Source organism: Neobacillus novalis NBRC 102450 (assembly GCF_001591805.1).
In the GTDB taxonomy this organism is placed as follows: domain Bacteria; phylum Bacillota; class Bacilli; order Bacillales; family Cytobacillaceae; genus Neobacillus; species Neobacillus novalis.
Window position 1 is genome coordinate 1 of the sequence record NZ_BCVP01000043.1, and the last position, 41,429, is coordinate 41,429.

48 protein-coding genes and 1 pseudogene are annotated in these 41,429 nt (G+C 37.4%); 36 read left to right on the top strand and 13 right to left on the bottom strand.

What is annotated here, in order from left to right; translation table 11 throughout:
* Positions 1-801: nuclease/transposase family protein (locus BANVL01_RS23005; RefSeq protein WP_501193478.1), on the bottom strand; the 801-nt coding region annotated here is incomplete at its 3' end.
* 354 nt (positions 802-1,155) lie between these two features.
* On the opposite strand from BANVL01_RS23005, the gene BANVL01_RS27520 reads away from it, so the two are divergent.
* The 5 genes and pseudogenes from BANVL01_RS27520 to BANVL01_RS23020 all read left to right on the top strand — a co-directional run bounded on the left by BANVL01_RS27520 (position 1,156) and on the right by BANVL01_RS23020 (position 4,817).
* Entirely contained in the window at positions 1,156-1,332 is a 177-nt protein-coding gene (locus BANVL01_RS27520; protein ID WP_156482395.1) for a hypothetical protein, read from the top strand.
* Between the two features lie 1,191 nt (positions 1,333-2,523).
* Positions 2,524-2,943: a GNAT family N-acetyltransferase gene (locus BANVL01_RS23010; RefSeq protein ID WP_066086940.1), complete on the top strand. Its 420-nt coding sequence runs from the start codon at positions 2,524-2,526 to the stop codon at positions 2,941-2,943.
* 330 nt (positions 2,944-3,273) lie between these two features.
* The gene (locus tag BANVL01_RS23015) at positions 3,274-3,573 is read left to right on the top strand and encodes a hypothetical protein (RefSeq protein ID WP_066086942.1); all 300 of its coding nucleotides are present in this window, start codon (positions 3,274-3,276) and stop codon (positions 3,571-3,573) included.
* A gap of 289 nt (positions 3,574-3,862) precedes the next feature.
* Positions 3,863-3,984 (top strand): annotated as a pseudogene (locus BANVL01_RS26985) (DNA alkylation repair protein); the annotation flags it as partial.
* A gap of 221 nt (positions 3,985-4,205) precedes the next feature.
* Positions 4,206-4,817 carry an MOSC domain-containing protein gene (locus BANVL01_RS23020; RefSeq protein WP_066096466.1) on the top strand — a complete coding sequence of 204 codons (612 nt, stop codon included), beginning with the start codon at positions 4,206-4,208 and terminating at the stop codon, positions 4,815-4,817.
* Between the two features lie 153 nt (positions 4,818-4,970).
* Here the strand turns inward: BANVL01_RS23020 and BANVL01_RS23025 are convergent, their stop codons facing one another.
* Positions 4,971-5,342 (bottom strand): iron chaperone, encoded by a 372-nt coding sequence (locus BANVL01_RS23025; RefSeq protein WP_066086945.1) that lies wholly within the window; start codon positions 5,340-5,342, stop codon positions 4,971-4,973.
* A 356-nt stretch (positions 5,343-5,698) separates the two neighbouring features.
* Here BANVL01_RS23025 and BANVL01_RS26990 point away from each other — a divergent pair, with 356 nt between their 5' ends.
* Entirely contained in the window at positions 5,699-5,947 is a 249-nt protein-coding gene (locus BANVL01_RS26990) for a hypothetical protein (RefSeq protein WP_235845721.1), read from the top strand.
* Between the two features lie 64 nt (positions 5,948-6,011).
* Here the strand turns inward: BANVL01_RS26990 and nfsA are convergent, their stop codons facing one another.
* Positions 6,012-6,761, bottom strand: coding sequence for an oxygen-insensitive NADPH nitroreductase (gene nfsA, locus BANVL01_RS23030; protein WP_066086946.1), 750 nt, complete (start codon positions 6,759-6,761; stop codon positions 6,012-6,014).
* A 276-nt stretch (positions 6,762-7,037) separates the two neighbouring features.
* Here nfsA and BANVL01_RS23035 point away from each other — a divergent pair, with 276 nt between their 5' ends.
* The 3 genes from BANVL01_RS23035 (at position 7,038) to BANVL01_RS23045 (ending at position 9,685) form a co-directional block, all read left to right on the top strand.
* A complete protein-coding gene (locus BANVL01_RS23035; protein ID WP_066086949.1) occupies positions 7,038-8,168 on the top strand; it encodes an NADH-dependent flavin oxidoreductase in 1,131 nt (376 codons plus the stop codon).
* Positions 8,169-8,541: 373 nt separating this feature from the next.
* On the top strand, positions 8,542-9,096 hold the full coding sequence (locus BANVL01_RS23040; RefSeq protein WP_066086953.1) for an NADPH-dependent FMN reductase: 555 nt from the start codon (positions 8,542-8,544) through the stop codon (positions 9,094-9,096).
* Positions 9,097-9,502: 406 nt separating this feature from the next.
* Positions 9,503-9,685, top strand: a complete 183-nt coding sequence (locus BANVL01_RS23045; RefSeq protein WP_066086956.1) for a Fur-regulated basic protein FbpA — start codon at positions 9,503-9,505, stop codon at positions 9,683-9,685.
* 153 nt (positions 9,686-9,838) lie between these two features.
* Here the strand turns inward: BANVL01_RS23045 and pssA are convergent, their stop codons facing one another.
* On the bottom strand, positions 9,839-10,330 hold the full coding sequence (gene pssA / locus BANVL01_RS23050) for a CDP-diacylglycerol--serine O-phosphatidyltransferase (protein ID WP_066086959.1): 492 nt from the start codon (positions 10,328-10,330) through the stop codon (positions 9,839-9,841).
* A 251-nt stretch (positions 10,331-10,581) separates the two neighbouring features.
* Positions 10,582-12,060: a SulP family inorganic anion transporter gene (locus BANVL01_RS23055; protein ID WP_066086962.1), complete on the bottom strand. Its 1,479-nt coding sequence runs from the start codon at positions 12,058-12,060 to the stop codon at positions 10,582-10,584.
* A 476-nt stretch (positions 12,061-12,536) separates the two neighbouring features.
* On the opposite strand from BANVL01_RS23055, the gene BANVL01_RS23060 reads away from it, so the two are divergent.
* The 10 genes from BANVL01_RS23060 (at position 12,537) to BANVL01_RS23100 (ending at position 19,858) form a co-directional block, all read left to right on the top strand.
* Positions 12,537-13,829, top strand: a complete 1,293-nt coding sequence (locus tag BANVL01_RS23060; RefSeq protein ID WP_235845723.1) for a M28 family peptidase — start codon at positions 12,537-12,539, stop codon at positions 13,827-13,829.
* Between the two features lie 298 nt (positions 13,830-14,127).
* Complete coding sequence (locus BANVL01_RS23065) at positions 14,128-14,694, top strand: dihydrofolate reductase family protein (protein WP_066086965.1); 567 nt, start codon at positions 14,128-14,130, stop codon at positions 14,692-14,694.
* A 139-nt stretch (positions 14,695-14,833) separates the two neighbouring features.
* On the top strand, positions 14,834-15,052 hold the full coding sequence (locus BANVL01_RS23070) for a hypothetical protein (protein ID WP_066086968.1): 219 nt from the start codon (positions 14,834-14,836) through the stop codon (positions 15,050-15,052).
* Between the two features lie 30 nt (positions 15,053-15,082).
* Positions 15,083-15,634, top strand: coding sequence for a histidine phosphatase family protein (locus tag BANVL01_RS23075; RefSeq protein WP_347343219.1), 552 nt, complete (start codon positions 15,083-15,085; stop codon positions 15,632-15,634).
* Positions 15,635-15,901: 267 nt separating this feature from the next.
* Positions 15,902-16,294, top strand: a complete 393-nt coding sequence (locus tag BANVL01_RS23080; RefSeq protein ID WP_066086969.1) for a hypothetical protein — start codon at positions 15,902-15,904, stop codon at positions 16,292-16,294.
* A 42-nt stretch (positions 16,295-16,336) separates the two neighbouring features.
* Positions 16,337-16,864, top strand: a complete 528-nt coding sequence (locus BANVL01_RS23085) for a GNAT family N-acetyltransferase (protein WP_066148096.1) — start codon at positions 16,337-16,339, stop codon at positions 16,862-16,864.
* Between the two features lie 28 nt (positions 16,865-16,892).
* Complete coding sequence (locus tag BANVL01_RS23090) at positions 16,893-17,378, top strand: GNAT family N-acetyltransferase (protein ID WP_066096472.1); 486 nt, start codon at positions 16,893-16,895, stop codon at positions 17,376-17,378.
* 425 nt (positions 17,379-17,803) lie between these two features.
* Positions 17,804-19,306, top strand: coding sequence for a malate:quinone oxidoreductase (locus BANVL01_RS23095; protein WP_066096478.1), 1,503 nt, complete (start codon positions 17,804-17,806; stop codon positions 19,304-19,306).
* A 270-nt stretch (positions 19,307-19,576) separates the two neighbouring features.
* Positions 19,577-19,678 (top strand): YjcZ family sporulation protein, encoded by a 102-nt coding sequence (locus BANVL01_RS26995; RefSeq protein ID WP_082805115.1) that lies wholly within the window; start codon positions 19,577-19,579, stop codon positions 19,676-19,678.
* 33 nt (positions 19,679-19,711) lie between these two features.
* Entirely contained in the window at positions 19,712-19,858 is a 147-nt protein-coding gene (locus tag BANVL01_RS23100; RefSeq protein ID WP_066086976.1) for a YjcZ family sporulation protein, read from the top strand.
* Positions 19,859-20,117: 259 nt separating this feature from the next.
* Here BANVL01_RS23100 and BANVL01_RS23105 read toward each other — a convergent pair whose 3' ends face one another.
* Both BANVL01_RS23105 and BANVL01_RS23110 read right to left on the bottom strand, forming a co-directional pair.
* Positions 20,118-20,744 carry a metal-dependent hydrolase gene (locus BANVL01_RS23105; protein WP_066086981.1) on the bottom strand — a complete coding sequence of 209 codons (627 nt, stop codon included), beginning with the start codon at positions 20,742-20,744 and terminating at the stop codon, positions 20,118-20,120.
* Between the two features lie 158 nt (positions 20,745-20,902).
* Positions 20,903-22,867, bottom strand: coding sequence for an elongation factor G (locus BANVL01_RS23110; protein ID WP_066086986.1), 1,965 nt, complete (start codon positions 22,865-22,867; stop codon positions 20,903-20,905).
* A gap of 243 nt (positions 22,868-23,110) precedes the next feature.
* Here BANVL01_RS23110 and BANVL01_RS23115 point away from each other — a divergent pair, with 243 nt between their 5' ends.
* A complete protein-coding gene (locus tag BANVL01_RS23115) occupies positions 23,111-24,073 on the top strand; it encodes an NAD(P)H-dependent glycerol-3-phosphate dehydrogenase (RefSeq protein ID WP_066086991.1) in 963 nt (320 codons plus the stop codon).
* A gap of 201 nt (positions 24,074-24,274) precedes the next feature.
* Here BANVL01_RS23115 and BANVL01_RS23120 read toward each other — a convergent pair whose 3' ends face one another.
* From BANVL01_RS23120 to BANVL01_RS23135, 4 genes are all read right to left on the bottom strand, one after another.
* Positions 24,275-24,502: a hypothetical protein gene (locus tag BANVL01_RS23120; RefSeq protein ID WP_066086994.1), complete on the bottom strand. Its 228-nt coding sequence runs from the start codon at positions 24,500-24,502 to the stop codon at positions 24,275-24,277.
* Positions 24,502-24,822, bottom strand: a complete 321-nt coding sequence (locus tag BANVL01_RS23125) for a heavy metal-binding domain-containing protein (RefSeq protein ID WP_024027565.1) — start codon at positions 24,820-24,822, stop codon at positions 24,502-24,504. The genes BANVL01_RS23120 and BANVL01_RS23125 overlap by 1 nt, the downstream gene beginning before the upstream one ends.
* Before the next feature lie 166 nt (positions 24,823-24,988).
* Positions 24,989-25,981, bottom strand: a complete 993-nt coding sequence (locus BANVL01_RS23130; protein ID WP_082805116.1) for a LysM peptidoglycan-binding domain-containing protein — start codon at positions 25,979-25,981, stop codon at positions 24,989-24,991.
* A 211-nt stretch (positions 25,982-26,192) separates the two neighbouring features.
* Entirely contained in the window at positions 26,193-26,636 is a 444-nt protein-coding gene (locus BANVL01_RS23135) for a GNAT family N-acetyltransferase (RefSeq protein WP_066086997.1), read from the bottom strand.
* Between the two features lie 240 nt (positions 26,637-26,876).
* Between BANVL01_RS23135 and BANVL01_RS23140 the strand changes: the two genes are divergently transcribed.
* From BANVL01_RS23140 to BANVL01_RS23145, 3 genes are read left to right on the top strand one after another with little or no spacing between them, the layout of a single operon-like run.
* Complete coding sequence (locus BANVL01_RS23140) at positions 26,877-27,509, top strand: TetR/AcrR family transcriptional regulator (protein ID WP_066086998.1); 633 nt, start codon at positions 26,877-26,879, stop codon at positions 27,507-27,509.
* A 60-nt stretch (positions 27,510-27,569) separates the two neighbouring features.
* Positions 27,570-27,725 carry a hypothetical protein gene (locus BANVL01_RS28395; RefSeq protein WP_235845725.1) on the top strand — a complete coding sequence of 52 codons (156 nt, stop codon included), beginning with the start codon at positions 27,570-27,572 and terminating at the stop codon, positions 27,723-27,725.
* Positions 27,661-29,817 carry an MMPL family transporter gene (locus BANVL01_RS23145; RefSeq protein ID WP_235845726.1) on the top strand — a complete coding sequence of 719 codons (2,157 nt, stop codon included), beginning with the start codon at positions 27,661-27,663 and terminating at the stop codon, positions 29,815-29,817. Before BANVL01_RS28395 ends, BANVL01_RS23145 begins: the two co-directional genes overlap by 65 nt.
* Positions 29,818-29,871: 54 nt before the next feature.
* Here the strand turns inward: BANVL01_RS23145 and BANVL01_RS23150 are convergent, their stop codons facing one another.
* Positions 29,872-30,237 carry a carboxymuconolactone decarboxylase family protein gene (locus tag BANVL01_RS23150; RefSeq protein ID WP_066087002.1) on the bottom strand — a complete coding sequence of 122 codons (366 nt, stop codon included), beginning with the start codon at positions 30,235-30,237 and terminating at the stop codon, positions 29,872-29,874.
* Between the two features lie 182 nt (positions 30,238-30,419).
* Between BANVL01_RS23150 and BANVL01_RS23155 the strand changes: the two genes are divergently transcribed.
* The 4 genes from BANVL01_RS23155 (at position 30,420) to uvsE (ending at position 32,962) form a co-directional block, all read left to right on the top strand.
* The gene (locus BANVL01_RS23155; protein WP_066087005.1) at positions 30,420-30,593 is read left to right on the top strand and encodes an asparagine synthase; all 174 of its coding nucleotides are present in this window, start codon (positions 30,420-30,422) and stop codon (positions 30,591-30,593) included.
* A 118-nt stretch (positions 30,594-30,711) separates the two neighbouring features.
* A complete protein-coding gene (locus BANVL01_RS23160) occupies positions 30,712-31,005 on the top strand; it encodes a DUF378 domain-containing protein (RefSeq protein ID WP_066087008.1) in 294 nt (97 codons plus the stop codon).
* 605 nt (positions 31,006-31,610) lie between these two features.
* Positions 31,611-31,931 carry a DUF3231 family protein gene (locus BANVL01_RS28815; protein WP_342342310.1) on the top strand — a complete coding sequence of 107 codons (321 nt, stop codon included), beginning with the start codon at positions 31,611-31,613 and terminating at the stop codon, positions 31,929-31,931.
* An 86-nt stretch (positions 31,932-32,017) separates the two neighbouring features.
* Entirely contained in the window at positions 32,018-32,962 is a 945-nt protein-coding gene (gene uvsE, locus BANVL01_RS23170) for a UV DNA damage repair endonuclease UvsE (protein ID WP_066087011.1), read from the top strand.
* 90 nt (positions 32,963-33,052) lie between these two features.
* On the opposite strand, the gene BANVL01_RS23175 is transcribed toward uvsE, so the two are convergent.
* Complete coding sequence (locus BANVL01_RS23175) at positions 33,053-33,484, bottom strand: YugN family protein (protein WP_066087014.1); 432 nt, start codon at positions 33,482-33,484, stop codon at positions 33,053-33,055.
* 168 nt (positions 33,485-33,652) lie between these two features.
* On the opposite strand from BANVL01_RS23175, the gene BANVL01_RS27525 reads away from it, so the two are divergent.
* The 9 genes from BANVL01_RS27525 to BANVL01_RS28715 all read left to right on the top strand — a co-directional run bounded on the left by BANVL01_RS27525 (position 33,653) and on the right by BANVL01_RS28715 (position 41,425).
* Positions 33,653-33,823, top strand: a complete 171-nt coding sequence (locus tag BANVL01_RS27525; RefSeq protein WP_156482396.1) for a hypothetical protein — start codon at positions 33,653-33,655, stop codon at positions 33,821-33,823.
* Between the two features lie 48 nt (positions 33,824-33,871).
* Positions 33,872-34,117 (top strand): transcriptional regulator SplA domain-containing protein, encoded by a 246-nt coding sequence (locus BANVL01_RS23180; RefSeq protein ID WP_066087017.1) that lies wholly within the window; start codon positions 33,872-33,874, stop codon positions 34,115-34,117.
* 15 nt (positions 34,118-34,132) lie between these two features.
* Entirely contained in the window at positions 34,133-35,161 is a 1,029-nt protein-coding gene (gene splB, locus BANVL01_RS23185) for a spore photoproduct lyase (protein WP_066087020.1), read from the top strand.
* 320 nt (positions 35,162-35,481) lie between these two features.
* Positions 35,482-36,213 (top strand): TerC family protein, encoded by a 732-nt coding sequence (locus tag BANVL01_RS23190; RefSeq protein WP_066087023.1) that lies wholly within the window; start codon positions 35,482-35,484, stop codon positions 36,211-36,213.
* Positions 36,214-36,467: 254 nt separating this feature from the next.
* Positions 36,468-36,611 carry a hypothetical protein gene (locus BANVL01_RS27530; protein ID WP_156482397.1) on the top strand — a complete coding sequence of 48 codons (144 nt, stop codon included), beginning with the start codon at positions 36,468-36,470 and terminating at the stop codon, positions 36,609-36,611.
* Positions 36,612-36,738: 127 nt separating this feature from the next.
* Complete coding sequence (locus tag BANVL01_RS23195; protein ID WP_066087026.1) at positions 36,739-37,608, top strand: proline iminopeptidase-family hydrolase; 870 nt, start codon at positions 36,739-36,741, stop codon at positions 37,606-37,608.
* Between the two features lie 103 nt (positions 37,609-37,711).
* Positions 37,712-37,915 carry a hypothetical protein gene (locus BANVL01_RS27910; RefSeq protein WP_169803210.1) on the top strand — a complete coding sequence of 68 codons (204 nt, stop codon included), beginning with the start codon at positions 37,712-37,714 and terminating at the stop codon, positions 37,913-37,915.
* A gap of 353 nt (positions 37,916-38,268) precedes the next feature.
* A complete protein-coding gene (locus BANVL01_RS23205) occupies positions 38,269-39,513 on the top strand; it encodes an ATP-binding protein (protein WP_066087032.1) in 1,245 nt (414 codons plus the stop codon).
* 94 nt (positions 39,514-39,607) lie between these two features.
* Positions 39,608-41,425, top strand: coding sequence for a SpoIID/LytB domain-containing protein (locus BANVL01_RS28715; RefSeq protein ID WP_066087035.1), 1,818 nt, complete (start codon positions 39,608-39,610; stop codon positions 41,423-41,425).
* Positions 41,426-41,429 lie beyond the last annotated feature (4 nt).

Genomic DNA, 41,429 nt, shown 5'->3' on the forward strand with positions numbered 1-41,429 from the left:
AACTCCTAAATCAATACCCATTACTTTTTTCGGCTCAAAAATGAATTGATTGATTTGTTCAGCTGTTCTTACAATCGCCCTTTCTTTCTGTTCAGCTTTGAAAACGATTTCCACAACATATTGACCATAGGAAGGTACAATCCGGACCTGTTGCAGCTTCCCTTCTGAACGGGCTACCTTTCCTAATTTCAGTTGAAGGCTTGTTCCCGGTAACTTGAGAACATTTCCTTCCTTGATTTCTGTGATTTGATTCGTTAAATAACACGTTGTTCTGCCTGTTTTTGATTTGTATTTTGGTATCTTCGGTTTACCTGAAAAGCAGCCTGGATGGATTTTGTACTTTTTTGATGTTTTAAAGAAACTTTTCCAATCATCAAATACTTTTCTCATCGTTTGTTGATTAGACTGTGAGGGCATGGAAGTGTAATCAATCTGCTTCATGACTTTAAATAAAGCCTCTACAAAACTATACCCAATGAATGCTTTTTCTTCGTTGGGCATTTTAAAAAGTTTTAGCTTCGGTTCGATTTCTTTGCCCTTTTTATCTACTTTCTTAGGCTTTTCCATTTCCTTTTCATAATGTTTCAGTCGAATTTCATTCATTATCGGTAAATGTGTTTCGATATCCATCAGAGCTTGTAGTTGATTTTCATTTTTCTTTTCTACCTTTAAAGCTGTATATACCTGTCGAACGTAGTAATTCGTAATGTTATACAAATTTTTCGCTTTGAAGCAGAGAGAATCGCAATATTCGAATAGTTCATGGTCGGAATGGATTTGTATTTTATAGGCGCTATACATTCTTTTCACCTCCTCCAAAAGGAACTTATGTTCCTATTATATCAAATAGGTTGATAGAATACAAAGTATTTGTCCATTTCAAAAAATAAAAAAACAGCTTATATCCCCATATCTGAAGTTAGGGGTTTTACGCTGCTTTCTGATAATAGTTATGTAAATCTTTTTCAATATAAGGAGAAAGCAAGTTCATAAGCATATCCGTGAATAAACGGGCATAAAAATATTCCAATTAAATCGAGCTTAGATTACCTCACATAAGCTAAGTTTTTTAAGTTAAATTTCATTAATATTCAGATAAACAATTGTTAAATTTTTCAAATTAATATGCTATACTTTTATAAAGGAGGAGTGGAAATGACTTTTAAAAAAGGTTTTATTTGGGGTTACCTAGTGTTCGTCCTTGCAATGGCAATTGTATATTTTACGATTCCTCGTGAGCATTCTTTAATTGCTCTAATATCGGTAGCGATTCTATTTGGTTTATATCAATTTGTTTTAAATTTACAAATAAAAAAGGAACGTAAAAATTAGAAATAAATCCTTCCTAATATTAAAGGAAGGAATTTACCACAAGTAGAAGATTGTGAATCAGTGTTCTTAAGCTATCGGTGCAAGAGTAAAACAAAAGTGATGTTACTGCTGCATCTTTTTTCTTGTTGTGTTAACTGGCAGTTTAGTAGAACAATCGTTATTAGCTTTTATTCAACAATATTATCAATGACCCCGGGCTGTTGGTTTATTGGAAGTGCTGCAAAAGTAAGGTAATGTAATTTTTTCTATTCGATTAGGGAGGTTTATTTTCCGAAGTATCTGTATCTTCGAAATTATTTATTTCCATAATGTTCCACCTATTATATAATTTTCCTTGTAAATATATTTTTAGGGGGAGATTCATATTACATACTTTGGTAGTATTATCTTTGGCGCGCTTGTAGGAATATTAACAATATTATTTTTCATTCACACCAGAATTGTAAAGTATACCTACACAGCACAGGAACTTTTAAATGAAATTTTAAAAGAGTTAAAACAAAAGAATAAGGTGGATAACCAATAATGAAAAATGTACTAAGAAGGAGTCTTTTTGATATGTCCCTACACATTAAGGGATTATATTTTGTTAAGGTAAAAAAAGATTGTAAAGATTTTCACTTAAACTAACTGGGGCTTTAGCTGAAGAGCAAAGTGACATAAAAGTGGGAACTTCAAATGAAGTTCCCTAATTTTTTGATTTTGATAAAAATGTTATTGGCGCATAAAATCGCACACGAAAATACAAGATGTGGCTTTAAAATTAAGTCGTACCATTTATAAAAAAGTTGCGCTGTTTCACTTAGAACAAGTAAGAGCTATTCATTTTTATGAACTTCTTATCCAACGATTTTCTTCTTTAAAAATGTACATTGCTGATGATCGTTTTTTGCAGTAATCCCTGTAATGAAAATTCATCTTATTGGATATTTAATAATTTAATTTAAAAAATGCCTTTGTTTTCTGCAATTATCAGTGTATGAAAAATATAAATAAACATAAGTTCCTCATACACCAATTTTTGATGACGCGCGAACAACTAGTTAGCTGTGATTATGATTATAGTTAAACATTCTAGGATTCCCTAATGATAATGATATTATAGTGTTAGATAACATTTATTATTTTACCTTCAGTGGTAATAACTTAAAAAAGCAATAATTAGTTTAAGTAAGGAAAGAGAGTGAATTCATGAAAATTAGAGTGGCAAATGAGTTAGACTATCCAGAATTAAGAAATGTGTATTTGCAATCACGTAGTAAAACATTTTTTTGGGAAAATACCGAAGAGATGATTTTGGAAGATTTTGATAAGCACACTGTGGGAGAGCATATCATATTAGCCGAGGAGAACAATCACATCCTTGGTTTCGCTTCTTTGTACTTACCCGATAATTTTATCCATAATTTATTTGTTCACCCAGACTTCTTAGGTATGGGTGTTGGTGGACAGTTGCTTAATGCTTCTATAGAGAAAATGAATCGTCCATTGAAATTAAAGTGCGTATCTAAGAACCAGAATGCGATGAAGTTCTATGAACGGAATGGTTGGAAAAAGGTAGTTGAAGAGGGTAATCCAAATGAAAAATATTGGATTATGATGTATGAATAAACATGTCAATACCCTTGGATCATTGAAACTAACGTTGCGGTTTATTAAGAAATATAATTTGTAAGAATGATATAACTTTTTTATAATTTTTCAGCACTCAGATCCAAAGTGTCTTATTCGACTAACGGGTGCTTTAGTTTCACAACAAGGGGGCTGTTATCGGCGGTCCTTTTTTATTATCGTTATTTAACTAACAAAGCAGGATGGTTGAATTAAAATAATTCCTCTAAATACTAAATTTTGTTAATATTATACTATCGTAGATGCCATCTTCATCTTTCCAGGATAGGGGGATGGATGGGCTATCGTTTAGATTAGGAGGTAGAGGTTTTGGAGAGTTTGATATTCATCGGACTTCCGATAGTTATTATTGCTTTTGCAATAGCTTTATTTTGGGCGGCTGGATTACCGAAGATTAAAAGAAAAAAATTATCATTTGTTATGATTGGGTTAGGATTAAATGTAATCACCACTCCATTGGCATTATTTATTGGTGTAATGGCAACAGACTCCCCGACCAGCACTACAAATAATTTTTGGGCAGGATTTCTCTTCATCCAGGGAATACCACTCCTCATACTAATAATTGGAATCTTAAAATGGTTTATTGACAGAGGAAAAAATAAATGAGTTTATAAATAGTAATAATTAAGTTACGATGCTCTGAATGATTGTAATATAGATATTTTTTACATTTGGGTCAATTTCAGTCTTTTTTGTTCAACTATATGGGCAGTATTCTTGTAATGAATGAAATTTAAAAAAGACAAGTTTGTGAAGAAATATACTTAAACTATAGGGTGCGTTTCTTTAATAAGGAGGAACGCTCTTTTGACTACCGGAAAAATTTTTAAAAAAATAAATTTATATGAAAAATAAATATTATTGTAGCTTGTCCAATATTGCAGTTTCAAAGGCAATAGGTACAGTAGAAGTCAAACGGAACATGAAAAGAAGCAGTTTCCTAAATGCCTACGAAAGTATTCAAAAAGAGGTCAATAAAGGAAGGCTTGGTTTAAACGCAAGTATGTAAGATGTTAAAATGAGCCTTGCATCACGAAACATTCTTCACTTATCCAGGGCGTTGATCCAACAAGGATTTAACGCTATTTTTGTTGAAAATCTTAAACAATAAATTTAATATAAATGATAAAATTAAAGAATACTAAACAAAAAATAATAATAGAAAGTGGGTACATATTACAGTGACAAGTAGTAAACTTATAGAACTAAAAAACTTTTCAATTGGCTTACCCCAAAAAATGAAGTTCGAGAATAATAAGGAAATGGATACAGGAATTTGCAAACAAACAATTGAAGAAGCTCACTTAACAAAAGATGGATTTCTAGGAGATGGAGTTGCGGACTTACGGAATCACGGAGGTCCAGACCGTGCCGTATGTGTATACCCATATGAACACTATTTGCTTTGGGAAAAAGAATTTGCGAATCCTTTACCATCCTCAACTTTCGGTGAGAATTTAACTGTAACGAATATGTTGGAAAAAAATGTTTATATTGGGGACGTTTTTCGTCTTGGAGAAGCTGTTATACAAATAACTCAAGGTAGAATCCCGTGTAGCACAATTTCAAAGAGAACGAATAATCCATTTCTTCTAAAAAGGATGGTACAAACGGGTTTTACAGGTTATTTGTGTCGTGTATTAGAAGAAGGTATTGTCCGAAACGATTCTCAAATTTCATTATTGGAGTCACATCCAAAAAAGGTATCCATTCTATATGGAAATGAGATTTATTTTCATAAGCAAAAGGATGTCGAAGGGATAAAAAGAATATTGGCTGTTGAAGAATTGGCTAACGAATGGAAAGAACTGCTGGTAAATCGGTTAAATAATCTTACTGATCCTCTTTAAATTATTTTGTGTTTTTCTGTAAACATCTTATTAAGATATAGAATCTTTTAATTGAGTAAGTCCTTCTTCAATTAATGGGCGCATTTCTGGAGTAAGAATTTTCAGGAGCCCTAAAAAGCCCTCACAGGTTTTCTAAGTGTTATCTGATTTTTCCTATTTCCTCCAAAAATTATTATATTTTGCTTTATCCTGAATATTATATTCAATCATTTTCTCAAGTAATTCGTAATTTACCGGCTTATTCCACGGAATTCGAAACAAGCCTTTGGTAGCGCTGTAGCCAGCTTGTGCAATGTCATCGGCAAAGTGCGCAATGCCTGCTTCTTCGGGTGAAACGCTCAAATGATGTTTCGCTGTGGAAAAGCCGATGATAAATGTGCCATGGACGGAAAAAATTGGCGTATTCCACTTGATTTGCGGTTCCAAATTTGGGAAATGGTTAGCAACCCACGCCAAAATTTCCTCTGTTCGGTCGCGGTGGTCGGGGTTATCGATACCTGCTAAATATTTTTCAAAAACTTCCATGTTGATCCCTCCTAAAATAAAAATTATGTCGTCAAAATGGCTTAAAACGCAAATTAGAGGCTTTACGGCACTTAAGTAAGTACAAAGTAGAAACTCTTAAATTAAAACACTAGAACTAGGTTTCGATTTAGGAGTTTCTATGTCTTTTTAAATCTTCCATTGGAAACCATCCAGGTCTGCAGACAATCTTTTGCCAAAGAGGAATCTGGCACAACAAGATGAGACCCGGTGTCTTTCTTTAGTTTTGTTTCAATTTCAGACTCTTTTCCCTTCGCTTAAATCAATTTGCTTTGTTTAAGAACAATGGACTAGGTCATATTCATAAACTATTGTATCAATTACAGAGGGTGTTCAATGTGAGAAACATAAGGGAATATCAAACACAACCAATGATCGGTCAAGCATGGACTGGTAGACATGTTATCTTGCTTCATTGTACAAACAATAATCAGGTAATTACTCTTTATAAAAGTTTCCACGCTCCGATTGAGCCGCCAAGGCAGAATTGCGCAGAAACCTTATCGCAGTTACTCAGTATCGGTTATCGTATTACGGCCATTACACCCATCGCTTCAAATCAAATTCAATACGTTTTAGTCCTTTGATTTTTAACCATTGAACAAACCAAACAGGGGGCAATCCCGCTGTTCTTACAAATAGCTTACATTTCTAACGTAAATCCAGTTTATTTTTTTGAATAAACTCCTTCATATACATGCGAGTCTGCTTTTCAAGCATGGCAGCCATTTGTTCTGTCCAGTGATCTTTTCTAACTCCGTTTGTTCTTTGCTGATAATAGTTTGCGATGATCTCATTATAAACATCGAGCTGGTGCAAATTAACTTCCTTATTTTGTTCATATCCATTTTCGTGATAAACATGTTCAAAAGGTAGTCTTGGTTTTTGACCGGTTACTTTAGCTGGGTATCCAACAGCCAGTCCAAACAATGGGATGACACGGTCTGGAATATGTAAAACTCCTTTAACTTCTTCAAGGTTGTTGCGAATGCCGCCAATATAGCAGATTCCTAATCCAAGTGATTCAGCTGCAATGGCAGCATTTTGTGCAGCCAGAGCGGTATCAATTAAAGCGACCATGAATTTTTCGGTACTCTCAAGTGATGCCTCCACGTTTTTATCTTCCTTCTCCCCGATAAGGGTATGACGATATAGGTCAGCACAAAATACAAAAAAGTGGCCGTTCTTTTCCACATACTCCTGATTTCCGGCAAGCTCTGCTAATTTCTTCTTTTTAACAGGATCCTTAACACCGATAATGGAGTATGCCTGAATAAAGCTTGATGTAGCAGCTGCTTGTGCACACGAAACAATCGTCCTTATTTGTTCTTCAGTTAATGGCTTGTCCTCAAAATGACGGATTGAACGATGGTTTAGGATTGTGCCAATTACATCATTCATCTCGTACACCTCGCTGTTCATCATAATTTTTTGGTTGGAGTGATTATATCAATCAATGCAATCTTATTCAAGAAATGAACGTAAACTACAACACTTTAGAAGCACCCATTAATGGAGTAAAGATAATCTATAGTTAGCTTGCCTTGTTGAAGAATAGTTAGTGCAACAACCGGAAAAATTATACAGGTACTCTACTATTATTAAGCATATTTACTGCATTTTTTATATCGTAAAAGTATGATAAAAGGGTTTACTAAAATGCGGAGGTCGAGAATTATGAATCCAAAATATACACCATTATTCCAGCCAATTAACTTGCGCAGCGGAATTCAATTAGATAATCGTGTCGTTATGGCACCGATGACCAATTGGTCTTCAAATCCAGACGGTACAGTTTCAGATGAGGAAGTAGCTTACTATAGCCGCCGTTCAAATGGAGTCGGAATGGTTGTCACAGCTTGTACATATGTCACAGCTAACGGAAAAGGATTTCATGGTGAATTTGGAAGCGATCGTGATGACCTGATTCCAAGTTTACGCCGACTAGCTTCTGCCATTAAAGAACAAGGAGCGAAAGCAGTCCTGCAAATTTTCCATGGCGGCAGGATGTGTCCGCCAGAGTTAGTTCCAAATGGAGAAATTGTTAGTGCTAGTGCTGTTCCGGCAGAACAAGGTACAGTATCCCATCAAGTTCCCCGCGCTTTGAGTGCAACAGAAATTCAATCCATTATTCGTGATTTTGGCGAGTCTACCCGGAGAGCGATTGAAGCTGGATTTGATGGGGTTGAATTACATGGAGCGAATGGCTATTTAATTCAGCAGTTCTTTTCACCACATTCCAACCGACGTGAAGATCAGTACGGTGGAAGTTTGGAAAAAAGATTATCCTTTCCAATTGCCGTTATAGATGAAGTGAAAAAGGTAGTAGCTGAAAATGCGAAACAGCCATTCCTCGTTGGATATAGATTCTCACCAGAAGAGCCTGAAACACCCGGAATTACCATGGCAGATACTCTTGCCTTAGTGGATGTTTTGGCTAGTAAAGAGCTTGATTACCTTCATGTTTCGGTAACGGAGTTCTGGTCAACGCCAAGACGTGGTGTGGAAGATTCCCGATCTCGCCTTGAAATTATTCAGGAGAGAGTGGGGGATCTTGTTCCGGTGATTGGTGTAGGCTCCATTTACACTGCAGACGATGCTTTAAAAGCGATTGAAACTGGTGTTTCAATGATTGCAATCGGACGAGAGCTAATTATTGACCCTGATTGGATTGAAAAGGTTAGACAAGGAAAAGAGTCTGAAATTGAAACAAAACTAAAGAATGACGCTCAATCTCGTCTTGTTGTGCCAGATCCTCTTTGGCAAGCGATTGTCAACAGACCTGGATGGTTTCCAATTGAAGATTAATAAAGGCATAAAACTCCCAAATCGAAACCTAATGTTTCAATTTGGGAGTTTTTTCTTTTTACACACTTAAGTGCCCTTTACTTGTTTAAAAATGATTATAATGAAGAAATTAGTCCCCGCCAGTAACACCGAGTGATTCGCCCGTTCTTGTACTTCTTTTGAAAGAGGCAGAGAGGGGACTTTTTTTGTATAGATTTTTTGTTATTGGATAAATTATATGCGGGAAGTTTTTTGGGATCTAAACTTTCGGAAGCAAAAGATAATAGATTTTGGAATCTTCAAATATGTGAGGCGCTTTGTTTGACAATGCTATTTATCTTGAATACAATTATCTTGAATTAAAAATAAATTTCAATAAGAAGGATGATTTTACATGACGAAAATTGGGATCTTACATGGTAGTTTACGAAAAGAATCATTTTCAAAAAAACTTGCAGCACATGTGGCAGAATTATTCCCTGCAGGATATGAAACGGAATTTGTCGAAATCGGAAATCTTGCTTTATATAATCAGGATTACGATGATGAAAACAATGCACCGGCAGATTATTCGGCATTCCGTAACACAATGAAGGGAATTGACGCTGTATTATTTGTAACGCCGGAATATAACCGTTCTGTTCCAGCTGTATTAAAAAATGCCTTGGATGTAGGTTCCCGTCCTTATGGAGCGAGTGTATGGGATGGCAAACCAGCCGCGATTATCAGCCAATCTCCTGGCAGTTTAGCTGGTTTCGGTGCAAACCATCATTTACGTCAGTCGCTTGTATTCCTCAATATGCCAATCCTTCAACAACCAGAAGCTTATATTGGTAATGTGGCAGATTTATTGGATGAAAACGGAAAAGTAAAAGATGAAAATACTGTTCAATTCCTACAATCCTTTGTTAATACGTTTGTTGAATTGATTAAGAAACATCAAGCGTAGAATATTTCAAATCTTTAGCAGATATAAAACGATCTCAAGTCGAAGGGTCGTATAGCGAGGAAAATTCAATTCTATATTCAAGCTTCTCTTGTGACTCAATCTAATTTTTTTAGGTTGAGTCTTTTTTTGCAGCAGGGGGAAGAATCAATTTATTATGCGGCCACTAGTAGAATAACCATTTTTTTAAAAATATAGGGACCTCATAGGAGATCTCTATTAAATAATTACTATAGTTCTGTTAAACAATAAGGATTTATATTTTAATTCATACTTTACAGATAGGAATTATAAGTTTATAGTAATAGTAATAAATTCGCTCATTAATAAAAGGGATTAACAGATTTCTGGAGCTACTTAAAGAAAATGTAAAGGAAAAGAATCTATAAATAGTGAAGGAGTGGTTCTAATGAAAAAGGATGTTGAAAAAAAGAGACAAAAACTTATAAATAAACTGATATTCTTTCGTGTTTATGTAAAAGAGGATCAACAACTTTACGAATTTTCCCTTTCAAAACTGGAAAATGAATATAAAAGATTTAAATTCCAAAACCATCCACATGGTGAGTTTGGCTCGATTCAATGGAGATAATGTTTATAAAATAATTAAGCCAATATAGACAAGGTTTTATAGAAATCCTGTCTATATTGGCTTATTTTTTATGCAAAAAGAATATGGCCATGAACGTCATTTTGTCATTCCAAAAGCAGATCACGCGACTGCTAGCTTTTACAAAGGATAAAATTAAAGTTTTTTAACCCTTATTGGACTTACCATTAAGAGAGCGAGGATTAAAGTAATCCATGCATTGCTATATGAAAAGAATCCCATACCAGCTAATGGCAATCCAGCGGCAGGAATAGGCAATCCTTTAAAATACCCAATGGTTGGTTTAACACTAAACCTTGCTAATCGTAATGCTCCCATGGTTGGGAAAAGGATAAATGCTATAGATGTTAAAATGGATGGGGCTGCTATCGAATGAAATAGAAGTGCAGGAGCAACTCCGAAACTAACAATATCAGCTAAGGAATCCAGTTCTACGCCTAATTCACTGTTTACTTTTAATTTCCTGGCAACCCTTCCGTCAAGAAGGTCTAAAATAGCCGAAAAGAAGATAAAAACGGAGGCTACTTCCCAAAAGCCACTCATATTAAAGGTAATGGAAAAAACACCGCACAATAAATTTCCGATTGTAAATAAATTGGGTACAGCTTTTATTATCTGACTGAACATGGCAGCTCCCTCTGACGTTAATAATCCGCCCATTTAAGTAGTATTTTCTATTTATTCTTCCGTTATCCTTAAAAGATTAGAATGTAATCATTTTCCAAATAAATAAATTCTTAATCTTATATTCAGAGAACGAAAAGGTTTCTTTTCTATACTTTTTGCTTTAAGTGGGTCGTCATTGCAATGTGTTTGGCTATTTTTTGGTTGACTGAAACAAAAAACACGCTGAGTTGATTCAGCGTGTTTTCCACATTTTACTGATTTGAAACTTTTTTAAGTGCACTTGGAGAGGTATGCACAGAAAGTCTGCCAAGAAGTTTAGTGCTATCTAAATTTAACCCAATCAGATTCACCTTTACTCTATTTTGCTGATACTTCAGGACGATTTTATCAATCGCACCAATAGCAGAGTCATCCCAAAGATGGGCATTTGAGAAATCAATATCAATTTCTGTTATATCTTCTTTAAAATCAAATTGATTGACAAAATCTGTTACAGACGCAAAAAAGAGCTGTCCTGATACTTGATAAATCTTTTTATATGAACCTTTTCTCGAAATCGTTTTAATCTCTACTTTTGAAATTTTTGAGGCAAAGAAAATCGCACTCAAGATTACCCCTATGAAAACTCCAATCGATAAATTATCCGTTGCAACGACAGTCACGACTGTCACAACCATAACGACAGTTTCCGATTTAGGCATAATCGGCAGTTTCTTCAATGAAGACCAATCAAACGTACCAATACACACCATGAACATGACAGCTACTAAGGCAGCCATCGGAATTTTAACAAGGACATCATTCAGGGCAATAATAAGGATTAATAAAAATACAGCAGCCCAAAAAGTGGAAAGTCTTCCTCGGCCGCCTGACTTAACATTGATTCCGGATTGACCAATCATGGCGCAGCCAGCCATACCGCCAAATAATCCTGAAACAATGTTGGCAATCCCTTGACCACGCGCCTCTTTATTTTTGTCACTCCCCGTGTCCGTCAGATCATCGACAATTTGAGCGGTTAAGAGAGACTCTATCAAGCCAACAACAGCGATTCCAAGTGAATAAGGAAAAATGATTCTTAGTGTTTCTAGATTAATAGGGACATTGGGAATAAAAAATGAAGGCAAGGACTGACTTAAATGTCCTAAATCTCCGACTGTATTTACGTGAGCTCCCGTTGCCACCGAAATAATCGTGATGATAATAATGGCAACAAGTGGGGAAGGAACAGCCTTGGTTATCCGAGGGAAAAGGTAAATGATGGCTAATCCTCCCGCAACCATTGCGTACATCACCCATGACTGCCCTTTAAAATGGGTTAGCTGCGCCATAAAGATTAATATCGCCAATGAATTAACAAAACCCACCATAACCGAACGAGGAATAAATTTCATCAATCTCGCTACTTTTACTGACCCAAAAATAATTTGGATCATCCCTGTCAGGATGGTGGCGGCCAATAAATACTGTAATCCATGATCTTTAACTAACCCGCCCATTAATAAGGCTGTTGCTCCAGTAGCGGCCGAAATCATCGCGGGTCTGCCGCCAACAAAAGCGATTACAAGGGCAATACAAAAGGAGGCATACAAACCAACCATGGGATTCACGCCCGCAATAATTGAAAAGGCAATGGCTTCTGGAATCAATGCTAAAGCAACAACGGTGCCTGAAAGTATATCACCCTTAATATTTCCGAACCATTCATATTTAATTGTACTTACATTCAACAAGTAACACCTCATTTATTTAGGATTATTTTTGACTTTCAACTCTCATGAAAGTCGGGTCCGTTTTTACCACCTGAAAGTATAACTCAATGTGACAATTTTGTGAAATGCGATGAAAACGCTATTATCGGTAAAATACTCTTATATCATTCGTTATTCACCAATTTCATGTGGTTTCTGCCTATTAATTTAAATCTAGTGCCTTTTACAAAACACGCTGCTAAATACCTACAAAATGTGAATTTTGGCGTTTGGGGACTTCTGCCTATCATTTCTAACTAGTTCATGGTTTATCAACATAGTTTTACATTATACTTCCTATATTTATAGTGAAAAGGTAATTGTTAACGTCGATTATTGTTTCTTTTTGTAAAATCAATGAAGTTTACTAAACTATTAAAATCGTCGATAATCAGTCGGAAACGTTTTCAAACGATAAAAAACTAGGAGGGATTTAATGAGTAAGTAAAAAAATGATGTCAGTTTTATTAACGGCAGGGTTAGTCCTAAGCGTCAATGCAGCATACGCACAAGGACCAGGTGAGGCCCCAAACTCAAATGCAGCCTCAGCGTTTGACAACAAAATTATCAAAAAAATTAGTGCAGACAACATGTATAACACGATTGCCCTATTGTCAAAGGAGCCACGGACGGCAGGTACCCCGGGGGAACTAAAGGGAGCACAGTACATAAAAGGACAGTTTGAGAAGTATGGGTATGAAACGGAACTGCAGCCTTTTGCTTTCTATGATGTGGTGAGAACCAATGTAAGTGGCGTTTTAGAAATTGGCGGCCAAGATCTAAAGCCATACGTATTTTCCGGATCATTTAGTGGTGAAGTAACGGCGGAAGTCGTGAACGCTGGTAAAGCAATCTTGGGTACCGTCCCGGATGCGGTGAAAGGGAAGATTGCCCTAGTCGAGCGCGGCGATAACACATTCGTTGACAAGGTGAAAAATGTTATAGAAAAAGGTGCAGTCGGCGTTATTTTATATAATAACACCGGAACTGCTAATAATGTGGGAGTTGCGGATCCAGGACAAAATATCCCGGCGGTAACGGTTACGAGGGCCCAGGGTACTACCCTAGCAGAGCAGCTAAAAAGTGGCCCGGTAACAGCGCATTTAAAAGTAACAGGCTCAGGGTATAAAGTAGGAACTTCCTACAACGTTATCGCCAAAATGAAACCAAATAAAAACAAAGATACCGGCCAGATTGTCATGGTTGGGGCGCACCATGATTCTGTTCCAGGTGGTCCAGGGGCAAATGATGATGCTTCGGGTGTCTCTGCGGTCCTTGAGCTAGCCAGAGTCATGGGCAATATGCCGATTGATACGGAGCTGCGTTTCGTGACATTTGGTTCCGAGGAAAAAGGCCTGTTAGGATCTTACCATTATGCAAGTACGTTAAGTGATACAGAAGCGGATAAAATTGTAGCCCACTTCCAAATGGACATGATTGGAAGTAAAGATGCCGGCGGTGATAACAAAGCAAACGGATTAATCATGTATACGATTGATGGTAAGAAAAATTTAGTCACTGATCTCGCTTCCGCTGCCGGTGTTAGAACAGCAATGGGTGAAGCCGTGCCATATGGCCAGTTGGGACGAAGTGACCATCAGCCATTCCATGAACTGGGAATTCCAGCAGCATTATTCATTCACTCACCGCTTGAGCCATGGTATCATACGCCGGCCGATACCATTGATAAAATTGATAAAAACAAGCTGCAAGAAACCGCGGAAATCGTGGGTGCCGCCGTCTATTAAATCGCTCGGCCGGACACACCAGCACTGCAGCACTCCCGAGTTGCTCCGCAACCGGTCGATTATGATTTCGAAAATCGTCCACCAGGAGCTTAATAAATTTTATGAAAAAAATGGCGGAAGAAATGGATCCGCCATTTTTTTGTTTTTTGGCTCTGTTAAAGATATGTGTTGATATTTGCTACCTATTCGAATTCTTGATATTATGAACATAAGAACAGACATTCGGGTGGCAAGGTGGGCAAAGCGTTCAGCAACTTGTTAGAGTAAAAATATCTGAATGATAACGGGAGGAAGAGTTATGTCAAATAACGTAAAACAGAGAAGAATAATTTTAGATTTAGCAGTTACTTTAGATGGATTTATTGAAGGGAAAAATGGAGAAGTTGATTGGTGCATCATGGACTCTGAGATGGAGTTTATTAATTTCTTAAACCAAATTGATACTATTTTATATGGAAGAAAAAGCTACGATTTATGGGGACAATTTACTCCAGAAGCTATTGATGATACTGAAAAAGAAATATGGGAATTAGTTCATAGTAAAGAAAAATATGTGTTTTCCAAAACTCAAAAGGAGACCGATAATAAAGCGATATTCATAAAGGATAATATTCTTGAAGAAGTATTAAAACTAAAGAATAAGCCTGGTAAAGACATCTGGCTATATGGAGGATCAAGTCTTATTACTACTTTTATCAATTTAGGGATTGTTGATGAATTTAGATTATCTATTCACCCTGTTATTTTGGGAGAAGGAAAACCGTTGTTTATTGATATAAAACAGAGGTTGAGTTTAAAAATGGTTAATACAAGAACGTTCTCTTCTGGTGTTGTCCAACTAATCTATCATTGGGAAGGTAATTAATATATTTTAAAATTATCAACATTAAATTTTTACAGAGCCTATTTTTTAAAATGGAGTTTTTGAAAAAAATGAAAGTAATTATGTTAATATTTAGTTAAATTGAATTTGATTTTACTTTTATTGCTAAGAGGCGATATATTTGAAAAAAGTATCCATTTTTATAGGTTGGATTATTGGGGTAGTTATAATGCTCGTAAGCAGCAAGCTTGCTGCAAATTATTACGCTATTCATGCAAACATTGACCCATTGTCCAAGAGTGCTTCATTACTAACTTTATTGTTCATGCTTTTTTTCTTTCTTGGAAGTTCCGTAACCGGTGTGTATATGTTTATTTTCCGAAAGCAGCATCCTAGATGAAGTTGCATAATGGAAAGAATTAATATTGGAGTGATTTTGTTGAAGAAAATTTATCTAATTAGGCATTGTGAGGCTGAAGGTCAGCCACCTGAGGCAAAGCTTACAGAAAGAGGCCTTAAACAAGCATTAGAGTTATCTTGGTTTTTGTCTGATAGGAAAATCGACCGTATTATTGCAAGTCCATATAAGCGTGCAATTCAATCGATACAGCCGCTTGCCCAGCGATTAAATATTGAAATTAAGACCGATCAACGATTAATCGAACGTGTCCTAAGCACTACTAATCTTTCGGATTGGTTTGAAAAACTGAAAACAACCTTTGATGATCTTGAACTTAAATTTGAAGGCGGCGAATCCAGTCAAGAAGCCATGAAACGAATAGTAGAAGTGTTGGAGGAAGTTTTTAATAGTGAATCTAAAAAAACCATCATTGTTACCCACGGAAATATACTATCCTTACTATTAAAGTATTTTAATAATGATTTTGGATTTGAGGATTGGCGAAATCTTAGCAACCCAGATGTATTTCTTTTAAAAAATGAAGATAACAAAGTAACCATTGAACGAATATGGAAAGGATAGTATAGGGGAGGAAATCTAGAAAAAAAATTAAGGACCCCACTGTATTAATTTTGGTGAAGGTAAGGGAAATTATGGAACTAGTAATATATTAATATGGATTACAATAAAATGGCTTGGGTGAATTTTAAGTGTCAATTGATTAACTTTTTGAAAAGAGATTTAAGAAATGGCCGGTATAGTTGACCTGAGCCATTTTATTTTTAACAATTACAGATACAAACAAAGCACAAATTTTAAAAGATCACAAAAAGGGTAAGAGGTGACCAAATGAAAGAATATAGGTATACAAAGAGTTTAAGCGTTATCGTAGGCTCGTTGACAATTTTTGCAGCAATAGGATTCGGTATCCTGTCTTTCATTGGAATGGCTTTATCAAAAGCATTAAATACAGGAAACGATAATTCCACAACTGACAGTTCCCCCGTGATCATACTAATGATCCTTCTTCTTATAGGTTTAATCACTGTAATGGGCTCCTTTAAGCTCAAAATTAAAGCATGGAAAATTTTTTATACTGGATTTTGTTTAGTACTTGGAATTGGTTTTGTGATCTCTTTTTTTATTTCTTATGGGGCACTGGGAGTTAAAAATGAGCTTTTTATATTATGTGTTGGAATAATATATCTATGTCTAAGCTATTTAACAATGAGGGAAAAATAGTTATTAATTTTAAGAAAGACTAGCTGAATCAAAAGGAAGGTGATGTATTTGTTATTTGAAAAAGAAAGAATAAAAGTGCGCCAATTGCAGCCTGAGGACAAGCATTTACTTGTTAAATGGCTTTCGAACCCTTCCGTTCTTGAATATTATGAAGGGCGGGACAATCCGTTTGATTTGGAAAAAGTAAACAAGAAGTTTTATAATCGGGAGAATGGCATTGTTAGATGTTTGGTCGAGTATGAAGTGGTAAGTATCGGATACATACAGATTTATCAAATAGATGATTTTGATGAGAAAGAAATAGTTTTTGGTATGGACCAGTTCATAGGCGAAACGGATTATTGGAACAGAGGAATTGGAACATTACTTGTAAAATCAATGGTGGAGTATTTAATTGAGCAGAAACAAACAACTCGGGTGATTATGGATCCTCAAATAACGAATATACGCGCATTAGCATGTTATGAAAAGTGTGGATTTAAAAAGATTCGATTACTCCCGAAACACGAGTTCCATGAAGGAAAATATCGTGATTGTTGGCTAATTGAATATAAAAAATCATCTTTATGAAACTACTTTTCTGGGGAGAATGATGGATATGATAAAAATACGAAATGTAAAAATGGAAGATTTATCTGAACTTGTAGTCATCGAGCAGCATTGCTTTACAAAAGAAGAGGCTGCACCGAGTGAAGTGTTCGAAAAGCGCATCCAAGTCATTCCTGATAGTTTCTTTGTAGCTGAGGTAGAGGGCAAGATTGTTGGTTTGGTCAATGGGCCCGTCATTGAAAAAGCATATATAACGGACGACCTCTTTAGTGATTTAAAGGTAAATCCGGTGTCTGGCGGTCATCAAAGTATTTTAGGATTAGCAGTGGCACCGCATTTTCAAAAACGGGGCGTGGCATCCGCGTTACTTTCATATATTGAAAAAGAAGCGAAGGCAAAAGGACGTGAAACGAATACACTTACTTGTAAGGCGGACTTAATACAATTCTATGAAAACCATGGCTACCTAAACAAAGGTGTTTCAACTTCTAAGCATGGTGGGGTTATTTGGTACAATATGATTAAAAACTTGTAGTTTATTAATTCGAAAAATACTTAACTTTAGTGCCTGACCCCCGGTGTGTTAATGCATTAACGCACCGGGGGTCAGGTACCAATTTTAGTATATTGTTCAGGGCGTACTAAGATAAGTAAAGGCGAAAATTAGTGGGTGGCGGTCCACTGGTAACGGCAAACCAAAGCCTTGACCCTTGCAAGAAGCCGGGTTAAGGCTTTGGTTTATGTTTGTTTCTAAGATACGTGGAGGTACTTATTACTATTTCCACCTTTTAAATAATTTTAAATTATCATATAATAGTAGATATATGAAGCTGTAAATAATTGTTTTACACTATGAATGAGTTATAATTGAGATAGAAAAGGTGTGTGACTAGGTCGCGCCTTAGCTTGGTGTGACACCTCTATCTTTTCTGCAAATATTAGGGGAAAAGGTTGATAAAAATGAGCAACAGCGAAACTACTACAGATGTTATTTTAATTGGCGCCGGAATTATGAGTGCGACTTTAGGGACACTCTTGAAAGAATTAGTACCGGAATGGGAAATTACAGTGTTTGAGAAGCTTGCAAACGCAGGAGAGGAAAGCTCTAACGAATGGAATAATGCGGGAACGGGCCATGCTGCACTGTGCGAGCTTAACTACACTATTGAAAAACCAGACGGATCGTTAGATATAAGCAAAGCGATCAAAATTAATGAACAGTTCCAGCTTTCACTGCAGTTTTGGTCTCATCTTGTAAACAGCAAGCTGATACGTAATCCGCAGGAATTTATCATGCCACTACCACATATGAGTTTAGTAGAAGGGGAACAAAATGTAACTTTTTTGAAAAAACGTTTTAAAGCGCTATCAAATAATCCCCTCTTCCAAGGGATGGAATTTTCCGATGACCATGAAAAACTGATAGAATGGATACCGCTGATCATGGAAGGCCGTACATTGAATGAACCGATAGCGGCAACCAAAATCGACTCTGGAACGGATGTTAACTTTGGTGCTTTAACGCGCAAATTGTTCGACTACTTAGAGAATCAGAATATTCATATCAAATACAATCATCAAGTTGACGATATTAAACGCACTGAGGATGGCTTATGGGAATTGAAAGTATGGAATATGGCTACCGGTGCCATCGAACGCCATCGGGCAAAATTCGTCTTTATCGGCGGTGGTGGCGGGTCGTTGCATTTACTGCAAAAAACCGGCATTCCTGAGTCAAAACATGTTGGAGGTTTCCCGGTAAGCGGACTATTTATGGTATGTAACAATCCGGAAGTTGTAGCGCAGCATCATGCAAAAGTATACGGCAAAGCCAAGGTGGGAGCCCCGCCAATGTCGGTTCCGCACCTTGACACAAGATTTATCGACAATAAAAAATCGTTGCTATTTGGACCGTTTGCCGGCTTCTCACCGAAGTTCTTAAAAACCGGTTCAAATATGGATTTAATAACTTCCGTAAAACTGAATAATGTCTTAACTATGTTGGCGGCAGGAGCAAAACAGATACCATTGACAAAATACCTGATACAGCAAGTTATGTTATCGAAAGAACAGCGCATGGAAGAGTTACGTGAGTTTATCCCGGAGGCTAAGCTCGAGGATTGGGATTTAGTAGTAGCGGGCCAGCGTGTGCAAGTGATCAAAGATACTGAAGCTGGCGGCAGAGGTACACTTCAATTTGGTACGGAAGTGATTACAGCCGCGGATGGCTCGATCGCAGCATTACTAGGTGCTTCTCCAGGTGCTTCTACTGCTGTTCACGTTATGCTTGAGGTAATGAATAAATGCTTCCCGCAACATATGAAAGAATGGGAATCGAAAATCAAAGAAATGATTCCTTCTTATGGCGTGTCACTAATGGAAAACCCAGAGCTCCTGCATGAGATTCATACTACAGCAGCAGAGACACTTGGTCTAAGTGAAAAAGAGCTGGTCTTTAGTTAATTCTTTGGAACATACGTTTATGAAGCTGCCTCGGCAGCTTTATTTTTTTTTATTTTTTTTTTTGAAAAAATTGTTTACGCCAGCTATTTAGATGAGGAAAAAAATAAAGTAAAATTATTTAATCAATAAATTAGTTCGATTTTTGCGACTTTCCGCCCCGCCACCGCCCCTTTTTCACCTATAACCCCCAAAGACCCACTTGGAAGAGCCCTTACACTTTTTCAAATTAAACATATTTTGTATTAAGTCAATGCAAAGGAGGAATGTGAAATGGACGGTGTAGGAGCTGGTGGAGGCTTTGCCTTAGTGGTTGTATTGTTTATCCTTCTCATTATAATTGGTGCGTCCTTTATGGGCGCAGGATATTGGTAACCAATTAATACCTTATTGAAAGGGGGGAGATGTATGTACGGTTACGGAGGATTCGGTGGCGGCTGCGGCTGCGGCGGTGGCTATGGTTACGGTGGCGGCTTCGGTTTTGGCGGAGGTTTTGCCTTAATCGTTGTATTGTTCATTTTGTTAATCATTATTGGCGCAACTTGTTTTTATTAATGAAAAGTAATTAACTTCCTGTTAAGGAAAAAAAGCCCTTTTTTAGGGCTTTTTCGTTTTTATTCTTTGCTTAATTCCGCCGAGCGCAAAATAAAGCAATTGAAGAGGTAATGCATGATATTGCTTTAGCTACTATTCAGTTTATGCTGCGATTTTTTGAATGAATCGTCTAATTAAGCCCTTATTTTAGAATGTTTTAAAGACAGTAATATTACAGAAAGAAAGCATCGACGGCGTACTATTACCTTGGCAACTTCCATCAAAATTCCTTTGTGGAAAAAGGTGAAAAGAATCTTACTCCACGCTTATTAAAAGGTAATAGTTTCATATCAGCTATTAAGTGACTTAAGTATCCTGACAAACAAGTAATAAAAACTCCTTCTATCTTAAGTGATGCTTCAAATTGATAAGCAATCACGCCGAAAAAGATTAGTCCTACTATTGAATGTGTATAACTTCTATGGGGAACTAGAGAAGCCATTATGATAAAAACACCTAATAGCCATAACCAATTTTCTTGTAATGCAAGCCCGCCTACCAAAACTCCGGCTCCTGTAATGGTCAGCATATGCCTCTTTTTAATAAAGGAAGAAAACACAATTATTCCAATTCCAACGCCAATTCCCAGCCACTTTTCCGTATCAATACCCTTCAAATAGCTATAAATCATCATGAAAAGACCGATAAATGGGGCTGCTGTTCGAATTAATTTATGAGGAATGGTAATTTTGTTACTTAATTTCCCGTCAATATCTAGGTCAGGGATTAATCCGGAGATTCCTCCCGAACCCACTAATAATAGGGTAGTAGTTGGTTCCGTTTGTAATGTATTTGCAATTATTAAGCCTGTTAATGCTCCAATCGCAATATGTGCTGTTCCTTTCAATCTTTTCCACCTATTTCCATGTTTTTATATCAGCTAATCAACAATCCCATATAGCTATTATACCAGAATATACGTTCTTGTTAAGTGGAAAAAGAAATCTTTACCCCATTGGTGGCCAACACAATCAGCCTAATAAAGTTATAGACTTTTTAGACTGATTATGTAATTACATTAGAACAATGCATTTCCATTTCCGCTTGATCCCACGAAACTGAATAACCCTGGCCTTTTGAACAGAAAATCGAAGACGATGTATACTCTGGGTCCGCTTCTTTATTGTAATCGATTCTTGCGATGACCTCGGGCTGATTATGACAGGGGTAATAGCCGCCAACTACTAGATTCAGCAGGCCTTTTCCCTGTGTAAGTGATGCGAATTCTGGACCGTAGTTCATGAAGGTGGCTACTGGCACTTTCCCAGTTATAATGGTTTTGTTTCCTTCCGTCATTGGTGGGTTGAAGCTGCCATGTGCCTTCTGAATATCGGTCAGCACTTTACCGATATGATCCAAATCTATCTTTATCTTAAAATCATAAAACGGTTCGAGCAGGATGTTCTCAGCTTTCTCCAGCCCTTGCCGTAATGCACGATAGGCAGCCTCTCTAAAGTCGCCGCCAAAGGTGTGTTTAATATGGGATCGTCCAGTAAGTAACGTGATTTTTACATCCGAAATGGGGGAGCCTGTTAGAATCCCATGATGATCCCGTTCAAAAAAATGATGACGGATTACGTTCTGCGTTCCGACAGGCAAGTGATCGGTATGGCAGACAGTTTCAAACGAAATGCCGCTATTTCTAGGTGAGGGTGCTATTTTTAGATGGACTTCCGCATAATGCCCTAACGGTTCAAAATGACCGTATCCAATTACTGCAGAACGAATTGTTTCTTTGTATAAGATTTCTGGTTCGGCAAATTCCACATCGAGATGAAAGCGGTCCTTAATGATGAGCTTCAACACCTCCAGTTGAATCGTTCCCATTACGTGAATATGGATTTCCTGCAAGCGTTCTACCCAGGTCACGTTCAGGGCAGGATCTTCGGCATCCAACATTTTAAAATACCGCAATACCTCTTTTATATTTATCGAAGGATCGATACTCACCTTAGATTTTAACGCAGATACCATTTCATAATCGGCTTTTTCCTTCAGTGTTCCTAAACCGTCACCGGCAGAAGCCGAAGTCAATCCAGTTACGGCAAAGATATCTCCGGCTGAAGTTTGGACGACCGTCTTATATTTTGTACCATTATACAAACGGATTTGGGTAATTTTTTCAAAAAGCCCATCATCCCCATCCCCGTAACTGATTTCATCTCGTACCTTTAATGTCCCGCTTAAGGCTTTAATAAACGTAATTCTTGTCCCTTTTTCATCATAGCGAATTTTATAGACGCGTCCAGAAAATGGCTCCTCGCTGACATAATCCGTTGGTGTTAATAAGTCTAATTTTTCAAGAAAGCTTTCGATTCCGATATCCTGTAATGCAGAACCTCTGGCACATGGGAAAATTTGATTTTCCCGCAGCAGCACTTTCAGTGAGTCTAGCCAAAGTTTCGAATGATACCCGGTATCCATGTATGTTTCAAAAAGGGATTCATTTCGCTCTGCGATAAATTCGATTAATGCTTCATTCATATCCCCATTGTTCAACGTCTCGGTCATGTCAAAGACATCGCTAGTGAGGTTGGCGCGAATTTCATCCAAGACCTTCTGAGAATCAGCCCCGACCCGGTCGATTTTATTGATAAAGAAAAAGGTTGGTACATGATGCTTTCGCAATAGTCGCCAGACTGTCTCTGTATGACCTTCAATTCCTTCAACCGCACTGATGATCACGATCGCATAATCCATCACTTGAATCGCTCGCTCCATCTCCGGGGAAAAATCGACATGCCCAGGGGTATCGATTAAATAATAATCAGAATCGTTGAAGGAAAACATCGCTTGGTCAGCAAATACCGTAATGCCTCGTTGTTTTTCAATTTCATGCGTATCGAGGAAGGTATCCTGATGGTCGACACGGCCTCGTTGCCTAATGGCCTTTGTATGGAAAAGCAGCTGTTCTGCCAATGTCGTTTTTCCTGCATCCACATGGGCAAATATCCCAATTGTTTTCTTCATGCTGGCACCTCAAATATTCATGATCATTCTTTATGAATAGTATATCAAAGGAGATTCAGTCTTAGGGAAAGAAAATTTTTTGAAGCCAGTTTAGGTATATTGAAGTGACTTTTCTATCATTTTGTTGTTTTCTTTTTTGTTGTGTCGAGATAATAAACGTAAATGGATGATATGGCTACATAGATAGGATGATTTAATGTAAAATTAAGTGAATTCAATTTTTCAAACTAGAGGAGCGAAATAATGAATATATCTGTTTTAGGTTGTGGCCGTTGGGGAACTTTTTTAGCTTGGTATGTTCATAAAGTTGGACATAATGTCATGTTATGGGGAAGAGAAAACTCAAGAAACTACATAGGATTAAAAGAAACCAGAAAAAATGATTATCTTCCATTACCAGAAGATATAGTATTATGTAATTCTTTAGAAAAGGCGGTTTCATTTGCTGAAATGATTATCATTTCTATTAGTGCTCAAGAATTACGTTCATTTGCAAATCAATTAAGTTCAATAAATGAAATAGATGGTAAAACATTCATTTTATGTATGAAAGGTTTAGAATCTGCTAGTGGTAAAAGACTTTCTCAAGTATTTGGTGAAGAGATTGGAAAAAAAATAAATCTTGCAGTATGGGTAGGGCCAGGGCATGTACAAGATTTTGTAAATCATATACCTAATTGTATGGTTATTGGTTCCGAAAATGTTGACATAACGAAAAAGATTGTACAAGAGTTTAGTAGTGATTTAATTAGGTTTTATTACGGGCAAGACCTGATTGGAAATGAAATAGGCGCAGCCACAAAAAATGTCATGGGTATTGCAGCAGGAATGTTAGATGGATTCAATTATAGCAGTTTAAAAGGTTCCCTTATGGCCAGGGGGACAAGAGAGATTTCCCGTCTTGTTAGAGCAATGGGTGGAAATGATATAACGATTTATGGATTAAGTCACCTAGGAGATTATGAAGCAACCTTGTTCTCAGAGCATAGTCATAATCGGAAATTCGGGAAAGCATTTGTTGAAGGGGAAAGGTTTGGAAAATTAGCAGAAGGTGTTTCTACCGTTAGAGCATTAAGAGAATTATCCAAACAGTATGACGTTGAACTTCCTATTTGTAGTGCGATATACGAGATTCTATTTGATGATAAAAATGCAAAAGAAACATTAGAAGATTTATTTTTAAGACCTGTAAAATTTGAGTTTTAACTAGAGATATCGGTGTAAGTGGTAAAAGATACACTTTTAATGCGGCGTCATAGAGTATGGAAATAACTAGGGGGAATGGGAAGAGTACCAAAAGAAAAGAACTAAAAAAACATATAAATATCGGTTTTCTAACCGATGTTTTATATGTTTAAGTCGTTTTCTAACGCTAGACTTGTAAGTGAACATTTTAATGTTTGCTAACTACTTCTCTTTTCTATAAAAACGTTCACCTGTTTCGGGATTGAAATACACTCTCGTTTTTTCACCCGACACAGGGTCAATATTTACTTCCTCTGTCGAAACAAAACCTTTGGGAACTTTTACGCCGTGATTGCGTTTAAACCGTTTATCATAAATAAAATATCCAAGTAAAATGCAAATGATTGCACCAATAATTTCTAGAATGTAAAAACCGATGATGAAATTCATTATTCCTTCTCCACAACAGCAGCTGTTCCATATGCCACAATTTCACTCATGTTTTTACCAATTTCACCTGAATCAAATCGCATCATCACAATCGCATTTGCACCCATTTGGGTTGCGTTTACAATCATACGGTCTAATGCTTCTTTTCTAGAGTCCTCAAGCATAGCTGTATATTGCTTGATTTCGCCACCCACAAGGGATTTTAAGCCTGCCATAATATCGCCGCCAAGCCCTCTGCTTCTAACAATTAGTCCGAATACAGGTCCTTTTATTTCGACAATTTTGTAGCCCTCAATTTTTTCTTTTGTCACTACGATCACTTTAATCACCTCCATCTATATTTTCTATTATTGCGGCTAACTCTTGCAATATCAAGTATTGAGATAGGGAATGGAAGACAGTACTTCCCTAAAAAAGAGCGAATCGAAAAATTCACCCCGAATATACAAATGCGGCTGGTGTATAGGAAGAATAATCCATATAAGTTCACTGCTTAGCAGCTGAAATTTCTTGCATTTTACTCGACACAAGTGGATAAAAATGATTTTTTGCACTTGTTGTAGAATTACCACCGAAAAATCCAGTGCCGGGGCATGTTTTAACATAATATTCAGGAGCGTTATCTAACACTCTTTCGCCCGTTTTCAAATCCCACCAATGATGATACGTGATACTGTCAATGGAAGGTGTTAACCCGAATCTAAGACAAAGCAAAGCCGTAATCTCTACAATCGTTTCCTTTTGTTCTTTAGTCATGACGTCGTGACCGATATCAAAGTTACCAATATTTTCGATAGCGATTCCAGTAATGTTTGCCTTTATCCCAATTGAACCTTCGGGAGCGCTGTTAAATGGCCTGGAAACGGCTATTTTACCATCCGGAAAGGTAGTGATATTTTGTGCGATATTCTTCCATTTCCTTTCTCTAATATGAAAATTCTCCATACTCTTCAGTAATTTAAAATGATTGGAACCATTAACCTGCCTATAGGACGGTAACCACGTGTGATGATGTTGGATTAACGTTATTTTTCGATTAAATTGATTATGAAATAACCAATTTTTAAATTCCTCCTTCGTCATAAGAATATACTGTCCTTGCATGGTCATTCTTTTAGGAGGAATCATTAATTGCTGCCCTAAATATAGTTGATCTGTTGAAAGTCCATTTATTGTCTTTATTGTCTGTTCTGAAGAATTATAGGCTGCTGAAATCTTCCCAAGTGTATCCCCAGCAGCAACTTCATAAATAATCGGAACAAATAATTTCTGATTAACTAATAATGTATCGGATAGCAATCCATTGGAACCTTTTAACTCTTCTACAGATGTACCGTATTTATTTGCAATTGCCGGTAAAGTATCTCCAGAATTAACTGTATAAATATTACTGGGATTATTTCCGGCTGCATGAACAGAAGAGAAAATCATGAGCATATTTAAAATCAAATAAAATACAAGCACAAAAGTTTTTTTCATATTATTAGATCCTTTCATTCCGATATCACAATGTTCGCAGCAACACACTGTTTTATTTTTCTAATCCGGAAATGAAATTATTCAAGGACATGGGGACAGTCTGCTTGTCCCACTTGTTTTTCCCTAAAATCCAACTAAATAGAAGAGAAGCAACGCAGTCTAACGGGTATTAACTGAATTGTTTATCATTTTAAGCTTTGGGGCATAAAGCCTAGCGAACAATGTATTCTAACAATAGCTCTCCGTGTTCTTTGCGGCCGGTATCTTTAAAGCCGAATGACTGATAAAGACGTAAAGCAGCTGTATTTGATTCCTTTACTCCAAGAATGATGGTTTGGCTGCAATCAGGCAGGGCTGCTAAAAAATTCATCGTGTGTGCTAGTGCCAGCTTGCCATAACCTTTTCCTTGCTGCGTTTGATCCATCATGAAACGGATAATCCAATAGGTCCCATCCTCAGGGTCCTTTCCATACATAAGAAATCCTATCATTCTATTATCTAAGTAAATTCCCATCGGTACAAAAGATGTCTCAAATTTTGATTCTGCCAATGAATAAACATTTGAGGCAATATATGATTTCTGGTGGGGTGCAACCTCTAACTGAATACATTCCTCCCAGTTTTCTTGCGTTATTCCTTTTAATGAAATAGACAAATTGATCATACTCCTTTTCAAAATTGGTTTTTAGTGAATATTCTCATATTTTATCAAAAAATCTTTCAATAAAACTAGTGTTTATCTCATTATTTGCGCTAAAACAAAAACGACTAAAAAAGTGATCTTTAGTCGTTTTTGTTTTATTTTCATTAATTTTTTTAAATGATTTCATTTTTTGGGTATTTTATAATAAAATATAACTAATCAGTTGATAAGTAATGAAGGGATTAGCTAAAAATGGCTGCTAGAAGAAGTAATCAAAACGACTATACGACGCAAGAAACAAAACAATTAATCATTTATACCTCACAAAAATTATTTATGACGTACGGCTATCGTTCGGTAACTACTAGACAAATTGCTGAAGCGTGCGATGTCACTCAGCCGGCACTTTATTATCATTTTCCAAACAAACAAATGATTTATATTGAAGTGGTTCGATCGATCATGGATCGAACTAGGGCTGCTCTACATCATATTAATGAGCATCAAATCTCTTTTAGAGATCGTTTATTTCAAATTTCGATGTATATGTTAACAAACCATCAAGAGGATTTGTCACAGATGTTTCATGATATCGAGCATGAAATGAATGAGGAGTCACAGGGGTTAATCCGAAAGTGGTGGCTGGATAGTTATTTACATCCTGTTGTGGCGATGATTGAGGATGCAGTTAAACATAGGGAAATCCGTGAACTGGATACTCTTAACAGCAGTGTAATGGAAATGGCTTATTTTATCCTTGATTTAATGAAATCATTCCTGCAGACCTCAATCTATCGGATCTCGAGTGAGGCAGAGAGGAAAAAAGAAGCTGAAAGAAAATCGAATTTAATTGTTACCATCATTATTGAAGGATTAAGTGGCTAATAAAAAGAGCCACCTCTTTTTTGCTTATTACTTATCAACTGATAAGGAAGAGAGAGGGAGATGAAAAAACATGATCCGAAGCTTGGCCAAACGGTATGGAGCATTTATAAGTGGAAGGAAAGGACGATGGATCACTTTATTTACTTGGATAATGCTCATACTTGCATTGAACGGATTGTTGCCACAGGCGAATTCACAAAAGAACGAACGAGCTGACACTTTCTTGGAAGAAACAGATGCTACCAAGGCTAGCGACATAATCGATAGGGAATTTAGTACAAATAAAGGGATCCCAGCCTTATTAACATGGTACAAGGCAAGTAGTCTATCAGATAATGATCTTGCTTCTATCCAAGGGTTAACGAAAAAGCTTACAGATCAACCGATTAAAGGTACGTTTGTTCCTCCTTTTCATGACATTCCGCTTCCTGTTTTAAAAAATCAAGTGTCAAAGGATGGAACAACGCTTGTTTTACCGATCGTCTTTGATAAAAACCTAGAAACAGCAGAGATATCAGCTCGCTTAGGGGAGTTGAAGAAGACTGCAAAATCAATTTTTCCAAAAGATCCTTTTCGTACGAGTCTGAAGGATGAGGAGAATTTGGTGGTAAGGGTAACAGGCCCAGCAGGGGTAGCAGTGGATGCCACCGAATTATTTAGTCAAGGGGATCTTTCGTTATTGATTGGTACGGTAATGATTGTTCTTCTCTTTTTACTGATTATTTATCGCTCACCCATTTTGGCGCTGATTCCCCTTGTTGGGGTTGGAATGGCATATATGCTGATTAGTCCCATTTTGGGCGTATTAGGCAAAGAAGGTGTCATTGATTATGATGCGCAAGCTATCTCGATAATGACTGTCTTGTTATTTGGTGCAGGAACGGATTATTGCTTATTTTTAATTGCACAATTTCGAAAAAACTTGCGGGAGGAGGAGGATAAATTTATAGCGATTCGACGCGCGTTTTCACTTTCTTCAGGTGCGATTTTTATGAGTGGACTAACCGTTGTCGTATCCTTATTGGTATTGCTAGTAGCAAATTATGGGTCTGTTCATCGATTTGCGATTCCCTTTAGTTTAGCCATCTTGATCATGATGGCCGCAAGTTTATCACTCATTCCAGCACTCCTAAGTATTCTTGGCAGAACTTCGTTTTATCCGTTTGTTCCACGGACTGAAGAAATGACGGTGAAATGGGCTGCTAAAAAAGGGAAAGTAGTTAAAGCGCCAAAGGACAAAGCGAATTTAGGAGAGTATGTTGGGAAAGTGGTCAGCTATAAGCCTTGGAGAGTAGCGGCTATAACCCTTATCATTTTAGGTGTATTCGCTCTATTTTCAACAAAAATGGAAACAACGTATGACACCCTTTCATCCTTCCCAAAGGATATGCCGTCACGTGAAGGTTTTGACCTATTGTCAAAGAAATTTAATCCTGGTGAATTGGCGCCGGTTAGTGTGATTGTAAAAGGGAGTGGTTCGGAAGCGAACTTGAAGGAAAAACTAGAGAATTTACCTTTTGTGGCTGAGGTTTCCAACCCTGTGAAAGGTGAAAAGGACTCTAGCATTGTCAAATACGAACTTGCCTTAAATATGAATCCCTATTCCAATGAAGCAATGGCCCATATACCGGAACTTAAAAAAGATGTACAGTCATTCATAAAGCAATCCGGTGGTGATGACCGCGACGTATGGATTGGAGGAATGACGGCCGAACAGTATGATACAAAACAAACAACGAAAGCTGATTCATCCCTGGTGATCCCGCTTATTATTGGCCTGATTGCCATTTTACTTTTGCTCTATTTGCGTTCGATCATAGCTACTGTTTACTTAATTGGTACCGTTCTATTGTCCTATTTTAGTGCGCTAGGGTTAGGATGGATCATTTTACATTATGGCTTTGGCGTTGAAGCCATTCAAGGCTTTATTCCGCTCTATGCGTTTGTTTTTATTGTAGCTCTCGGTGAGGATTATAATATTTTCATGATTTCGAGTATTTGGAGGAAAAGTAAGGAAATGCCGCTGAAAAGGGCAATCAAAGAAGGAGTCTCGGAAACGGGCGGCGTTATTACCTCTGCCGGGATTATCTTGGCTGCAACGTTTACTGTTTTGACCACATTACCGATACAAGTTCTTGTCCACTTTGGTACGATAACAGCAATTGGCATCCTGTTAGATACATTTATTGTTAGACCATTTTTGGTTCCTGCTCTTACCTCGATATTTGGACAGTGGGCGTTTTGGCCTTCAAAGAAAAGAATGGATGGGGTTAGGATATTAAAGGAGAAAGAAGTAATCCGTAATTGATCAATAATGTGATTGGGCAGTCATAAAGATGGCTGCCCGTCATTTCGTATTTTATTATTGCTTCAATTGATTTAATTCTTCCATACATTCTTGGACAAGAGTAACCGCCTGACTCATCGTTGCTCCGCCGCCAAAGGCTGCCGTCACCCCAACTGCTTCGTAAATTTCTTGTTCAGAACAACCTTGGTCAAGACACCCTTTTACATGATAAATAATACAATATTCATCTTGTGAATATAAACTAATCCCTAGGGCAATCAATTGTTTCTCCTTTTGAGATAAAACTCCTTCTTTAAAACATTCCTCTGTAAAAGAATGATACTGTTCAGCTAGTTTCGGCATCTTTTGAGTAAATACACCCATCCCCATTTTATAATGATGAAGGGCTGCATCCGTAGAATTCCTTGCTTCAATCTCCATCCACAAATTCAACTCCATTTCTATTTTTCATTAATTCAGACATTAGTATTCGCTGCCATGGAACATATTAACCAGGAATAAGTATTTATTCAAAAATGATGGGCTGAATAATTCTCGCTTCACTGGAAAGAATGAAGGATGGTGTATTAGACACCAACTAACGACGATGTGGGGGAATTGCGATGAATATTCGTGAAGGCTTAATTCCAACTGCTTTAGGCACTGCAGTATCTGTGACAGGGTATGCATTAAAGCAAAAACGCGGGTCGAATAAAATGGTAGCTAATACTGTTTTCGGTTTTGGTCTAGCACATGTGGTATTAGGAGTAATTGACCTTGTAGAACACCGCCGTTAGAGATAAAGGCGAGTACAATCCGTACTCGTCTTCATGATACCTACTTAGAAGTAAAATTTATTTGTTTTGCATTAAACCGTATTTATAGTAAAAGTTAAGAAAAAGGAGGTGTAGGATCATGAGATTAATACACAAAATTGCCTTAGTGCTAGTAATAATTGGAGCAATCAATTGGGGATTAATTGGTTTATTTAGATTCGATTTAGTTGCAGCTATTTTTGGCGGACAAGGTGCCTTTTTGTCAAGAGTAATCTATTCTCTTGTTGGATTAAGTGGCTTGATTTGTATAAGCCTGCTTTTTGTTCCAAGTCGGAGTGAAGAGCATGAAGTAAATCGCCAAGGCACCGGAAATTTAAATTATGCTACTGAATTTGGTGAGGAAACCGATTTATCTAAATTAAAAAAGGATTAAAAAAACACCTCAGATGACTATGTCATCTGAGGTGTTTTTATTTGTTATGGATTCGCTGTCAAATTCGTTCGAAAAAATAGCAGAGAAAGTAAGTAATGATTAACGGTTGTATTGGTAAATCTACATTATTACCTAACCCAAACATTAAAAATGTAAAGAAAAATGACTATCAAAAGTATACAATTTGGTAGTCATTTTTTATTGATATCTATAATAGGAAAAGTATGACTGTTGGATTTGAACTTAAACAATCGGACAGGATAGTTGGTATATATGAATATTTTAATGGAAAACCTAATCAAAAAAAACGAGGAATAGGGGATTGCTGATGGATATTAAAAACCCAATGGATATATTAAAACCAATTAATTTAAGTACAAAAAAATTAGACGAAACCCAACCTCTAACATCCGTTGAAATGACTTTATTAGAAAGCAAAGTTACTTAAATGGTTTTGTTGGAGATATCAGACCATTACACGTATTAGAAATTACCCACCTTACGATAACATTGAGAATAACACAACTAGTAAGGCATTATTATTGGGCTTTTACCAGACAGGTAAAGACGAAAAGATTAAGGCGTTGTAAAAGCGGGGGTTGGACATGACTGATAAATCGGTAAAACAGTACATGGAAAAACTTCACATTGAAAGCTTGCCATCACCGTCATACATAGACCATTTAGTTACAACGTCTACATATCCTCCTTTTTCCGCTAAAATTATGCTATTTCATAAAGTGGATATGTTCGCGATGAAGATCAGGTCGTTTGGAAACTCACTTGCGGTAAACGGAAGAAGAGATATAGGAATGTTATATGGAAGAACTCTCATAAACATTGGCTTATTTGTCGATGACGGAGCTAATATCTTTATTGAAAAAGGGTGGATGGAATCACCACCAAAAGCATTTGACAGAGCTTAATTATCATCCAATTTGGTTTGTATTAATGTGTTTACCTTTATTCTATTTACTGTTATAAAATTGAATAATATGTAAGGGGAACAATGATGAAGATTCGTTTTGGATACGTGGCGACTGCATTAGGTTTATGGGATGCAAGCCCTTCAAAAACTTTAACTTTTACCCGGTATGCAGCTCTTCCTAAAAATGAACGTATGGAAAAACTCAAATTGGTAACGGCACAAAATTTACATCATACAAAAAGAATTTTGTACTATAATATTGCGCACGAAATAAAATTATATCGGTTTTCAAGCTCACTTGTCCCCTTAGCCACTCATCCGGAAGTGATGTGGGATTTCATTACACCTTTCAAAACGGAATGGAAAGAACTTGGACAATTAATCGACCAATTTCAACTTCGTCCGAGTTTTCATCCTAATCAATTTACCCTTTTCACGAGTCTGCGCACAGAAGTGACCATGAATGCTGTGAAGGATATGGACTTCCATTATAAGATGCTCGAGGCAATGAAGGCATTGAAGAGAGGGATTATCAATATTCATATTGGCGGTGCCTACGGAGATAAAGATACATCATTAGAACGTTTTCATCAAAATATAAAAAAATTACCAGACGAAATAAAAAGGAAAATGACGCTGGAAAATGATGATAAAACCTATAATGTTGAAGAAACCTTGGTTACTTGTGAAAAAGAAAAGATACCGATGATTCTTGATTATCACCACTATATGGCGAATAAGGGGGAAGTTGACCTTTCGCTTTTTTTACAACGGATCTTTAACACATGGAATACGATTCCAAAGGTTCATATTTCCTCGCCAAAATCAGATCAAGCCTATCGTTCACATGCAGATTTTGTCTCCTTGGACTTCATCCTTCCTTTTTTGAAAATGGCAAAAGGGCTTAATCAAGACTTTGATATTATGATTGAAGCAAAAAAGAAGAACCTTGCGATGTTGCAACTTATCGAAGAAATCGCCTCGATTCGGGGAGTCAAACGTCTATCTGGTGGTGAGGTGGAATGGTGAATAAAAAGACCAGGGAACGTGGTGGCAAAATGATAAAAAAGCACCTGATTCACAGGTGCTTTCACGTTTATTTTTTTCAAGTAAGCAACATTAGGAACTTAATAGGTATCCATTGATTGAACTAAACACTTGTTGAATGGCCTCATTACCGGCTTTCTCCCATCTGCTTTTATCATAAATGTAGCCGTCTTTATCCAATGGCGCTTGAAATTGCTCAAGCCCTGTGGTGGCAGTTACGAAGGAGTTTTCATCATGATCTAATCCAATATTGACGACATGCTTGATGACAAATGGTGTTCCAAATTCAATCAACGCATTAGTATGATCTAACGCACCATCTAAAACATATATAGGAACTCTTAGATAAATAGACTCTCCGCCATCACGATATAACAATGCATCAAATTTCCCTTGGTCATAATCAAAATTACTGCAAAAACTACATCCCATTGAATGAAAGATATCGCGAACTGCCCCAAAATAAGCCCTTTTTCCCTCAATTTCTGTTTGCAACGTAATCATATTCATTTCACTCCAATATTTAAAAGGTTTGTTACTATTCTTTACTAGATTTTTAAAAAAATACTTACCACCAATAAGGTATTGGAAAATGATATTTTGTCTTTTTTATAAGGGTTGGAATAACTTATGGGATGTAACAAATCCTAATGAACAAAGGAGGTGCTAATTTTGTCAAATCAGCAAAGGACAAACCGTGATAAACAAAATGGGCAATTCGACAATCAATCAGGTTCAGGATCAAAGTACCATGAAGAGCATGCAGGGAAGGTTACTGGCTATGGTCAACCGGATCAGAGCGTAGAGAGGTTGACAAATAGATCGGACAAGCCTTCTTCATAATCGTAAATTATTTGTGTTTTTTTCTGAAAAAAATAGGAAGGTGAAGATATGGAAATAAATCAAGAGTATACCTCCTATAATCCGGGAGACGTTGTATACGTCTTTTATCGCAATCCTCATATCCAAAATGTAGCAAATATACAGGAAGCCGCCGTGGTGAAAAATCCGGAGAATCCCAATGAACTGGCTATTTTTCTGTATGAAACTTATTATCCCTTAACTAACGAAATGGCTATTTACTCTAGCGAAGCCGATGCCTTAAACGCCTTTGAACAGTATTTTGGGTATGAATAGAATGGGGATAACAACATGAATAAACCATTTACGCCGCAGCTTGTTTTCTTTGAACCAAAAGCTTTGGAATATCCGCTAGGTCAGGAGCTGAAAGAAAAATTCGAGAAAATGGATGTGGAAATTCGCTATACCACCTCACATAATCAAGTCAGAAATCTTCCTGGTGATACTGATTTTCAAAGGTACAGGATTGCAAAGTCAACACTCGTAGTTGGCATCAGAAAAACACTTAAGTTCGATACATCGAAACCTTCTGCGGAATATGCGATTCCTTTTGCGACTGGCTGTATGGGGCATTGTCATTATTGTTATTTGCAGACAACGATGGGATCGAAGCCTTACATTCGTACCTACGTCAATGTGGATGAGATTTTGGAAGCGGCCGATCAGTATATGGAGGAACGTGCCCCTGAAATTACACGGTTTGAAGCTTCATGTACTTCGGATATTGTTGGCCTCGATCATCTTACGCATACGTTAAAGAGGGCGATCGAACACTTTGGGAAAACGGATCTTGGCAGGCTGCGTTTTGTGACAAAATTTCATTATGTAGATCATTTACTTGATGCAAAACATAATGGAAAAACAAGGTTTCGCTTTAGTGTCAATGCCGATTATGTAATTAAAAATTTTGAACCTGGTACATCACCATTAGCTAAAAGAATCGAAGCAGCTGGTAAAGTAGCTAGAGCCGGTTATCCTCTAGGATTCATCGTTGCCCCCATTTACCTTCATGAAGGCTGGGAGGAAGGCTACTATCATATGTTTGAGCGCCTTGATGCCGAGTTACCGATGGAAGCAAGGAAGGATATTACGTTTGAGTTCATTCAACATAGGTTCACGAAGCCTGCAAAGAGAGTGATTGAAAAAAATTATCCGATGACGAAATTAGAATTGGATGAGTCAGCTAGAAGATATAAATGGGGGAAATACGGTATCGGCAAATATATTTATCAAAAAGAGGAAGAAGAGGAGATAAAAAGTCACCTTTATTCCTATATGGAAAAGTTTTTTCCGCATGCAAAATTGGAATACTTCACATGAAATTTAAACCGGTTAATTATTGCAAAAACACGCTATTTCATTGGAAATAGTGTGTTTTTTATTTAAGAATATATTTTTAATAAGGAAGAAAGACAAGTACATTCCAAAATCTGTTTTTGGTTCATATATTTAATCGTCTTACATACATTTAAAGTAGAGTGTCCTATCAATGAGGCGTTCTCTGTGTAATATCGGTACAAGTTGTATGTTCAAATTGGAAAAAATATATACCTGTTCTTTTACCTTTTAATCTTGATTCCTTTGTTGGGGAACAAACGGATAAAAGGGAAAGTACATAAATGGAAAGGGGAAACTTGCGGATGGAACTCCTACAAGAAATAATAAATAGTTATAGTACATTTTTTTCACTGGAGACATTAGAGAAGGTAGTGTCGGATCCTGCGAGCTGGGGAATAATTGGTACCCTTATTATACTTGAAGGATTATTATCTGCTGATAATGCCCTCGTCCTAGCGGTGATGGTCAAGCATCTGCCATCGGAACAACGTAGGAAGGCACTGTTCTATGGCATTTTTGGCGCCTATTTCTTCCGGGTTGTCGCTATTGGATTAGGTGTTTCGTTAATCAACATTCCTTGGATCAAAATTGTATGCGGGCACTATCTTCTATGGATTGTCTTCCAAAACTTTTTTCAAAAAAATGAAGAGGAAGATGGAGTTCAAAATAAAAAGATGGGATTCTGGAGAACCGTTTTAACCGTTGAACTAATGGACATTGCTTTTAGTTTTGACAGTGTGATTGCGGCGTTTGGCGTTTCAAATCAGGTTTGGGTTTTGTTTTTGGGAGGAGTGCTAGGTATCTTAATGATGCGCGGGGTAGCCCAGTTATTCCTGGTATTAATTGAAAAAGTTCCTGAATTTGAAACAACCGCGTTTATCCTAATTGCGATAATAGGAGTAAAAATGATTATTGCTGCATTTGGATTCCATATGAATGAAGTTCTATTTTTTAGTATGTTAATCGCTGTATTCTTGGGTACATTCATCGTCCATTTATTTAGAAATCATTCAGGAAATGAACCAACAATGTAAATTCTTTTTAGAGGGGAAGGACAAATCGTTCTTGCCTTTTTTAATTTTATTAATAATAGGCTAAAAATATAAAAATTGGAATATTATTCAGTGGATTAAGCAGGATAAGGGGTAAGCTGCTGTTAGGAAGGCTTCTCAAATTAAATATTATTTAAAGAGCAATACATCGCATCTCAGAGGGGAAGTTGAAAAACGGCCGCTTTTTTTATGCCAAATTTTTCACAGGGTTAAATACATAAGAAGGAGGAAGGACAATGACAAACCGTAATAACAATCGAAATCAGCCGCATACTGGGGGAAGTCAAGCAAAGGCAAGCGATACCGAATTTGGTGCAGAGTTAGGATTAAGTAAAAAAGCGAGAAAAAGAGCTGCAAGAGAAAGTAAAAAGAATAAATAGCGATATTGTAACGAAAGGAACTGTATGTAATCGCAGTTCCTTCTTCAATGGCGGGGAAAGAATCTATCCGTGTTGCTGCACGTTATGGTAAAATTGGATATTATGGATGTAAAAGGGGGAAACCACGGTGCTGCAAGAGGGCTATATTGAGGTAACTGGAGGCAAGGTCGCATATCAACTTTTTAATAAACAGGCAGCTGGTACACCTGTTATTGTGTTACACGGGGGGCCTGGTTCGTCTTGCTATTCGCTGCAAGGGTTGAAAGCGCTAGCGGAAGACCGCCCGGTTATTCTCTATGATCAATTAGGATGCGGAAAATCGGACAGACCGACAGACACGTCACTGTGGCGGCTTGATCGATTTGTGGAAGAATTAGCAAAGGTTAGAAAAGAACTGAATCTTGATGAGGTACATATTTTAGGCCATTCATGGGGGACTACGCTTGCGGCTGCTTACTGCTTAACGAAACCAAGCGGTGTGAAAAGTGTTATTTTCTCAAGTCCTTGCCTTAGCGCCCCACTATGGGAACAAGACCAAAAACGCAATCTGCAGAAGCTGCCGGCGGAAACACAAGAAATAATCAAACGTTGTGAAGAGGATGGTACAACCGATTCTGAGGAATTTAAGGCGGCAATTGAAGTATTTAACAAACACTTCGTTTGCAGAATCCCAAAACCGGAACATTTATCACAGGGCTCACATTATCGCAACCCAGAAATTTATAATATCATGTGGGGTCCGTCTGAATTCACGGTGCTTGGCAATCTGAAAGAATTCGATTGTACATCTCGGTTAAAGGAAATCAGTTGCCCAACTCTATACACATGCGGGCGTTTTGATGAGGCAACCCCGGAAACTACCCAATATTACAGCAGTTTAACACCTGATTCAAACTTTCATGTGTTTGAGAATAGCGCCCATTTACCATATATCGAGGAACCGGAAGCGTATTTGCAGGTGATAGGCAGCTTTTTGAGAGAAATTGATTTCTTTTAACCTCAACTAAAAAAATCCACCCTTGAGGTGGATTTTTTTCAGTAATCTTGGCGGCCATCCCTTAATAATAATTAGCAGCAAGGGTGATACATCGGAAAACAGCATGGGTTGTAAGCGGGCGGGCAGCATGGATTATACATCGGCTGCGGGCAGCATGGATCATACATTGGCTGTGGACAGCACGGATTATACATTGGCGGCGGGCAGCACGGGTCATACATTGGATAACAACAAGGATTTTGAACCGGATAACAACTTGGCTGCGGATAAACTTGTGGTGCGATATAAGGGATATTTGGGACATTAGCTGGGAAAACAGGCTGGTTTGGCATGATATTAGCAGATGGCTGGTTTGGCATGATATTAGCAGAGGGCTGGTTTGGCATAATATTGGAACTTACAATCGGTTGGTTTGGCATGGCATTAGGACTTACATAGTGCTTTTTTTCCATTATTTATCTCTCCTCATCCATTTTTCATACAAGATAGTCTATGTGTCTATATGCAGGAGTGTATAGACATATCCCCAACATCGTCATAACCTCTGTTCCTTCCCGGATAAAATTTCAGGAAAATAAAAACTAGTGAAGGAAAAAGCAGAATTTAGTCGAATTAATACTAGTAAATATGCCCATTTCGAGGACAATCGAGGACAAAAAAATGAATATATTCGGACAAGTTATTCTCGTGTTAATTTCCATCCTATTTACCATCTTTCAGCACTTCATCCATAATGAGCCATTTTTTACGTTAGACTTTGTTTTTTTCACTGTAATAGCCTGGATTGTTGGCTGGCAATATGATAAGGCGCGATTCTATGAAAAAAATGCACGTGCAAGTGAAGACAGCTATAAACAATTAATAGATTCATTGCCTGATCCCGTTTATGTTACAGGGGAGCATCGGCTGCTTTATGCAAATCATGCGGCTGTTTCCATGATTGGTGCAACAAAAAAAGAGGATGTAATCGGTAAATATATTACTGATTTTATTGTTCCTGAGTATGAAAATCGTTTAATGGAACGATTTAAGCAGATAAAGAAAGCGAAACAGCCGGTAAATACCATTGAATACAAGGCAAAGCGTTTGGATGGAAAAGTGTTTTTCTTCGAAGTTTCTTCGTTGTCCATTGTTTTTGGCGGAAAAGAGGCGATACTATCGATTGGAAAAGATGTTACTGAAAGAAAAGAACAAACGAGTCAGCTGTTACAAAAGTCTGAAAAGCTGGCCTTGCTCGGCCAAATGGCAGCAGGCATTGCCCATGAAATAAGGAATCCCCTTACTTCGATAAAAGGATTTATTCAGTTGTTCAAGTCCGACCATCTTCAAGATGAATACTATGATATTGTGTTATCTGAGCTTGATCGAATCAACGAAATTGTCGGTGAATTCCTGGTTCTCGCCAAACCGTCGGCAGCTGTATTAGTAGAAAAAGATGTAAAGGTATTAATAAAAGAGGTGGTAACGTTTTTTAATAGTCAATCAATTTTGAAAAATGTTCAGATTTTTGTCGAATATGAAAGTGATTTGCCAATGATTAGCTGCGAAGAAAATCAGTTAAAACAGGTTTTTCTCAACCTCCTTAAGAATGCAATTGAAGCCATGCCGGTCGGTGGAACTATTGAGGTTAAAGTAATGGCAAAAGGCGAAGGTCATATTGCTGTTCAGATTGTCGATCAAGGTGTTGGGATTCCGGAGGATCGGATTTCCACACTTGGAGAGCCTTTTTATACTACTAAGGAAAAGGGGACAGGCCTTGGGCTGATGACCTGCTTTAAAATTATCGAAAGTCATAATGGTAAGCTCACCTTTCAAAGTAAGGAAAAAGTGGGAACCACTGTAGAAATAATTCTACCTACGATTACGCGGCAGTTATTGAGTATGGAAATAAGTTATAATCATTAATTGGAAATAATATTCCATTGTTGACTGCCAAACTACTACTATATGATTATCCTAGTAACGGATACGATTAATAGTTTTGGAGGGGAAACATAGAGTGAGAAAAATCCTGCTTACAGTCGCAGCTCTTTCCTTACTTATTTCTTTGCTAACTGCTGGTCATGGTTTTGCACTTCAGCCAGAGCCATTCGTAAAAGTGAAGTTGATCAATTTTTTGGGAAACAAAACGGAAATCAGCTTAAAACCGAATGGTGATTATCTTACGATTGACCCGAATTTAAACTTAAAATCAGGCAGCACCTATCTATTAAAGCAGGTTAATGGAAAACTATCACTTTATAAAGATGGAAGCTTTCTGAATTCATTTGAAACCTTTTCTGTCCTGCCTCAAAAAGCTAATTCCCAACTTTCAATTAATAATCGTTTGTACCTTGGCAGCTTTGATTTTTCCATCGAAAATAAGCAATTTGTCCGACCGGTCAATTCTGTTTTGATGGAAGATTATTTAAAAGGGGTTGTGCCAATTGAAATGTATCCTTCCTGGAATATTGAATCCTTAAAAACTCAAGCGGTAGCCGCAAGGACATACGCGCTAGGTTATCTTAATCGCGGTGTGATCGATGATACGATTTCCTATCAGGTGTACGGCGGCTATAATTGGACGCCAAATACGACAAAAGCGGTCGATGAAACGAAAGGGCAGGCCGCCCAAGTTAATGGCCGCCTTATCGATGCTGTTTATTCGGCCAGCAATGGGGGGATTACTGAAAGCAATGCTAATGCATGGGGATCTCCAGCCGTTTCTTATTTATCAATAAAAAATGATAGCTATGATCCAAAGACGGTTTGGGACTTTTCCTTCAGTAAAACTCAAATTGATCTTACTTCAAAGGATTTATCAAAGTCGGCCGAATGGTGGTCCGCAACCAATGAAATGGACGTAACGATAACCACTAATATTAAATTATGGTTAAGCAATAACGGCTATACAAACAAAGACATTAAAATTGTTTCCATTTCTGATTTTTCGCTTCATAGTCCTGGTTCTGGCGGTCGTGTCAGTAAAGGAAACATAACGATAGATTATTTAGCAAAAGATAATGTCGACGCAGCTGGGAAAATAATACCGCAGCGAGTTGTTTTTTCAAATGTGAATGCCTCCACCTTAAGAACGATGATTGGAAACCGGGTGATGTTGAGCTATTTGGTTGATAAAATCGATGCGGATGGAAATATTGTTACTGTTAAGGGATTTGGTGATGGTCATGGTGTCGGCATGAGTCAATGGGGTGCCAAATACATGGCCGATGCCGGGAAAACGTATGAAGAAATTCTAAAGTTTTATTATACAGGGATTACGCTTGTCAACATGTATGATGGTACCTCTCAAAGTGTAAGTGCGCCAACTTCACAAAGTGATAGTCCAGCAACTACTGTGCCACCTTCTCAAAGTGTAAGTCCAGCAACTGTAGCAAAAACCGGCTGGGTAAAAGAGAACGGAAAGTGGTTCTATTTCAAATCAGGCGGTGTTAAGACGACTGGCTGGCTGAAAGATGCTAACAAATGGTATTATTTAAACAAAAATGGTGAAATGCTAACCGGCTGGCTGAAAGATGCTAACAAATGGTATTATTTAAACCAAAGTGGAGCAATGCTGACCGGCTGGCAAAAGGTCAGTGGAAAGTGGTATTATTTACAGCCAAGTGGAGCAATGGCCACCGGCTGGTTGAAGGATAAAGGAACATGGTACTATCTTACTTCTTCAGGTGCGATGGCTACCGGCTGGATTACGGTAAATGGCAAACGATACTATTTGACCGCTAATGGTGCAATGATGACAAACCGGCAATTGATTAGTGGAAAATGGTATCTATTTCATGCTAGTGGTTATTTATTGACCTCGCCCCATGGATAAATCT

Bases quoted from the DNA above. Each gene is read 5' to 3' on its own strand.
- BANVL01_RS27520 (WP_156482395.1), top strand. From the start codon at position 1,156: ATGACTTTTAAAAAAGGTTTTATTTGGGGTTACCTAGTGTTCGTCCTT.
- BANVL01_RS23010 (WP_066086940.1), top strand. From the start codon at position 2,524: ATGAAAATTAGAGTGGCAAATGAGTTAGACTATCCAGAATTAAGAAAT.
- BANVL01_RS23020 (WP_066096466.1), top strand. From the start codon at position 4,206: ATGAAGTTCGAGAATAATAAGGAAATGGATACAGGAATTTGCAAACAA.
- BANVL01_RS23025 (WP_066086945.1), bottom strand. From the start codon at position 5,342: ATGGAAGTTTTTGAAAAATATTTAGCAGGTATCGATAACCCCGACCAC.
- nfsA (WP_066086946.1), bottom strand. From the start codon at position 6,761: ATGAATGATGTAATTGGCACAATCCTAAACCATCGTTCAATCCGTCAT.
- BANVL01_RS23035 (WP_066086949.1), top strand. From the start codon at position 7,038: ATGAATCCAAAATATACACCATTATTCCAGCCAATTAACTTGCGCAGC.
- BANVL01_RS23040 (WP_066086953.1), top strand. From the start codon at position 8,542: ATGACGAAAATTGGGATCTTACATGGTAGTTTACGAAAAGAATCATTT.
- BANVL01_RS23045 (WP_066086956.1), top strand. From the start codon at position 9,503: ATGAAAAAGGATGTTGAAAAAAAGAGACAAAAACTTATAAATAAACTG.
- pssA (WP_066086959.1), bottom strand. From the start codon at position 10,330: ATGTTCAGTCAGATAATAAAAGCTGTACCCAATTTATTTACAATCGGA.
- BANVL01_RS23060 (WP_235845723.1), top strand. From the start codon at position 12,537: ATGTCAGTTTTATTAACGGCAGGGTTAGTCCTAAGCGTCAATGCAGCA.
- BANVL01_RS23065 (WP_066086965.1), top strand. From the start codon at position 14,128: ATGTCAAATAACGTAAAACAGAGAAGAATAATTTTAGATTTAGCAGTT.
- BANVL01_RS23080 (WP_066086969.1), top strand. From the start codon at position 15,902: ATGAAAGAATATAGGTATACAAAGAGTTTAAGCGTTATCGTAGGCTCG.
- BANVL01_RS23085 (WP_066148096.1), top strand. From the start codon at position 16,337: ATGTATTTGTTATTTGAAAAAGAAAGAATAAAAGTGCGCCAATTGCAG.
- BANVL01_RS23090 (WP_066096472.1), top strand. From the start codon at position 16,893: ATGATAAAAATACGAAATGTAAAAATGGAAGATTTATCTGAACTTGTA.
- BANVL01_RS23095 (WP_066096478.1), top strand. From the start codon at position 17,804: ATGAGCAACAGCGAAACTACTACAGATGTTATTTTAATTGGCGCCGGA.
- BANVL01_RS26995 (WP_082805115.1), top strand. From the start codon at position 19,577: ATGGACGGTGTAGGAGCTGGTGGAGGCTTTGCCTTAGTGGTTGTATTG.
- BANVL01_RS23100 (WP_066086976.1), top strand. From the start codon at position 19,712: ATGTACGGTTACGGAGGATTCGGTGGCGGCTGCGGCTGCGGCGGTGGC.
- BANVL01_RS23110 (WP_066086986.1), bottom strand. From the start codon at position 22,867: ATGAAGAAAACAATTGGGATATTTGCCCATGTGGATGCAGGAAAAACG.
- BANVL01_RS23115 (WP_066086991.1), top strand. From the start codon at position 23,111: ATGAATATATCTGTTTTAGGTTGTGGCCGTTGGGGAACTTTTTTAGCT.
- BANVL01_RS23120 (WP_066086994.1), bottom strand. From the start codon at position 24,502: ATGAATTTCATCATCGGTTTTTACATTCTAGAAATTATTGGTGCAATC.
- BANVL01_RS23130 (WP_082805116.1), bottom strand. From the start codon at position 25,981: ATGAAAAAAACTTTTGTGCTTGTATTTTATTTGATTTTAAATATGCTC.
- BANVL01_RS23140 (WP_066086998.1), top strand. From the start codon at position 26,877: ATGGCTGCTAGAAGAAGTAATCAAAACGACTATACGACGCAAGAAACA.
- BANVL01_RS28395 (WP_235845725.1), top strand. From the start codon at position 27,570: ATGAAAAAACATGATCCGAAGCTTGGCCAAACGGTATGGAGCATTTAT.
- BANVL01_RS23145 (WP_235845726.1), top strand. From the start codon at position 27,661: ATGCTCATACTTGCATTGAACGGATTGTTGCCACAGGCGAATTCACAA.
- BANVL01_RS23150 (WP_066087002.1), bottom strand. From the start codon at position 30,237: ATGGAGATTGAAGCAAGGAATTCTACGGATGCAGCCCTTCATCATTAT.
- BANVL01_RS23155 (WP_066087005.1), top strand. From the start codon at position 30,420: ATGAATATTCGTGAAGGCTTAATTCCAACTGCTTTAGGCACTGCAGTA.
- BANVL01_RS23160 (WP_066087008.1), top strand. From the start codon at position 30,712: ATGAGATTAATACACAAAATTGCCTTAGTGCTAGTAATAATTGGAGCA.
- BANVL01_RS28815 (WP_342342310.1), top strand. From the start codon at position 31,611: ATGACTGATAAATCGGTAAAACAGTACATGGAAAAACTTCACATTGAA.
- uvsE (WP_066087011.1), top strand. From the start codon at position 32,018: ATGAAGATTCGTTTTGGATACGTGGCGACTGCATTAGGTTTATGGGAT.
- BANVL01_RS23175 (WP_066087014.1), bottom strand. From the start codon at position 33,484: ATGATTACGTTGCAAACAGAAATTGAGGGAAAAAGGGCTTATTTTGGG.
- BANVL01_RS23180 (WP_066087017.1), top strand. From the start codon at position 33,872: ATGGAAATAAATCAAGAGTATACCTCCTATAATCCGGGAGACGTTGTA.
- splB (WP_066087020.1), top strand. From the start codon at position 34,133: ATGAATAAACCATTTACGCCGCAGCTTGTTTTCTTTGAACCAAAAGCT.
- BANVL01_RS23190 (WP_066087023.1), top strand. From the start codon at position 35,482: ATGGAACTCCTACAAGAAATAATAAATAGTTATAGTACATTTTTTTCA.
- BANVL01_RS27530 (WP_156482397.1), top strand. From the start codon at position 36,468: ATGACAAACCGTAATAACAATCGAAATCAGCCGCATACTGGGGGAAGT.
- BANVL01_RS27910 (WP_169803210.1), top strand. From the start codon at position 37,712: ATGGGTTGTAAGCGGGCGGGCAGCATGGATTATACATCGGCTGCGGGC.
- BANVL01_RS23205 (WP_066087032.1), top strand. From the start codon at position 38,269: ATGAATATATTCGGACAAGTTATTCTCGTGTTAATTTCCATCCTATTT.